This is a genomic window from Streptomyces sp. H27-D2, from assembly GCF_035828615.1.
In the GTDB taxonomy this organism is placed as follows: domain Bacteria; phylum Actinomycetota; class Actinomycetes; order Streptomycetales; family Streptomycetaceae; genus Streptomyces.
On sequence record NZ_JAYMZR010000024.1, the window covers coordinates 18,689 to 74,781 of the forward strand.

General features: G+C 70.1%; 49 protein-coding genes and 3 pseudogenes. 26 read left to right on the top strand and 26 right to left on the bottom strand.

Annotation, left to right across the window (positions count from 1 at the left end):
- From argH to QMK28_RS12270, 4 genes are all read left to right on the top strand, one after another.
- Positions 1 to 907 (top strand): argininosuccinate lyase (gene argH, locus QMK28_RS12255; protein ID WP_326437129.1); only part of this gene is annotated, 907 nt, incomplete at its 5' end.
- Between the two features lie 212 nt (positions 908 to 1,119).
- A complete protein-coding gene (locus tag QMK28_RS12260) occupies positions 1,120 to 2,094 on the top strand; it encodes an aldo/keto reductase (protein WP_326437130.1) in 975 nt (324 codons plus the stop codon).
- A gap of 117 nt (positions 2,095 to 2,211) precedes the next feature.
- Complete coding sequence (locus QMK28_RS12265) at positions 2,212 to 2,763, top strand: TetR/AcrR family transcriptional regulator (protein WP_326437131.1); 552 nt, start codon at positions 2,212 to 2,214, stop codon at positions 2,761 to 2,763.
- A complete protein-coding gene (locus QMK28_RS12270) occupies positions 2,760 to 4,313 on the top strand; it encodes an MFS transporter (RefSeq protein ID WP_326437132.1) in 1,554 nt (517 codons plus the stop codon). The genes QMK28_RS12265 and QMK28_RS12270 overlap by 4 nt, the downstream gene beginning before the upstream one ends.
- A gap of 32 nt (positions 4,314 to 4,345) precedes the next feature.
- Here QMK28_RS12270 and QMK28_RS12275 read toward each other — a convergent pair whose 3' ends face one another.
- Positions 4,346 to 5,014: a lysophospholipid acyltransferase family protein gene (locus tag QMK28_RS12275; RefSeq protein WP_326437133.1), complete on the bottom strand. Its 669-nt coding sequence runs from the start codon at positions 5,012 to 5,014 to the stop codon at positions 4,346 to 4,348.
- Between the two features lie 241 nt (positions 5,015 to 5,255).
- Here QMK28_RS12275 and QMK28_RS12280 point away from each other — a divergent pair, with 241 nt between their 5' ends.
- The 3 genes from QMK28_RS12280 to QMK28_RS12290 all read left to right on the top strand — a co-directional run bounded on the left by QMK28_RS12280 (position 5,256) and on the right by QMK28_RS12290 (position 7,689).
- A complete protein-coding gene (locus QMK28_RS12280; RefSeq protein WP_326437134.1) occupies positions 5,256 to 6,404 on the top strand; it encodes a glycerophosphodiester phosphodiesterase in 1,149 nt (382 codons plus the stop codon).
- Between the two features lie 161 nt (positions 6,405 to 6,565).
- Complete coding sequence (locus QMK28_RS12285) at positions 6,566 to 7,108, top strand: sigma-70 family RNA polymerase sigma factor (protein WP_326437135.1); 543 nt, start codon at positions 6,566 to 6,568, stop codon at positions 7,106 to 7,108.
- Between the two features lie 77 nt (positions 7,109 to 7,185).
- Complete coding sequence (locus QMK28_RS12290) at positions 7,186 to 7,689, top strand: GNAT family N-acetyltransferase (protein WP_326437136.1); 504 nt, start codon at positions 7,186 to 7,188, stop codon at positions 7,687 to 7,689.
- Between the two features lie 41 nt (positions 7,690 to 7,730).
- Here the strand turns inward: QMK28_RS12290 and QMK28_RS12295 are convergent, their stop codons facing one another.
- Both QMK28_RS12295 and QMK28_RS12300 read right to left on the bottom strand, forming a co-directional pair.
- Entirely contained in the window at positions 7,731 to 8,228 is a 498-nt protein-coding gene (locus QMK28_RS12295) for a hypothetical protein (RefSeq protein WP_326437137.1), read from the bottom strand.
- The gene (locus QMK28_RS12300) at positions 8,221 to 8,589 is read right to left on the bottom strand and encodes a hypothetical protein (RefSeq protein ID WP_326437138.1); all 369 of its coding nucleotides are present in this window, start codon (positions 8,587 to 8,589) and stop codon (positions 8,221 to 8,223) included. The genes QMK28_RS12295 and QMK28_RS12300 overlap by 8 nt, the downstream gene beginning before the upstream one ends.
- Before the next feature lie 130 nt (positions 8,590 to 8,719).
- Between QMK28_RS12300 and QMK28_RS12305 the strand changes: the two genes are divergently transcribed.
- From QMK28_RS12305 to QMK28_RS12355, 11 genes and pseudogenes are all read left to right on the top strand, one after another.
- Positions 8,720 to 9,367, top strand: a complete 648-nt coding sequence (locus QMK28_RS12305) for an HAD family hydrolase (protein ID WP_326437139.1) — start codon at positions 8,720 to 8,722, stop codon at positions 9,365 to 9,367.
- 371 nt (positions 9,368 to 9,738) lie between these two features.
- A complete protein-coding gene (locus QMK28_RS12310) occupies positions 9,739 to 10,830 on the top strand; it encodes a methionine ABC transporter ATP-binding protein (protein ID WP_326437140.1) in 1,092 nt (363 codons plus the stop codon).
- A complete protein-coding gene (locus QMK28_RS12315; protein ID WP_326437141.1) occupies positions 10,827 to 11,588 on the top strand; it encodes a methionine ABC transporter permease in 762 nt (253 codons plus the stop codon). Before QMK28_RS12310 ends, QMK28_RS12315 begins: the two co-directional genes overlap by 4 nt.
- Positions 11,589 to 11,638: 50 nt before the next feature.
- Positions 11,639 to 12,490, top strand: a complete 852-nt coding sequence (locus tag QMK28_RS12320) for a MetQ/NlpA family ABC transporter substrate-binding protein (protein WP_326437142.1) — start codon at positions 11,639 to 11,641, stop codon at positions 12,488 to 12,490.
- 217 nt (positions 12,491 to 12,707) lie between these two features.
- Complete coding sequence (locus tag QMK28_RS12325) at positions 12,708 to 13,343, top strand: GNAT family N-acetyltransferase (protein ID WP_326437143.1); 636 nt, start codon at positions 12,708 to 12,710, stop codon at positions 13,341 to 13,343.
- 101 nt (positions 13,344 to 13,444) lie between these two features.
- Positions 13,445 to 14,650 carry a precorrin-6y C5,15-methyltransferase (decarboxylating) subunit CbiE gene (gene cbiE / locus QMK28_RS12330; protein ID WP_326437144.1) on the top strand — a complete coding sequence of 402 codons (1,206 nt, stop codon included), beginning with the start codon at positions 13,445 to 13,447 and terminating at the stop codon, positions 14,648 to 14,650.
- Positions 14,651 to 14,902: 252 nt separating this feature from the next.
- Entirely contained in the window at positions 14,903 to 18,679 is a 3,777-nt protein-coding gene (cobT, locus tag QMK28_RS12335; RefSeq protein WP_326437145.1) for a nicotinate-nucleotide--dimethylbenzimidazole phosphoribosyltransferase, read from the top strand.
- A 380-nt stretch (positions 18,680 to 19,059) separates the two neighbouring features.
- Positions 19,060 to 20,280 carry a uroporphyrinogen-III C-methyltransferase gene (gene cobA / locus QMK28_RS12340; RefSeq protein ID WP_326437146.1) on the top strand — a complete coding sequence of 407 codons (1,221 nt, stop codon included), beginning with the start codon at positions 19,060 to 19,062 and terminating at the stop codon, positions 20,278 to 20,280.
- Between the two features lie 53 nt (positions 20,281 to 20,333).
- Positions 20,334 to 21,230, top strand: a complete 897-nt coding sequence (locus QMK28_RS12345) for a TrmH family RNA methyltransferase (protein ID WP_326437147.1) — start codon at positions 20,334 to 20,336, stop codon at positions 21,228 to 21,230.
- Between the two features lie 597 nt (positions 21,231 to 21,827).
- Positions 21,828 to 22,669 (top strand): annotated as a pseudogene (locus QMK28_RS12350) (IS5 family transposase).
- A 44-nt stretch (positions 22,670 to 22,713) separates the two neighbouring features.
- Positions 22,714 to 23,538: a glutamate racemase gene (locus tag QMK28_RS12355; RefSeq protein WP_326437148.1), complete on the top strand. Its 825-nt coding sequence runs from the start codon at positions 22,714 to 22,716 to the stop codon at positions 23,536 to 23,538.
- Positions 23,539 to 23,730: 192 nt separating this feature from the next.
- On the opposite strand, the gene QMK28_RS12360 is transcribed toward QMK28_RS12355, so the two are convergent.
- The 8 genes from QMK28_RS12360 to QMK28_RS12395 all read right to left on the bottom strand — a co-directional run bounded on the left by QMK28_RS12360 (position 23,731) and on the right by QMK28_RS12395 (position 35,138).
- On the bottom strand, positions 23,731 to 23,931 hold the full coding sequence (locus tag QMK28_RS12360; RefSeq protein WP_326437149.1) for an acyl-CoA carboxylase epsilon subunit: 201 nt from the start codon (positions 23,929 to 23,931) through the stop codon (positions 23,731 to 23,733).
- 40 nt (positions 23,932 to 23,971) lie between these two features.
- Positions 23,972 to 25,546 carry an acyl-CoA carboxylase subunit beta gene (locus QMK28_RS12365; protein ID WP_326437150.1) on the bottom strand — a complete coding sequence of 525 codons (1,575 nt, stop codon included), beginning with the start codon at positions 25,544 to 25,546 and terminating at the stop codon, positions 23,972 to 23,974.
- Positions 25,543 to 25,911: a hypothetical protein gene (locus QMK28_RS12370; protein WP_326437151.1), complete on the bottom strand. Its 369-nt coding sequence runs from the start codon at positions 25,909 to 25,911 to the stop codon at positions 25,543 to 25,545. Before QMK28_RS12370 ends, QMK28_RS12365 begins: the two co-directional genes overlap by 4 nt.
- A 216-nt stretch (positions 25,912 to 26,127) precedes the next feature.
- The gene (locus QMK28_RS12375) at positions 26,128 to 30,954 is read right to left on the bottom strand and encodes a beta-ketoacyl synthase N-terminal-like domain-containing protein (protein ID WP_326437152.1); all 4,827 of its coding nucleotides are present in this window, start codon (positions 30,952 to 30,954) and stop codon (positions 26,128 to 26,130) included.
- Positions 30,951 to 32,267 carry an acyltransferase domain-containing protein gene (locus QMK28_RS12380; RefSeq protein ID WP_326437153.1) on the bottom strand — a complete coding sequence of 439 codons (1,317 nt, stop codon included), beginning with the start codon at positions 32,265 to 32,267 and terminating at the stop codon, positions 30,951 to 30,953. Before QMK28_RS12380 ends, QMK28_RS12375 begins: the two co-directional genes overlap by 4 nt.
- On the bottom strand, positions 32,264 to 32,812 hold the full coding sequence (locus tag QMK28_RS12385; protein ID WP_326437154.1) for a carboxymuconolactone decarboxylase family protein: 549 nt from the start codon (positions 32,810 to 32,812) through the stop codon (positions 32,264 to 32,266). Before QMK28_RS12385 ends, QMK28_RS12380 begins: the two co-directional genes overlap by 4 nt.
- A gap of 77 nt (positions 32,813 to 32,889) precedes the next feature.
- Positions 32,890 to 33,102 (bottom strand): DUF5988 family protein, encoded by a 213-nt coding sequence (locus tag QMK28_RS12390; RefSeq protein ID WP_326437155.1) that lies wholly within the window; start codon positions 33,100 to 33,102, stop codon positions 32,890 to 32,892.
- 398 nt (positions 33,103 to 33,500) lie between these two features.
- Entirely contained in the window at positions 33,501 to 35,138 is a 1,638-nt protein-coding gene (locus tag QMK28_RS12395; RefSeq protein ID WP_326437156.1) for an IS630 family transposase, read from the bottom strand.
- Between the two features lie 86 nt (positions 35,139 to 35,224).
- Between QMK28_RS12395 and QMK28_RS12400 the strand changes: the two genes are divergently transcribed.
- Positions 35,225 to 35,551, top strand: coding sequence for a hypothetical protein (locus QMK28_RS12400; RefSeq protein WP_326437157.1), 327 nt, complete (start codon positions 35,225 to 35,227; stop codon positions 35,549 to 35,551).
- 612 nt (positions 35,552 to 36,163) lie between these two features.
- On the opposite strand, the gene QMK28_RS12405 is transcribed toward QMK28_RS12400, so the two are convergent.
- The 10 genes from QMK28_RS12405 to QMK28_RS12450 form a co-directional block, all read right to left on the bottom strand.
- On the bottom strand, positions 36,164 to 37,147 hold the full coding sequence (locus tag QMK28_RS12405) for an Rv1681 family radical SAM protein (RefSeq protein ID WP_326437158.1): 984 nt from the start codon (positions 37,145 to 37,147) through the stop codon (positions 36,164 to 36,166).
- Positions 37,141 to 37,950 carry an Rv1680 family SBP-like protein gene (locus QMK28_RS12410; RefSeq protein WP_326437159.1) on the bottom strand — a complete coding sequence of 270 codons (810 nt, stop codon included), beginning with the start codon at positions 37,948 to 37,950 and terminating at the stop codon, positions 37,141 to 37,143. Before QMK28_RS12410 ends, QMK28_RS12405 begins: the two co-directional genes overlap by 7 nt.
- A gap of 37 nt (positions 37,951 to 37,987) precedes the next feature.
- Positions 37,988 to 39,112, bottom strand: a complete 1,125-nt coding sequence (gene fadE16 / locus QMK28_RS12415) for an Rv1679 family acyl-CoA dehydrogenase (RefSeq protein ID WP_326437160.1) — start codon at positions 39,110 to 39,112, stop codon at positions 37,988 to 37,990.
- Entirely contained in the window at positions 39,109 to 39,516 is a 408-nt protein-coding gene (locus QMK28_RS12420; protein ID WP_326437161.1) for an Rv1678 family membrane protein, read from the bottom strand. The genes fadE16 and QMK28_RS12420 overlap by 4 nt, the downstream gene beginning before the upstream one ends.
- Positions 39,517 to 39,537: 21 nt before the next feature.
- Positions 39,538 to 40,032, bottom strand: a complete 495-nt coding sequence (locus QMK28_RS12425; protein WP_326437162.1) for a TQO small subunit DoxD — start codon at positions 40,030 to 40,032, stop codon at positions 39,538 to 39,540.
- Between the two features lie 240 nt (positions 40,033 to 40,272).
- Entirely contained in the window at positions 40,273 to 41,124 is an 852-nt protein-coding gene (locus QMK28_RS12430; protein WP_326437163.1) for a cytochrome c biogenesis CcdA family protein, read from the bottom strand.
- Positions 41,125 to 41,127: 3 nt separating this feature from the next.
- Positions 41,128 to 41,706: a redoxin domain-containing protein gene (locus QMK28_RS12435; protein ID WP_326437164.1), complete on the bottom strand. Its 579-nt coding sequence runs from the start codon at positions 41,704 to 41,706 to the stop codon at positions 41,128 to 41,130.
- Positions 41,707 to 41,793: 87 nt separating this feature from the next.
- Positions 41,794 to 42,396 (bottom strand): Crp/Fnr family transcriptional regulator, encoded by a 603-nt coding sequence (locus QMK28_RS12440; RefSeq protein WP_326437165.1) that lies wholly within the window; start codon positions 42,394 to 42,396, stop codon positions 41,794 to 41,796.
- Between the two features lie 76 nt (positions 42,397 to 42,472).
- Positions 42,473 to 42,844 carry a Chromate resistance protein ChrB gene (locus QMK28_RS12445; RefSeq protein WP_326437166.1) on the bottom strand — a complete coding sequence of 124 codons (372 nt, stop codon included), beginning with the start codon at positions 42,842 to 42,844 and terminating at the stop codon, positions 42,473 to 42,475.
- Positions 42,845 to 43,031: 187 nt separating this feature from the next.
- Positions 43,032 to 43,466, bottom strand: a complete 435-nt coding sequence (locus QMK28_RS12450) for a MerR family transcriptional regulator (RefSeq protein WP_326437167.1) — start codon at positions 43,464 to 43,466, stop codon at positions 43,032 to 43,034.
- A gap of 62 nt (positions 43,467 to 43,528) precedes the next feature.
- Here QMK28_RS12450 and merB point away from each other — a divergent pair, with 62 nt between their 5' ends.
- Positions 43,529 to 44,320, top strand: coding sequence for an organomercurial lyase (merB, locus tag QMK28_RS12455; protein ID WP_326437168.1), 792 nt, complete (start codon positions 43,529 to 43,531; stop codon positions 44,318 to 44,320).
- 389 nt (positions 44,321 to 44,709) lie between these two features.
- Here merB and QMK28_RS12460 read toward each other — a convergent pair whose 3' ends face one another.
- Together QMK28_RS12460 and QMK28_RS12465 are read right to left on the bottom strand one after the other, a co-directional pair.
- Positions 44,710 to 45,204 (bottom strand): helix-turn-helix domain-containing protein, encoded by a 495-nt coding sequence (locus tag QMK28_RS12460; protein WP_326437169.1) that lies wholly within the window; start codon positions 45,202 to 45,204, stop codon positions 44,710 to 44,712.
- 174 nt (positions 45,205 to 45,378) lie between these two features.
- Positions 45,379 to 45,669: a DUF5372 family protein gene (locus tag QMK28_RS12465; protein WP_326437170.1), complete on the bottom strand. Its 291-nt coding sequence runs from the start codon at positions 45,667 to 45,669 to the stop codon at positions 45,379 to 45,381.
- Between the two features lie 56 nt (positions 45,670 to 45,725).
- Between QMK28_RS12465 and QMK28_RS34250 the strand changes: the two are divergent.
- The 3 genes and pseudogenes from QMK28_RS34250 to QMK28_RS12475 form a co-directional block, all read left to right on the top strand.
- Positions 45,726 to 46,088 (top strand): annotated as a pseudogene (locus QMK28_RS34250) (integrase core domain-containing protein); the annotation flags it as partial.
- Positions 46,063 to 47,016: pseudogene (locus tag QMK28_RS12470) on the top strand (IS1380 family transposase); the annotation flags it as partial. The pseudogenes QMK28_RS34250 and QMK28_RS12470, both read left to right, overlap by 26 nt.
- A 133-nt stretch (positions 47,017 to 47,149) precedes the next feature.
- A complete protein-coding gene (locus QMK28_RS12475) occupies positions 47,150 to 47,761 on the top strand; it encodes a hypothetical protein (protein WP_326437171.1) in 612 nt (203 codons plus the stop codon).
- Positions 47,762 to 48,122: 361 nt separating this feature from the next.
- On the opposite strand, the gene QMK28_RS12480 is transcribed toward QMK28_RS12475, so the two are convergent.
- The 3 genes from QMK28_RS12480 to QMK28_RS12490 form a co-directional block, all read right to left on the bottom strand.
- Entirely contained in the window at positions 48,123 to 49,076 is a 954-nt protein-coding gene (locus QMK28_RS12480; protein WP_326437172.1) for a Gfo/Idh/MocA family protein, read from the bottom strand.
- A gap of 79 nt (positions 49,077 to 49,155) precedes the next feature.
- Positions 49,156 to 49,983 carry a VOC family protein gene (locus QMK28_RS12485; protein WP_326437173.1) on the bottom strand — a complete coding sequence of 276 codons (828 nt, stop codon included), beginning with the start codon at positions 49,981 to 49,983 and terminating at the stop codon, positions 49,156 to 49,158.
- Positions 49,984 to 50,119: 136 nt separating this feature from the next.
- On the bottom strand, positions 50,120 to 51,622 hold the full coding sequence (locus QMK28_RS12490; RefSeq protein ID WP_326437174.1) for an MFS transporter: 1,503 nt from the start codon (positions 51,620 to 51,622) through the stop codon (positions 50,120 to 50,122).
- 62 nt (positions 51,623 to 51,684) lie between these two features.
- Between QMK28_RS12490 and QMK28_RS12495 the strand changes: the two genes are divergently transcribed.
- The 3 genes from QMK28_RS12495 (at position 51,685) to QMK28_RS12505 (ending at position 56,076) form a co-directional block, all read left to right on the top strand.
- Complete coding sequence (locus QMK28_RS12495; protein WP_326437175.1) at positions 51,685 to 52,647, top strand: helix-turn-helix transcriptional regulator; 963 nt, start codon at positions 51,685 to 51,687, stop codon at positions 52,645 to 52,647.
- Between the two features lie 423 nt (positions 52,648 to 53,070).
- Positions 53,071 to 53,712 carry a site-specific integrase gene (locus tag QMK28_RS12500; RefSeq protein ID WP_326437176.1) on the top strand — a complete coding sequence of 214 codons (642 nt, stop codon included), beginning with the start codon at positions 53,071 to 53,073 and terminating at the stop codon, positions 53,710 to 53,712.
- Positions 53,713 to 53,844: 132 nt separating this feature from the next.
- The gene (locus QMK28_RS12505; protein ID WP_326437177.1) at positions 53,845 to 56,076 is read left to right on the top strand and encodes an IPT/TIG domain-containing protein; all 2,232 of its coding nucleotides are present in this window, start codon (positions 53,845 to 53,847) and stop codon (positions 56,074 to 56,076) included.
- Positions 56,077 to 56,093: the final 17 nt, after the last annotated feature.

Below are 56,093 nucleotides of genomic sequence, written 5' to 3' on the forward strand. Positions count from 1 at the left end.
CCACGTCCTCGCCCACGTCCAGGCACTGAGCCGGGACGCCGAGCGGCTGCGCCAGTGGGACGAGCGGACCGCCGTGTCGCCGTACGGGTCCGGCGCGCTCGCGGGCTCCTCGCTGCACCTGGACCCGGAGGCGGTCGCCGCCGAGCTCGGCTTCGAGCGCGGCTCCGCCGGCAACTCCATCGACGGCACGGCCTCCCGCGACTTCGTCGCCGAGTTCGCGTTCATCACCGCGATGATCGGCATCGACCTGTCGCGGATCGCCGAGGAGGTCATCATCTGGAACACGAAGGAGTTCTCCTTCGTGACCCTCCACGACGCCTTCTCCACCGGCTCCTCGATCATGCCGCAGAAGAAGAACCCGGACATCGCCGAGCTGGCCCGCGGCAAGTCCGGCCGGCTCATCGGCAACCTCACCGGCCTGCTCGCGACCCTCAAGGCCCTCCCGCTCGCGTACAACCGCGACCTCCAGGAGGACAAGGAGCCGGTCTTCGACTCCTGCGGCCAGCTCGAAGTGCTGCTCCCCGCGTTCACCGGGATGATGGCGACCCTCACCGTCAACCGCGACCGGATGGAGGCGCTGGCCTCCGGCGGTTTCTCGCTCGCCACCGACATCGCCGAATGGCTCGTCCGGCAGGGCGTGCCGTTCCGGGTCGCGCACGAGGTCGCGGGCGAGTGCGTGAAGGTCTGCGAGGCGTCGGGCATCGAGCTGGACGAGCTCACGGACGAGCAGTTCGCCAAGATCTCCGAGCACCTCACCCCCGAGGTCCGCACGGTCCTCAATGTGCACGGCTCGATCGCCTCCCGCGACGGCCGCGGCGGCACCGCCCCCTCGGCTGTGGCCGTCCAACTCACCGAAGTGAAGGCCGACTTGACCGTCCAGCGGCAGTGGGCGACCGCCAAGCGCTGACGCGAGCGGCGGCAGCGCGCCGGCTCCGGCGCGCACGCGCCGCGTGCGCACAGGACCCGGTCGTCGGATGAGGGCGGCCGGGTCCTGTGCGTCCGCGGCCTGTGCGCGCTGTGGGTACGGTGTGATCCGCTGACCCGGACCTCACCCGGACCTCACCCGGACCACTGATCGCACCGACCGCGCACCGACACCGTCGCCACAGGGGCCGCACTATGGCGTTCGCACGCCTCGCAGAAGCCGATTCGCCCACCGCCCGCATCGGGCTCGGCCTGGCGGCCGTCGGCCGCCCCGGATACATCAACCTCGGCAGGGACCGCGACCTCCCGGCCGACCGCACGGTCGACGCGCTGCGCGAGCGTACCCACGCGCTGCTGGACGCCGCGTACGCGCACGGCGTGCGCTACCTGGACGCGGCGCGCTCCTACGGCCGCTCCGAGGAATTCCTCGCCGGCTGGCTGCGCGAGCGCCCGGACGCCCGCGACGCGGTGATCGGCAGCAAGTGGGGCTACCGCTATGTGGCCGACTGGCGTACCGACGCCGAGGTGCACGAGGTCAAGGACCACAGCGCCGCGACCTACGACGCCCAGCGCGCCGAGACCCGGGCGCTGCTGGGGGAGCGGCTGGACCTCTATCAGATCCACTCGGTGACCCTCGACAGCCCTGCCCTCACCGACCGCGCGCTGCACGAGCGGCTGTCCCGGCTCGCCGCGGAAGGCGTGACGGTCGGCCTGTCGACGAGCGGCCCGGCCCAGGCCGACGCGATCCGCGCGGCCCTGGAGGTCAGCGTCGGCGGCCGGCCCCTCTTCGGCGCCGTGCAGGCCACGTACAACCTGTTGGAGCCCTCCGCCGGGGCCGCCCTGGCGCAGGCCCACGCGGCGGGGCTCGCGGTCATCGTCAAGGAGACGGTGGCCAACGGCCGCCTCGCCACCGCGGCGCACGCCCCCGAGGCGCTGCGCGAGATCGCCGAGGAGACCGGCGCGGACTGCGACACCGTCGCCCTCGCCGCGGTGCTCCAGCGGACGTGGGTGCGCGTCGCGCTGTCCGGCGCGGCCACCACGGGCCAGCTCGCCTCCCACCTCGCCGCCGCGACCCTGCGCCTCGACGAGCGGCAGCTCGCCCGCCTCGACGGCCTCGCCGAGCAGCCCGCCGCGTACTGGGAGCGGCGCTCCCGGCTGCCGTGGAGCTGAGCGGCGCGGCAGCGGCCTCGCATCCCTCAGCGACGGATGCCTCAGCGACGCATCCCCCAGCGAGACACCATCCTTCCGTATGAGACGAAAGGGTTTCATTCGGGTTATCGTCGTCTCATGAGTGTCGATCGCGAGCACGTCCTCAGGGAAGCCGCAGCCCTGCTCACCCGCAAGGCGACGGCCTCCATGGACGAGATCGCCAAAGCGGCCGGCATCAGCCGGGCCACCCTGCACCGGCATTTCGCAGGGCGCGAGACGCTCGTCCGCGCGCTGGAAGACCTCTGCATCGAGCAGCTGGAACACGCGCTGGACACCGCCCGCATCGAGGAGGGCGACGCGATCGACGCGGTCCGCCGACTGATCGTGGCGGCGGAACCGGTGGCCGGATTCCTCGGCTTTCTCTACACCGAGAACCAGCTCTTCGAGGGCGACGAGATCAACGCGGGCTGGGCGCGGGTGGACGCCCGGGTCGTCGCGCTCTTCCGGCGCGGCCAGGAGCAGGGGCAGTTCCGGATCGAACTCACGCCGGGCTGGCTGACCGAGGCGCTCTACGGGCTCATCGCGGCCGCCGCCTGGGCCGTGCACGACGGCCGGGTGGCCGGAAATGACGCGAGTTTCATGGTCGTCGAGCTGCTGCTCGGCGGCGCGACACGGAGTATGGAGACATGAGCAGCAAGATCGAGCCCCGACCGGCCGCCGCGGGCGGGTCCGAACAGCCGCGCCCCGGACGCTGGCTCGCGCTGGCAGTCCTGGTGCTGGCTGTCCTCCTGGTCGCCGTCGACGCGACCGTCCTGGGCCTCGCGACCCCCTTCGTGAGCGAGGACCTGCGCCCCTCCGGCACGCAGCTGCTGTGGATCGGCGACGTCTACTCCTTCGTCATCGCGGGGCTGCTGGTCTCCATGGGCAGCCTCGGCGACCGCATCGGCCGTAAGAAGCTGCTGCTCACCGGCTCCATCGCGTTCGGCGCGGTGTCCGTGCTCAACGCCTATGCGACGAGCCCGGAGATGCTGATCGTGGCGCGGGCGCTGCTGGGCGTCGCGGGCGCGACGCTGATGCCGTCCACCCTCGCGCTCATCCGCAACCTCTTCCACGACCCCAAGGAGCGCAGCCTCGCCGTCGGCATCTGGGGCGCGATGGCCTCGGCCGGCGCGGCGGTCGGGCCGGTCGTCGGCGGATTCCTGCTGGAGCACTTCTGGTGGGGATCGGTCTTCCTGATCAATCTCCCGGTGATGGCCGTGCTCGTCGTGGTCGGCATGAAGCTGCTGCCCGAGTCGCGCGACCCGGCGCCCGGCCCCTGGGACATCGTCAGCGTCGGCCTCTCGCTCGTCGGCATGGTCGGCATCGTCTACGCCATCAAGGAGGCGGCGGCGCACGGCGTGAGCCTGGGCAACGTCGCCGCGGCCGTGTTCGGCCTACTGGCGCTGGTCTGGTTCGTACGGCGTCAGCTCACCCTGACCTCACCGCTGCTGGACATGCGGCTGTTCCACCACCGGGGCTTCAGCGGCGCGGTCCTGGCCGACCTGCTGACCATCCTCGGGCTCGCGGGCCTCGTCTTCTTCCTGTCCCAGTTCCTGCAACTGGTCCAGATGCGCCAGCCGCTCGAAGCGGGGCTGGCCGAACTCCCCGCCGCGGTCGGCGCGGTGGCGGCCGGACTGACGGCCGGCATCGTGGCCCGGAGATTCTCGGTACGGATCGTGGTCTCGGGCGGCCTGGCCGCCATCGGCGTCTCGCTCGCGGTACTCGGATGGCTCCAGGCCGACACCGGATATCCGCTGATCGGCGCGGTGCTGCTGGTCGTCGGCGTCGGCGCGGGCTTCTCCTTCACCATCACCGCCGACGTGATCCTCTCCACCGTGCCCAAGGACCAGGCGGGCGCCGCCTCGGCGGTGTCCGAGACGGCGTACGAACTGGGCGCGGCGCTCGGCATCGCGCTGCTCGGCTCGGTGGTGACCGGCGTCTACCGCGACTTCGTGACGCCGCCGGGGGTGCCGGCCGGCGCCGCGGCGGAGGCCCATGAGTCGCTGGGCGGGGCGTACGAGTCCTCACGCGGACTGCCGCACGACCTCGGCTCCGCCCTGCTGTCCTCGGCGCAGGACTCCTTCGTCGACGGCCTGCGGATCGCGGCCCTGGCCGGCGCGGTGGTGCTGCTCGCGACGGCCGCGCTGACCTGGGTGCTGCTCCGCGGCCAGGAACTCGGGGAGAGCCCCGAGCACCCGTGACGCTGTTCGAACAAGGGGCCGGCGGCGTCCGGTCAGGCGGCCTTCGCCTTGGTGGCGTACATGTCCACGTACTCCTGGCCGGAGAGCCGCATGACGTCGCTCATGACCTCGTCGGTCACCGCGCGCAGCACATAACGGTCGCGGTCCATGCCCTCGTAGCGGGCGAAGTCCAGCGCCGCGCCGAAGCGTACGGTCACCGGGCTGATCCGGGGGAGCCCCTTGCCGTCCGGCTGCACCTTGTCGGTGCCGACCATTGCGAACGGGACCACCGGCGCGCCGGTCATCAGAGCCAGCCGCGCGATGCCGGTACGGCCCCGGTAGAGCCGGCCGTCGGGGGAGCGGGTGCCCTCCGGGTAGATCGCGAAGACGTTGCCCTCCTCCAGCAGCCGACGGCCCGTCATCAGCGCCGCGACGCCGCCGTGCCCGCCGTCCCGGTCGACCGGGACCATGCCGGTGGTGGTGAAGAACCACGCCATGAGGCGGCCCTTGACGCCCTTGCCCGTGACGTACTCGTCCTTGCCGATGAAGACGACCGGCCGCCGGACGACGAGTCCCAGGAACAGCGAGTCGATGAAGGTGACGTGATTACCCGCGAGGATCACCGCGCCGGTGCCCGGGATGTTCTCCACGCCCTCGATCCTCGGGCGGTACAGGACGCGCATGAGCAATCCGAGAAACGCCTTGAGCAAGATGCGGGACAACGGGCCCTCCGGTCGTGATGGTCGGCTGAGGCACATCGCGGGCTCAGTTCACCTTACGAGTGTGCAGGTGAGGACGATACTCGCGGGTCCGCCTCGATGGCACATCGGGTTCACACGTCCGATACGCAGTGTTGACGTGTGTTTCCACTACGTTCCGTCCGATGTCTCCCCTACGAAAGGCGTAGCATCCTACCATCGGGCGTCGATTGTCAGGTGCGGGACATCACAACGAGGAGTGCTCATGGAGCAGCATCACCCGGGCCGTCGTGCCCTCCTGGGGGTCGCCGCCCTCGGTGCGGGCGTGGCGGTAGTGGGCGGGGCGAGCGCCGCGGCGGCCGCCGGACCGGCCGGCCGACCCGGCTCGCACGGCGGGCTTCCGGTGCCGACCGTGGTCGCGCACCGCGGCACCAGCGGCTACCGGCCCGAGCACACCATCGGGTCCTACCAACTCGCCCTCGACATGGGCGCGGACGTCATCGAGCAGGACGTGGTGCCCACCAAGGACGGGCACCTCGTCTGCCGGCACGAGAACGACATCACCGCCACCACCGACGTCTCGGCGCACCCGGAATTCGCGGACCGCAAGACGACCAAGACGGTGGACGGGGTCAAACTCACCGGCTGGTTCACCGAGGACCTCACGCTCGCCGAGATCAAGACGCTGCGCGCCAAGGAGCGCATCCCCGGCACCCGGCAGCGCAACACGCTCTACGACGGCCGCTGGGAGGTGCCCACCTTCGAAGAGGTCCTGAAGTGGGCCGACCAGCAGGGCCGCAAGCGCGGCCGGCCGGTCTGGCTGCACGTCGAGACCAAGCACCCCACCTACTTCCGCAAGCTCGGCCTGGGCCTGGAGGACCGGCTCGTCAAGCTGCTGCGCAAGTACGGCCGGCACAAGAAGCACGCGCCGAACTTCCTGCAGTCCTTCGAGCCGAGCAGCATCCAGCGCCTGGGCAAGCTCGCCGACTGCCCCAAGGTCGTCCTGCTGTCGACCCCGGCCACCCGCCCCTGGGACTTCGTCGAGGCGGGCGACCCGCGCACCGTCGCGGACCTGGTCAAGCCCGAGGGCCTGGAGTGGATGGCGCACTTCGCCCAGGGCATCGGCCCCGACCTCACGCTGGTCATCCCGCGCGACGCGACCGGCAAGCTCGGCACGCCGACCACGCTGGTACGGGACGCGCACGCGGCCGGGCTGATCCTGCACCCGTACACGATGCGCAACGAGAACACCTTCCTGCCGCTCGACTTCCGCCGCGGCACCGACCCCACCGCCTACGGGGACGCCTTCGGCGCGTTCAAGATCTACTTCGAGCAGGGCATCGACGGCATCTTCTCCGACAACACCGACACCGCGCTGCTGGCGCGGGCGGACTTCCTGGCCTCAAAGCGCTAGGCCGTCAGGACGCTCACGACACGAGCTCACGACACGAGCTCACGACACGAGCTCACGACACGAGCTCACGACACGGGCCCATGACCCGGACACGTGACACGGACGAGTGAGACGTGGCCGCGTCGGCAACCGCACGCCGACGCGGCCACGTCCCGCCGGGCATGACGCCCCATGACCTACTCAGCACACTGCGCCCGCTGCTCGCCGCCGAAGCCGCGGCCGAGGCGCACGGCGCGGGCATCGAGGCCGCCGACCTCGAACAGGACGTATGGCTGCGGCTCCTGGAGCGCACCCGGGAGGCCGGGCCGCCGGCCGAGCCCGTCCGCTGGCTGCGCAGCGCCGTACGGACAGAGGTGCGCAGCGCCCGGCGGCGGGCCCGCCGCGAGGTGCCGTACGACCCCACGGCCGGGGACCCGGCGGGCGGGCCCGAGCGTGGCGGCCCGGATTCCTGCGTCGAGCACGCGGTGCTCGGCGCGGAGCGGGACCGGGCGCTGCGGGACGCGGTGCGCAGACTGCCCGGCCGCTGCCCCGGACTGCTGATGGCCCTGCTGTCCCGCCGGGACCCGACCTACCGCGAGATCGCCGGCGAGTTGGGTATCTCACAGGGCAGCCTGGGTCCGGTTCGTTCCCGATGTCTGGGATGCCTGCGCCGAATGCTCACAGCGGAGGTTGCCGCTCCTGAACCGAGGGGAAAGGAGCGGTAGACGATCGGCGCCACACAGACGTCGTGCACCCGCGGCGACTTCGGACCGGGCGGAATGAATAGGGGAGGCATGCGCGTATGGGCATGAGCGTGACGATCTCTGCGGCGACGGAACAGGACGCCGAGCAGATCCTCAAACTGCAGTTCCTCTGCTACCAGAACGAGGCCGAGCTGTACGGCGACTACGCCATCGAGCCGCTCACCCAGACCCTCGACGGGCTCCGTGCCGAGCTGGACCCCGGCTGCGTGCTGGTGGCCCGGCTCGGCGACGAGGTCGTCGGCTCCGTGCGCGCGAGCGTCGACGCGGAGGGCACGGCCAGGATCGTCAAGCTGATCGTCCATCCGCGGCTGCGGCGGCACGGGCTCGGCGGGCGGCTGCTCGGCGCGATCGAGGAGCGGCTCACGGCGGAGCGGTCCGCCAAGCGCTACCGGCTGTTCACAGGGCACCGCAGCGAGGGCAGTCTGCGGCTGTCCCGGAAGTACGGCTACGCGCAGGTCGGCGTCGAGGCGATCAGCCGCCGGCAGAACCTGATCACGCTGGAGAAGGACGCTGCCGGGCAGGCGTTCGTGGCCAGCGCCTGAGCCCGCCCGAGCCCTTCCGGTGGCGGTGGTCCGCCGGGCATTTACGCCCGGCGGGCCCGCCGCAGCCAGAGCATGCCGATGACCGGCAGGACGACCGGCAGGAAGAGATAGCCCCTGCCGTAGTCGGACCACACGGTCTCGTCGGGGAAGGCGGACGGCTCGACGAGTGTCCAGGTGCCGATGATCAGTACGCCCGCCAGTTCGGCCGCGCAGCAGACGAGGGCAGCTTTGCGGGCCCTCTCGCCGCCGCGCACCAACGAGAACGTGATGAAGCCGTAGACGAGCGCGGCGAACGCGGAGAGCAGATACGCGAGCGGCGCTTCGTCGAACTGCGCGCTCAGCTGGAAGACCGAGCGGGACGCGGCGGCGACGGTGAAGACGCCGTACAGCGTCACGAGCAGCCGTCCCGGCCCCTCGTGCAGCTTGCGCTTCGGGGTCGGGGCGGCCGCCGCGGGCGCGTCCGGCGTCGGGGCTCCTCCCGCCTTCGGCGTCGTCGCCGGTGTGCCGCCCGGCTCCTCCGGTGTCGCGGACTCAGCCATTGCCGCCTCCCCAGATGTCGTACAGCCGGACTTCGAGCACGGCCAGCACCAGCGCGCCCGCCGCGACGGTCACCGAACCCCAGCGGGTCCGCTCCGACAGCGACATGAATCCGGTCGCGGGCACCGCCGCGGCCGCGCCCAGCAGATAGCTGACGAAGATCGCCGCGCTGTCGTGCGGCTGTTCGCCCTGCGCCAACCGCACGACGCCGACGACCAGTTGCGCGAGCGCGAGCAGCGAGACGACGACCATGCCGATGACGTGCCAGTCCTTGGTCGGCTGGTCCCGGTAGGCGGCGAAGCCGCACCAGGCCGCCAGCACGAGGGCCGCCGCGCTGACCGCGACCGTCAGCGCGTCGATCACCGGAGCCGCCGCGCGGCGGGCAGGTGCGTGCGGCGGTACGCACGGGTGGTGGCAAGCATGCAGGCGACTCTAATGTGCCGGAAAGACCTCGTTGCGCGCGGCCCCGGGCGGGCACGTACGCTGCGGAACCATGAAGATCGACGCGGACGCTCTGCTTTTCGACATGGACGGAACCCTCATCTCCTCGATGGAGTCCGTGATCCGCTGCTGGACCCGCTGGGCGGGGGAGTACGGGGTCTCGGCCGAGGAGTTCGCCCGGGTCGAACTGCACGGACGTCCCGCCGTCGAGATCATCTCCGAGCTGCTGCCGGCCGCGCGGGTCCCCGAGGCCCTGGCGCGGATCGAGCGGCTGGAGGTCGAGGACGTGTCCGGCGGAGTGGTCGTGCTGCCCGGCACACTCGCGCTGCTCGACGCGCTGCCCGCCGACCGCTGGGCGGTGGTCACCTCCGCGACCCGCAGGCTCGCCGAGGCCCGGCTCGCCGAGGCCGGCATCCGGCCAGGACTGCTGATCGCCGCCGACGACATCACCCGCGGCAAGCCCGATCCGGAGCCGTTCCTGCTGGGCGCCGAGAAGCTCGGCTTCGCGCCCGCCCGCTGCGTGGTCTTCGAGGACGCCCCGGCGGGACTCCAGTCCGGTCGCGCGGGCGGGATGCGGACCGTGGCGTTGACCACAACGCACGCCCTCGCGGAACTGTCCGCGGACGTCGTCGTCAAGGATCTCTCGGAGGTTTCCGTGCAGGTCACCGGTGATGCGCTGGAGATCACCACCACCGCCTGACCCGCTGCCCGGCACCCCCTGCCGACCATCGGGGGTGTCCGGCAGGCGAGACCAGAACGTCCGCTATGCGGACATCATGAGCCGGTTCGCAAGCCTGTCTGGTTTACTCGTTTCCATGACCACGACGAGCAGCCGCACCCTTGCGACCGAGGCGACGATGACGCCCGGTGCTCGTTGTATGTGTCGAATGTGCGACCGCTGAGGGCCCTTGTCCGAGTCTCGCGCCCCGAAGCGAGACCTGTTCAGCCCCGCGTCCCGGAATCCGAAGCCGCGCTCTCGCGCCCGCCGGGTCCCACCATGCCGTGTTCCGAGACGAATGCCCCGTGTTCGGCGTCGAATCCGCCGCGCACTCGACAGTGACGGATTTCTCTGTGATCACCACAACGGGCCTCACCAAGGTCTACCGCTCGCGAGGCCGCGATATCGCCGCCCTGGACGGGGTCGACCTGCACGTCCGTGAGGGCGAGGTGTACGGCGTCGTCGGCCAGAGCGGCGCCGGCAAATCCACCCTGATCCGCTGCGTCAACCTGCTGGAGCGCCCCAGCTCCGGCACGGTCACCGTGGCAGGCCAGGACCTGACGGCGCTGGCCGGCAGCGGCCAGCGCGCCAACGCCGAGCTGCGGGCCGCCCGCAGCCACATCGGCATGGTCTTCCAGCACTTCAACCTGCTGTCCTCGCGGACCGTGCAGGACAACGTCGAGCTGCCCCTGGAGATCCTCGGCGTCTCCGGCGATGAGCGGTCCCGCAAGGCCCTCGAACTCCTCGACCTGGTCGGCCTCGCCGACAAGGCCAAGACATACCCGGCGCAGCTCTCCGGCGGCCAGAAGCAGCGGGTGGGCATCGCCCGCGCGCTCGCCGGCGACCCCAAGGTGCTGCTCTCGGACGAGGCGACCTCCGCGCTGGACCCCGAGACGACCCGCTCGATCCTGCGACTGCTGCGGGACCTCAACCGGCAGCTCGGGCTCACCGTGCTGCTGATCACGCACGAGATGGACGTCGTGAAGGCCGTCTGCGACTCGGCGGCCCTGATGAAGGGAGGCCGGATCGTGGAATCCGGCACCGTTTCCGAACTGCTGGCCACCCCCGGCTCCGAACTGGCCCGGGAACTGTTCCCGGTCGGCGGCGAACCGTCGGGCGAGGACCGCACGGTCGTCGACGTCACCTTCCACGGTGAGGCCGCCACCCAGCCGGTCATCTCCCAGCTGGCCCGCACCTACAACATCGACATATCGATCCTGGGCGCGGCGATGGACACCATCGGCGGCAAGCAGGTCGGCCGGATGCGCATCGAGCTCCCCGGCCGCTTCGACGACAACGTCGTGCCCATCGGCTTCCTGCGCGAGCAGGGACTCCAGGTGGAAGTCGCGGACGTCGAGTTCAACGCCCCGGAGTCATCGGCGCCCCCCGCCTTCCCCGCGGCCTCCGCCCAGGCCTCCGCTCTGATCGAGGAAGGCGCCAAGTGACCTGGTCCGAGATGCAGCCCGTGCTGAACAACGCCTGTCTGGACACCCTCTTCATGGTGTGGTGGGCCACCGTCTACGCGGTCCTCGGCGGCCTGCCGCTCGGCATCCTGCTGGTCCTCACCGACCGCGGCAACCTGCTCCAGAACGCGGCCGTCAACAAGGTCATGAGCGTGGTCGTGAACATCGGCCGCTCGCTGCCGTTCATCATCCTGATGATCACGCTCATCCCCTTCACCCGCTTGGTGGTCGGCACCTCCGTCGGCCCCACCGCGGCCGTCGTACCGCTGGCCATCGGCGCCGTCCCGTTCTTCGCCCGGCTGGTGGAGACCTCGATCCGCGAGGTCGACCACGGGCTGGTGGAAGCTGTGCAGGCGATGGGCGGCAACACCTGGACCATCGTGCGCAAGGTGCTGCTGCCGCAGTCGCTGCCCTCGATCGTCGCCGGACTCACCACGACCGTCATCGTGCTCATCGGCTACTCCGCGATGGCCGGTACGGTCGGCGGCGGCGGGCTCGGCAATGTCGCCGTCACCTACGGCCAGCAGCGGGCGGACACCCGCTTCATGCTGATCACCGTGCTGCTGCTGATAGTGATCGTCACCGTCGTCCAACTGCTCGGCGGCTTCGCGGCCCGCCGGATCGCCGGCCGCGGCTCCCGCGCCGAGGCTCCCCTGCGCGCACTCCGGCGACGCGCCCCGCGCGACGCTGACGCCGACGCGCCGGAGTCCGCCGAGATCGCGCTCTCCAAGACCGTTTGACCCGAGCCCGGACCCTTTGCCGGGCGGAACCCGCAAGAAAGGCACTCTTCGTGCGCTACACCGTCAAGATCACCGCTGCCGCCGCAGCCGCCGCCGCACTCACCCTCGGGCTGAGCGCGTGCAGCGCGCCCTCCGACTCCGACACCTCGGACGGAGACAAGAACGCCCCGCTCGTCGTCGGCGCCACCTCGGCCCCGCACGCCGAGATCCTCAACTTCGTCAAGGCCGAACTGGCGAAGAAGCACGGGCTGAAGCTGGACGTCAAGGAGTTCGACGACTACCAGCTCATCAACCCGGCCACCGAGAACGGCGACCTCGACGCCAACTTCTTCCAGCACAAGGCGTACCTCGACGACTTCAACAAGAAGCAGGGCACGCACATCGTCCCCGTCGTCAACGTCCACATCGAGCCGATCGGCCTCTACTCGAAGAAGCACCAGAAGCTCTCCGAGCTGAAGGCCGGCAGCCTCATCGGCATCCCCGACGACGTGAGCAACCAGGGCCGCGCGCTCAACCTGCTCGGCGACAAGGGCCTGATCAAGCTCAAGTCCGGGGTCGGCGCCAACGCCAAGCTGTCCGACGTCAAGGACAGCAAGGGCATCAAGTTCCGCGAGGTGAAGGCCGGCCAGATCGCGCCCCAGCTGCCCGACTACGACGCCGCGGTGATCAACGGCAACTACGCGATCGCAGCCAAGCTCAAGCCGTCGAAGGACGCGCTCGCGCTGGAGCCCACCAAGAACAACCCGTACGCCAACTTCCTGGCCGTGAAGAAGGGCAACGAGAGCGACCCGCGGGTCAAGAAGCTCGCCAAGCTCCTCAACACCGCCGAGGTCAAGAAGTTCATCCAGGACAAGTACACCGACGGCTCCGCGCTCCCGGCCTTCGGCCCCGTGCAGGGCTGACCCCTCCCGGACGCCCGCGCGACTGCCGCGTACGACCGCCCGCAGGACCGCCCGAGCCACCCGGCCGCCGGCACCAACGACGGCTCCGAGCAGCCCACCTGGGACGTTCGGGGCCGTCGGGCGTGGCACATCGTCAGGCCGATGCTGCATGCTGTCCGGGGTCCGGGGTTCTCCCCGGAGCTATGCCGTCACAAGGTCCCTGACCACGGAGCAGCGCATGACAGCCACCTTCCCGGACATCACCATCAGCACGGACCGGCTGGTGCTGCGCCCGTTCGAGGAGCCGGACGCGGCGGCGCTCACCGACATGATGAACGACGAACTCATCACCGCCTGGACCACGGCGCCCGTCCCCTACACCAACACCGACGCCCGGAAGTGGATCGTCCGGCAGGCGCCCGCCGAGCGCACCGCCGGCCGCGGCATCGTCTTCGCGGTCACCGAGTTCCTCACCCACCGGCTCGTCGGCTCCATCGAGCTGCGCAACACCGACTGGCGGCTGCTCGCCGCCGAGATCGGCTACACCACCGCGCCGTGGGCGCGCGGCGAGGGCTACGCGGCCGAAGCGGTGCTCGCCGTCGCCGAGTGGCTCTTCCGCGACCAGAAGTTCGAGCGCCTCGAGCTGCGCACCCCCGCCGACAACAGCGCCGCCCAGCAAGTGGCCCAGAAGACCGGCTGCATCAGCGAGGGCGTGCTGCGCAATGCCTGGATAGCCCGGACCCGGACCGAGGACGGCGGGTGGACCGACATCCGCACCGACCTCATCGTCTGGAGCCTGCTGCCCGAAGACCTGGAGGACGGCCCCGAGCCGACGCCCGACGAGAACGGCTTCGTCTACCCCGACTGGCGCTGAAACGACTCTCCCGCGCCCCCGCCTCCTGAACCGGGCCCCGGGCCCGGGAAGGTAGTCTCAACTCGTCCCCGACCTGTGACGAGCTCAGGAGATACCCACCGATGGCCGACCGCGTCACCGTGATCGGGTGGGACGGCTCGCCACTGACCGACGTGGCCCGATCCGCCCTCGCCGCCGCCACCCTCGTGGCCGGCGCGGCACACCACTTGGCCCTGGCCGCCGTCCCGCCCGGCGCGGAGCGCATCCGGCTCGGCAGCGTGGACCTCGCCGCCCGCCGGATCGCGAGCCACCGGGGCTCCGCGGTGGTCCTCGCGGACGGCGACCCCGGCTTCTTCGGCGTCGTACGGAACCTGCGGGCGCCCGAATACGGCCTGGAGGTCGAGGTGGTGCCGGCCGTCTCGTCGGTCGCCGCCGCCTTCGCGCGGGCCGGCATGCCGTGGGACGACGCCCAGGTGGTGGTCGCGCACAGCCGCGACCTGCGCCGGGCGGTCAACGTCTGCCGGGCGCACACCAAGGTCGCGGTGCTGACCTCGCCGGGGGCGGGCCCCGCCGAACTCGCGCTGCTGCTCTCCGGAGTGCACCGCACCTTCGTCATCTGCGAGGCGCTGGGCACCGACCGGGAAGAGGTCACGGTCCTCACCTCGGACAAGGTCGTCGACCACACCTGGCGCGACCCCAACGTCGTGATCGTCATCGGTGGCGGCGCGGCCTCCGGGCAGGGCGGCAACTGGCTCGCCGGCGGTGAACCGGGGCAGACCCCCGGCGTACGCGGCTGGGCGCTGCCGCCCTTCGAGGGCGGTGCGGTGCTGGGCGAAGGCGAATCGATCCAGCTGCGGGCCGCGCAACTGGCCAGGCTCGGCCCGCGCGTGGGTGACCTGGTCTGGGACATCGGCTCGGGCAGCGGCGCCGCCGCCGCCGAGTCCGCGCGCTTCGGCGCCGGGGTCATCGCGGTGGACCACGACCCGGCGGCCTGTGCGCGCACCGCCGCCGCGGCCCGGCGCTTCGGCGTCCAGGTCCAGGTCGTGCGGGGAGCGGCCCCGCAGATCCTCGAAGACCTGCCGGAACCGGACGTGGTGCGGGTCGGCGGCGGGGGCGCCGAGGTGCTCACCGCGTGCGCCGCGCGCCGCCCGGAGCGGATCGTCGCGCACGCCTCGACCCGCGACGAGGCCGAGGCGCTCGGCCGGGCCCTGACGGACGGTGGATACGCGGTCGAGTGCGCTTTGTTGCAGTCCGTGGAATTGGACACATCCAATTGGGCGGAGCGCGAGCGCTCGGTCGTCTTCCTGCTGTGCGGGCACCGGGTCTGATCCGACACCTGTGCCGCTTCGGCCATAGATGTCCGGAACGCTCGGCGTGTCGCACACATTTGGACGCGCGGCGTGGATAGTCGGTGGCTGCTTGTAAGGTGTTGTGGTCGTCGCGGGCAGGCCGCGGAGCCCCCACAAACCGTTCGGGGCGGGCCGCGGAGCGCGAGATCCTCAAGCCAGGGCTCAACACGCTCAGTGCACAGTGACGCTATGCAGGACTGGCATCGCCAGGCTTTGGAAGGAGCAGTACCGATGGGCGAGGGGCCGGGCGAGGGAATGCCGGAGAACGCAGGCGGACGACCGGAACAGCCACAGCCCGCAGACGCTCCCGTCGGTGCGGTGGACCAGCGGACGCCCGGAGCTTCCGGCGGATACGCCTTCGGCGAGTCCGTCGACAGCGCCGCCGAGGAGGACGACCTGCTGTTCATGCCGGGCGCGCAGGGCGCCTGGAGCGACCAGCAGCCGAGCCGGCCCGCGCCCCGGTACCAGCCGTCGGCCTACGAGGCGGCCGCCTACGCGGCGGTGGCTGAGATGTCAGGGACGTCCGGCGGACAGCTGCCCGAGGAGCAGAGCGCCCCCGCGCCGCTCGCCTTCGACACCCAGCAGGGCGGCTCACACGAGAGCGGCGGACGCGACACGGGCTCGGTCGAGTTCGACCAGGTGCGGACACAGCCGCCAGCCGCCGCGCCGCAGCCCGCCCCCGTCACTCCGCCGCGCCGTCCGCTGCACATGGGCCCGCCGTTGCCCGACCAGACCGGCGGTGTCGTGCGCTCGCTCGCCGACCGCGGACCGGCCGGCGCGACGCCGCCCATGGCCACCCCCATCCGGCACACGGGCCCGCAGACCACTGGCCCCGAGTACCTCGACGTGCCGCGCGAGGACACCCCGGCCGCGACCGGTTTCGACGAGCCGGGCAACTCGCTGCCCGGTCCGCAGCTCGGCGAGATCCCGCCGCAGCAGTCCGCGTGGACCGCGCAGCCGCAGCCTCCGGCCGACGCCGGACCGCTGCCCGAGCCGCAGCCTCCGGCCGTCGAGGAGACGGCCGAGCGACCGGAGGAAGCGGCGGCCGAGAGCCCGGCCGAGCCGGTTCCGGAGGCCGAGCCGGCCGATGCCGCCGTTCCCACGGACGCGCTGACGGCGGAGGCGTCCGTCACGGAGACTCCTGACGCTGAAGCAGTGGCGGAAGTGCTCCCGGAGGCTGCCGTGGAGGCACCCGCCGCAGAGCCACCCGCCGCAGAGGCAGCCGCTGCGGACGTAGCCGCGCCCGCATCTGAAGCACCCGCGGCTGAGGCGCCGGAAGCTGCTCCGGAGCCCGCCGCCGAACTGCCCGAGGAGCCCGCCGCCGAGGCGGTCCCGGAGACGACGCCCGACGTGGCCGACGTGGCCGAGGCATCCGACGCCTCCAGCGAGCCGATGCCCGCGACGGAACCGGCAGCCCCGGCCGAGACGGTGACCGAGCCGTCCGAAGCGGAAGCCCCGGCCGTCGACGAGGCCCCGGAGACTGTCGATGTCGCGACGGCACCGGAGACCCCGGAGCCCGCTGAGTCCGCTGAGCCCGAGGTGCGTGCCGCCGAGATCGCGCAGGCCGCCCAGGAGGAGCCGGTCATAGCGACCGCATCGGATGCCGCCGACGAGGCCGCGCCGGTGGAACCGAACACCGAGCCGACGCTAGTAGAGATCCCCGAGGCCGCTGAGACCCCGCAGCCCGAGGAAGCATCGCAGCCGGCGGCCGAGCTGACCGACGCGTCGCAGGCCCCGGAACAGCAGGAGCCCGACGAGGAGAGCGCGGCGGAGCCCACCGCTCCGGCCGCCGCCACCGTCGAGGCGGTACAGCCCGAGCCCGAGTCTGAACAGGCCGAACAGGCCGAACAGTCCGGTCGGACGGAGCAGCCCGAAGCCGTGAAGGCACCGGAAGCAGCGGCGGCAGCCGCACCGGCATCGGTGCCCGACGCGGAGCCGGAATCCGTACCGGCCCAGGAGACGGAAACCGCCCCGGAGAGCGAAGCCGCAGCTGACTCGGACACCACCCCGGAGACCGAGACTGAGGGCGCTCCCGAGGCCGAAGCCGCCCCCGCGACGGAGTCCATCCCCGACCCGGAGCCGGAAGCGGAGCCCGAGACCCCGCTGCCGCTCGCCGCCGCGGCGGACGACGACAACGCCCCCGCATCAGACCCCGAGCAGACCGACCCGGAGCCGACCGACCCGTCCGCGGACGCGCCCGTCGAGGAGCTCACCGTTCCCATCGACTCGGTCGAGCCGAACGGCGTCTCCCGCGACGAGCCCGCCCGTGCCGAGCGCGCCGCCGCCGGCTACGACGACGCCGAGCGCGCCGCCGTGCACCGCGTCATCCGCGAGCGCCGCGACATCCGTAACGGCTTCCGCCCCGACCCGATCCCGAACGACGTGCTGCTGCGCGTCCTGGAGGCCGCGCACACCGCCCCCAGCGTCGGCCACTCCCAGCCGTGGGACTTCGTCGTCATCCGCTCCGCGGAGACCCGGGCGAAGATGCACGAGCTGGCGACGCAGCAGCGCGAGGCGTACGCGAAGTCGCTGCCGAAGGCCCGCGCCAAGCAGTTCCGCGAGCTGAAGATCGAGGCGATCCTGGAGACGCCGATCAACATCGTCGTCACCGCCGACTCGACCCGCGGCGGCCGGCACACCCTCGGCCGGCACACCCAGCCGCAGATGGCGCCGTACTCCTCCGCGCTCGCGGTCGAGAACCTGTGGCTCGCGGCCAGGGCCGAAGGTCTCGGCGTCGGCTGGGTCAGTTTCTTCGACGAGCGCGAGATGGTCAGCGAGCTCGGACTGCCCGACCACCTCGAAGTCGTCGCCTACCTCTGTGTCGGATACGTCGACGAGTTCCCCGAGGAGCCCGAGCTGCTGCAAGCGGGCTGGTCCAAGCGCCGCCCGCTATCCTGGGTCGTCCACGAGGAGACGTACGGCCGCCGCGCGCTGCCCGGCGAGGACCCGCACGACCTGCTGGCCGAGACCCTGCAGGGCATCCGGCCGCTCGACGCCAAGGCGCTCGGCGAAGCCTGGGACCGGCAGAAGCGGATGACCAAGCCGGCCGGCGCGCTCGGCATCCTGGAGATCATCGCCGCGCAGCTGAGCGGGCTCTCCCGGCAGTGCCCGCCGCCGATCCCGGAGCCCGCGGCCGTCGCGATCTTCGCGGGGGACCACGGCGTGCACGCCCAGGGCGTCACCCCGTGGCCGCAGGAGGTCACCGCGCAGATGGTCGCCAACTTCCTGGGCGGCGGCGCGGTGTGCAACGCCTTCGCCAACCAGGTCGGCGCCGAGGTCTGCGTCATCGACGTCGGCGTCGCGGGCGAACTCCCCAGCACGCCAGGTCTGCTGCCCCGCAAGGTGCGGCACGGCACCGCCGACCTCAGCGTCGGCCCCGCGATGTCCCGCGAGGAAGTGCTGCGCGCGATCGAGGTCGGCATCGAGACGGCCCGCGATCTGGTGGCGGCGGGCAACAAGGCCCTCATCACCGGCGAGATGGGCATCGCGAACACCACCGTGTCCGCCGCGCTGATCTGCGTCTACACCGGTTCCGACCCGGCCGAGGTGACCGGTCGCGGCACCGGCATCAACGACGAGACGCACGCCCGCAAGATCGACGTGGTCCGGCGCGCCCTCGAACTCCACCAGCCGGACCCGGCCGACCCCGTCGGCGTCCTCTCGGCGATCGGCGGACTGGAGCACGCGGCCCTGGTCGGCCTGGTGCTCGGCGGCGCCTCGCTGCGTACGCCGGTCATCCTGGACGGCGTCTCGGCCGGCGCCGCCGCGCTGGTCGCCCGCGCCATCGCGCCGGAAGCGCTCGCCGCCTGCATCGCGGGCCACCGCAGCGCCGAGCCGGGCCATGTGGCCGCGCTCAACAAGCTGGGCCTGCGCCCCCTGATCGACCTGGACCTCCGCCTCGGCGAGGGCACCGGCGCGCTGCTGGCCCTGCCGGTGGTGCAGAGCGCCGCGCGGGCCATGCACGAGGTCGCGACCTTCGACTCGGCCGGCGTCACCGAGAAGGGCTGACGCCACACCGCGTCCACGCCCGACGTGCCTGATCGGCCCGACCCGCACGCCGGCACGGCGCTCCCGCGTCCGCCCGCCGCCTGCGGGCGGGCCGGGCCCTTGAAGCGGCGCGCGGCTGCGGGCCCCGCCGCACCGCCCCGTAGTACCGCCCCCCGCCGCACATCACGGGGCTCGCTTCAGCCCCACCCCTCCGGCCGCGTGCTCAACAGGCGGAAGCTCCCGTCCCACGGAGTGATCTACGGGACAGCGCCCCCGGCCGACGCCCCATAGGGTGTTCCGCAGGGCTCGCCCCGCGTCTCGTCAGCCGTCGCAGCGCAGCAACGGCTCGCACCACCACCACCACCACCGCCACCACCATCCGTACGAGGAGCCACACCGCCATGGCCGAGAACATCGCATACCCCGTCGGACTGCGCCTGTCCGGGCGGCGCGTGGTCGTGCTGGGCGCCGGCCAGGTCGCCCAGCGGCGGCTGCCGGGGCTGGTGGCCGCGCGGGCGGACATCGTGCTGGTGTCGCCGTCGGCCACCCCGTCCGTCGAGGCCATGGCCGACGCCGGTGAGTTCCGCTGGGAGCGCCGCGCCTACCGTGAGGGTGACCTCGAAGGCGCCTGGTACGCGCTGATCGCCACCGACGACCCGGCAGCCAACGAGGCGGCTTCGGCCGAGGGCGAGGCCCGCCGGATCTGGTGCGTACGCAGCGACGACGCCGAGGCGGCGACGGCGTGGACGCCGGCCACCGGGCGCAGCGAGGGGGTCACCGTCGCCGTGCTGACCGGCCGCGACCCGCGCCGTTCGGCCGCTGTGCGGGACGCCGTCGTCGAGGGGTTGCAGGACGGCACGCTGGTCGCCGCGCGGCACCGGACCCGTACGCCCGGCGTTTCGCTGGTCGGCGGGGGCCCCGGCGACCCGGATCTGATCACGGTCAGGGGCCGCAGGCTGCTCGCGGAGGCGGACGTCGTCATCGCCGACCGGCTCGGCCCGCGCGACCTGCTCGATGAGCTGCCCTCGGACGTCGAGGTGATCGACGCCGCGAAGATCCCGTACGGCCGGGCGATGGCCCAGGACGCGATCAACCAGGCGCTGATCGAGCACGCGAAGGCGGGCAAGGCCGTCGTACGGCTCAAGGGCGGCGACCCCTTCGTGTTCGGCCGGGGCATGGAGGAGATCGAGGCGCTCGCGCGGGCGGGTGTCCCGTGCACGGTGGTGCCCGGCATCTCCAGCTCCATCAGCGTTCCCGGCGCGGCCGGAATCCCCGTCACCCACCGGGGCGTGGCGCACGAGTTTACCGTGGTCAGCGGCCATGTCGCGCCGGAGGACCCGCGCTCGCTGGTCGACTGGTCAGCGCTCGCCAAGCTGCGCGGCACGCTCGTCCTGCTGATGGCCGTCGAGCGCATCGGACCCATCGCGGCCGCGCTCGTCGCGTACGGCCGGTCCGCCGACACCCCAGTCGCCGTCATCCAGGAGGGCACGATGGCCACGCAGCGCCGGGTGGACGCCACACTCGCCACCGTCGCGCAGACCGTGCTGGCGGAAGGCGTACGGCCGCCGGCTGTCATCGTCATCGGCGAGGTCGTCACCGTGGGGCCGGGTAACCAGCGGTAACAGATCAAGGCCCCGGCGTTGGCACCACAACCAGGACAAGGCAGTATCACCCTGTGGCTGAACTCATCACGGTCGACGACCCCGACGACCCCCGCCTGCGCGACTACACGGGTCTGACCGACGTGGACCTGCGGCGCAAAAGGGAGCCCGAGGAAGGGCTGTTCATCGCCGAGGGCGAGAAGGTGATCCGGCGGGCCAGGCAAGCCGGGTACGCGATGCGCTCGATGCTGCTGTCGGCCAAGTGGGTCGATGCGATGCGAGACGTCATCGACGAGGTCCCGGCGCCGGTGTACGCGGTCAGCCCGGACCTCGCCGAGCAGGTGACGGGTTATCACGTGCACCGCGGCGCGCTCGCCTCCATGCAGCGCAAGCCGCTGCCGACGTCCGACGACATCCTCGCGCGGGCGCGCCGGATCGTGGTCATGGAGTCGGTGAACGATCACACCAACATCGGCGCGATGTTGCCTTTGGGTCTACAAGAACGCACAGCTCGGCGCGTCGCCGTGTTCGAGGATATCGTCGATCATGCCAACCTGGGGGCTGCCTTCAGGAACGCCGCCGCCCTCGGCGTCGACGCGGTCTTCCTCACCCCGGGCTGTGCCGATCCTCTCTACCGGAGGTCTGTGAAGGTCTCGATGGGGGGCGTCTTCCAGGTGCCGTGGACTCGTTTCGAGTCCTGGCCGAAGGGCATCGAGGTCTTGCGCTCCGAGGGTTTCACGGTCGCCGCACTCTGCCTGAGTGACCGAGCGATCACCCTCGATGAACTCGCCGCGCGAAAAGTCGAGGCACTTGCCCTGGTCTTCGGCACGGAAGGCGTCGGCCTCACCCCCGGGGCCCTCGCCGCAGTTGACGAGCACGTCCGCATCCCGATGGACGCCGGTGTCGACTCCCTCAACGTAGCAGCCGCCTCGGCTGTGGCCTTCTACGCCACCCGGCCGCGAGCTGACTGAACCCGGCGTACAGGCCGGCTCGTCTGCCGCCACCTGGGGTTTTACCTTGGAAAGGGTCTCTGACCTGCGTCGGAGGCCCTTTCCGATCTTTCAGGCGCTTGCCGTGTTAGGCGGCAAAAAGTCCCTCGGACGGAGCCGAAAGTCCCTGAAAAGTCCCTGAGTGAGGCCTCTCAGAGGAGCCCGTCAGGGCAGGTGAGCCAGCGGGTGCTGATGCGACAGACAATTACCGGGTGGAGCTCTGGGGGCGGCTGGCATGGGACCCCGTGGATAGCGGCGGGCCTGAGGCAGTCTCCCGGTCACGGCCTACGCCAACCGAGTGAGGCTCGCGGTGAAGAAGGCTGTGCCCTTTGGCGACCGGCGGTGCACTGAGGTACTCGAGGACGTGGAGGGTGCGCTGTGGCAGGGCTGGATGCTGGAGGTCGAAGGGTTCCGGTCGAGGCCGGAGCATCTGCCGGACATGCAGCGCCTGGTGGTCGCGGTGGATCCTGCTACTAAGAGGTCGCGCAGATAGGCGCGGTGCTGGTACCCCGGCAGCGAGACAGGCACAGGTCCTGGCGATCATGGAGTTGCGACGCTCTGTGATCACCGGGGAGACCTGTGCCTGTGCTGCCACCATGGCTGACCGAACCACTCTGGGGCCAATTCGCGGCCCTGCTGCCCGAGCGGCCGGAGTACCACCCGGACCATCCACTGGGCTGCCACCGCCCACGCATCAGCGACCGGATCATCTTCGACAAGATGCTGCAGCTCCTGCGGTTCGGCTGCTCCTACCAGGCGATCGCCGACACGACCTGCTCGGCCACCACGATCCGCAACCGCCGGGACGAGTGGATCCGGCTCGGCGTCTTCGCCAGGTTCAAGCAGATCGCGTTGGAGTCCTACGACCGGATCGTCGGCCTCGTCCTCGATCAGATCGCCGTCGACGGTTCCATCACCAAAGCCCCGGCGGTGGTGAGGTCGCAGGAAGCTCACCGGTAGATCGCGGCAAACAGGGCTTGAAACGCTCAGGTATGACGGATAGTTATGGAATTCCACTGGGCCGTGTGCTGGCTGGAGCGAATCGTCATGACTCCCCGCTGCTTGCCCCGACCCTGGACCGCCTGGAGGACCTGGGACCGCTGCCCGAAGACGTCACCGTGCATCTGGACGCCGGCTATGACTCGGACAAGACCCGCACCCTGCTCGACGAACGCGGCCTGCACGGCCGCATCGCACACAAGGGCGAGAAGGCACCGATCCAGGCAAGCCAGAGGTGGCACGTCGAACGCACCCACGCCTGGCAGAATGCCTTCCATCGCCTCGCCCGCTGCTACGAGCGCCGGGCCACCGTCATCGACGCCTTCTTCGACCTCGCCGACACCATCATCACCGTGCGTAGCCTGATCCGCCGAGCGTGGACCACTCACCGCTGGGAGGGCCGCCCCCGCCGCCGCCCGTGACGGACCGCCATCTGCGCCAGTGGTCGGCTGGTAACTTGACTCCCATGATGGTGGCATTGATCGACTCAGGGCTTGGCCTCCTTTCCACCACAGGATGGCTTCGGCACCTCGCCCCGGAACTCGATCTGCTTCTGTTTCTGGACCCCGACGGCGCCCCCTGGGGATCGAGAACGGCCTCCTTCGTCACGGACCGTCTGTTCAGTGCCGCCCAATTGGCCGTCCAGCGGGGCGCGGAGGCCATCGTGGTCCCCTGTAACACCGCCACCGTCACCGCGATCGATGCTCTGCGCGAGAGTTTTGAACCCCGAGTGCCTGTGATCGGAACCGTGCCCGCCGTGAAGTCGGCCGCAGCGGCCGCCCAAGGTATCGCCGTGTGGGCAACCGTCCGGACCACGGCGAGTGACTACCAGGATCGCCTGATCGCGGACTTCGCGAACGGTCGGCCTGTCGCGCGTGTCGCATGCCCTGGTCTGGCCGAGGCGATCGACCACGGAGACATGGCCGCAGCAGCGGAAGCGATCGCCGACGCGGCAAAGCGGACCCCCCAGAATTGCGACTCCGTGGTGCTGGGATGCACGCACTACCCCCTGGTGGCGCCAGAGATTCTGCAGAGCCTGCCCACCGGAACCACCCTGTACGACAGCGCGGAGGCAGTCGCCCGCCAAACACTGCGGCGATTGGACAGAACCACGGAATCGCACAGCAGCACGGGCTCCATCGACGTGGTACTCAGCGGGCGCCGCGGAAATCTCCCAGCAGGCGCCCACGCCTACCCGGTGGGTCGCGCCCTTGCCGCCGCAGCGCGGGTGCCCCGCGAAATTCTCATCACTGCCGCAACTCGCGCCTCGATGGCTGCTCCAGCGATCTGAGCAAGTCCCGGAACCCCTTCATCTCGTCGGCCAGGCGTACAGCCACTCCGTTCGCGGCAGACCCCGGGAAATCACAGAGCGTGACAACTACGTGATCGCCCAGGACCTGTGCCTGCTTCGCCCAGGGCTCCCCACCGCGCCTAGGGTCTATCAGGATTTGATTCATGACACTCCCTCGTACGCGGGTGGTCCTCAGTCCTGCCAGGAGTGGGGAGCGCGGAAGCGCGGGATGCGCACGAGGCGGCGCCAGTCGGCCCTGAGGCGGCCTCGGCGGGCCCGGGTCCGGGGGGCGGCGGCGCGGGCGAGCAGGGCCGCGGTGAGGGCGGCCAGTTCCTCGGGCTCGGCGTGTCCCTTCTCGACTCGTAGGAGGGACTTCTTGGCGGGAGTACTCATGGAGGTCGTGTCTCCGTCTGCTCGGTAGGTCTTCACTGGGTTACTGCGGGGGGTTGCCGTGTTTGCGGGACGGTAGGTCGGCGTGTTTGGTGCGGAGCATCGCGAGGGAGCGGATGAGGACCTGGCGGGTGGCGGCGGGGTCGATGACGTCGTCGACCAGGCCGTGCTCGGCGGCGTAGTAGGGGTGCATCAGCTCGTCCTGGTACTCCTTGACCATCGCCGCGCGTTCGGCGTCGGGGTCGTCGGCGGCGGCGATCTGCTTGCGGAAGATGACGCCTGCGGCGCCTTCGGCGCCCATGACCGCGATCTCGTTGGTCGGCCAGGCGTAGGTAAGGTCGGCGCCGATGGACTGCGAATCCATGACGATGTACGCGCCGCCGTAGGCCTTGCGCAGGATCAGCGAGATCCGCGGAACCGTCGCGTTGCAGTAGGCGTACAGCAGCTTGGCGCCGTGCCGGATGATCCCGCCGTGCTCCTGGTCGACGCCCGGCAGGAAGCCGGGCACGTCCAGTAGGGTGACCAGCGGGATATTGAAGGCGTCGCACATCTGGACGAAGCGGGCGGTCTTCTCGGACGCCTCGATGTCCAGGACTCCGGCCAGGTTCTGCGGCTGGTTGGCGATGATGCCCACCACCTGGCCGTCGAGACGGGCCAGGGCGCAGATGACGTTCTTCGCCCAGTGCTCGTGGATCTCGAGGAGTTCGCCGTCGTCGACGAGCTCCTCGATGACCTTGCGCATGTCGTACGGGCGGGTGCCGTCGGCCGGCACCAGGTCCAGCAGGGCGTCGTTGCGGCGGTCGGCCGGGTCCTGGCCGGGGTGGTCGGGGGGGTTTTCCCGGTTGTTGGACGGGAGCATCGCCAGCAGGTAGCGGACCTCGGCCAGGCAGGTCTCCTCCTCGTCGTAGGCGAAGTGCGCCACTCCCGAGGTCCCAGCGTGCACGTCCGCGCCGCCCAGGCCGTCGTGGGTGATCTCCTCACCGGTGACCGCGCGGACCACGTCCGGTCCGGTGATGAACATCTGCGAGGTCCCGCGGACCATGAAGACGAAGTCGGTCAGCGCGGGGCTGTAGGCCGCGCCGCCCGCGCACGGGCCGAGCATCACCGAGATCTGCGGGATGACCCCCGAAGCGTGGGCGTTGCGCCGGAAGATGCCGCCGTAACCGGCGAGCGCGCAGACGCCCTCCTGGATGCGGGCGCCCGCGCCGTCGTTCAGCGACACCAGCGGGGCCCCGGTCGAGAGCGCCATGTCCATGACCTTGTGGATCTTCATGGCGTGGGCCTCTCCCAGCGCCCCGCCGAAGATCCGGAAATCGTGCGCGTACACAAAGACCGTGCGGCCCTCGACCGTGCCCCAGCCGGTGATCACACCGTCGGTGTACGGCTTGTTGGCCTCCAGACCGAAACCGGTCGCACTGTGCCGGCGCAACTGCTCGACCTCGGTGAACGAACCCGCGTCCAACAGCAGGTCGATCCGCTCCCGGACGGTCAGCTTGCCCTTGTCCTGCTGCACCTGGGTCGCACGGTCGCTGGGCCCGTGCCGGGCCCGCTCGTGCAGGGCCTGCAGTTCGACCGCACGCCTCCGGGCACCTTTAAAAAACCTCTTGGACGCGGTCATGGACCGGCCACCGGCACCAGTTCACCGGTGCCGGACGACCAGCGGTGGCCCGGCTCGACCGTCCGGCCCTCGGCCGGTTCCGCCCAGGGATCACTCCCGTACACCTCGCGCGCGACCTCGACGCGGCGTCTGGATGCCTCGTCCTCGCGCAGCCGGGACCCGGCCAGTTGCCTCTGTAGTGCCTTCCCCCCGGTGATGTCCGCTCCTGCTTCGATCATCGCGCGCATGGCGGCTACCGAGGCGCGCACCGTGGGGTAGCCGACCGGGGGACAGCCCGTCAGGGCGGCCCGCCCCTGGGCTCGGGCGGTAGCCGGCACGGTAGTCGGCCGGGTGTCCGGGGGCTGCTTCATCATCGTGGTTGTCACGTGCGGTCATCCCCTGTCTGAAGTCTGTCGGTGGCCCCGGCCATCCGCCGGGAGCCTGATGACGTGCTGTGCCGCTGCCGCTGCCGGGCCCGGTCTGTTCCCCGACCGCCTCGGCTCGGGCGCCCCGAGGGATGAGGGGGAGGGACACACCGGACGTCCCGTACCCGTCTTCTTCTCGTGTGCCTGGCAGGGCCAGGAGTCGTTCAGACCGGTGAGTCATGGTGATTCAACGGACACCGTCCCCAAGGAGGCCAGGTTGACTCCGTCGATCTCCAGGAGCACCCGGTGGGCGGGAGTGGATGCGCGGAAGACGTGATCGGCGTCCATGGACAGTACGAGGGTGTGCCCGTACTGGGCGGCGAGATCCCGGTCGTTGGCGCCGTCGGTATGCAGGTCCAAGCGAGCCAGTGAGCGAGGGACGAGCAGTGGCTGCCGTCCGTCGTCCCCCGATATCAGGGCGGCGGTACGCAGGGCAGCACAGATCATCAGGGCCGGCGTTGTCATCCTGCGCAAATGCTGCGCCCCGGCGAGGCGGGGTGTCCAGATTGCTTGCGCCTCCGAGGCCTGGACCTGTCCGTGCGAGCTGCTTCGGAAGATGCCACGCAACGACACCGGGGCATCAGGAGCACTGTACGGGTCGCCCGCTGCTGTCCCCTTCCCGTCCATCGCTCTGCTCCACCGGGGGGCGGGGGTTTCGCCGGCCCGGCCAAGCAGTACCTCGGTACGGAAGTTCCTGCGGGCCCCTTCGCGCGGCTGCCTGTCGGGGCCGAGTGTGTCGGAGCGAAGGGTGACCAGGACCCGTGCTGTTGCCTCGGGCGGGTCGGAGGGGGTGAGCAGTTCTGCCTCGATGCGCAAGGGTGAGGGAGTTCGGCGGTAGAGCGGGCGGATGAATGTTTCGAAGTCGGCGTCGCGGAATCCTCGGGTGAGGAGACCGGGCACGAGGGCTTCGGCGGCTTGCGCGGCGATCTCCAGCATGAGGACGCCGGGGAGGGTGGGTTTGCCGTCGACGAGGTGATCGAACAGGTAGTGGTCCCGGTCCGGATCGAAGAGGCAGAGCCAATGCGCCGTCGTATCGGAGGGTCCGGGGGTTTGCGTGCCAAGCCATGCGGGGCGCCGGTGCACCTGCGGGGGGTGGGTGGCCTCTTCGTGGATGAGACCCGGTCGTTGCGCGCGCAGAATCTTTAGTTCACGGTCCCCGAGGTAGGTTGATGCACCGTCGAGGATGCGTGCGGCGGACAGTTCCGCGAGGAATTGCGCTGTCCCTTCTTTGGTGGATACCGGGGTGAGGCGGCCGTCGTGGGCCATGCGTTCTTGGAACATCGGGTCCGTGCCCATCCCGGTCTCCCCCCACAGGGTGAAGGCGACGGTGAATTCGGTGGTGGGACTGCTGAGTTCAGCGGTGGCCTCCAGATAGCTGTTGCCGGACGCGTAGTCGGTGTCTCCCGGCAGTCCGGCCGTTCCGGAGTAGGAGCCGAGATTGCACCACAGCGGTGGCATACGTTCGGCGAAGGCTGCCTTGAGGTTCCGGTGGCCCAGCACTTTGACGTCACGGACGAGCCGGAAGGAGTCGAGGTCCTTGCGTTCCAGGAGCGCAGGCCGGAACAGCCCCGCGGCGTGGATGACGAGGTCGACACGCCCATCGGTGCGCAGGATCCGGTCGACGGTGCGGTGCACCGCGTCGGCGTCCTGAATATCGCAGGCGGTGTATCGCACCCGGTCCGGGCCGAAGCAGCGCTCCAGACGGCCCAGTGCGCGTTGCACTTCGCGGGCTCTCAGCAGGGCGTCGACGTGCCGGACGGCGGACCGCGGTGGCCGGTCGGGCTCGCGCTTGCGCAGTGCACGCAGCAACCGGGTACGCAGCTCGCGCAGGTGGTCATCGTCCACGGCGAGCACGTCGGGGGGCACGGGGCTGTTCTGGGTGCGTCCTAGCAGCCACACCGTGGGCCGGGTCTGCTCTGACAGGGCGGCGAGCAGAGCACCGGGGATGCCGCCCGCCCCGCCCGTGACCAAAACGACCGAGTCGTCGCCGATCGGCAACGGGGGTGCCGGTTTGGAGAGCGGACAAGGGTGCAGCGTCTCGGTCTTCCGTACGCCCTGGGTGTAGTGGACGACCGGTGGTGGAGCCGGCCGGGCGGCCCGTTCCGCCGTGACCCGTCCGAGCAGTTCCGGGGAGATGGGTGCGTCGGTCACCACCGCGAAGACGGGCGAGTCGGGGCGTTCCCACGCCAGGCTCTTGACGAAGCCCGTGAAAAGTGCGGCAAGCGGATGGGTCCTGTGGCCACGGTCCTGCCCGGTGAGCAAGACGGCCAATGAGCTTGTGGGCGTCCAACGGCCCCACAGCCGCTGGGCTGCGACGAAGAGCACGTCATGCAAGGCGAGAGACCGCTCAAGGGTGGCCGTGCTGAGATCGCTGATGACGGTGAGATGGGGAGTGGAGCCGTCGAGGGCTTCCCGAAGACGCTGGCGCCCGTCCGGGGCGTCGAGGTCGCTGATCGTCAGGACCCCGGGAAGGGTGCTGCGCGGGTCCGTGGTGATGACCACCGCATCGGACCGTCGCAGCTCCGGCCAGATCCGTTCGGCGCATGCGGCGGAGTCCAACAGGACCACGCTGCCCTGGGGTACGGACGGTCGTGATTCCCCGGCGGCGGCACTGGTTCCGAGGGGGGAGGCGGTCAGCGTCGTCGTGTAACGACTTGTCAGGGCCTGTAGCGCACCAGCGGTCCCGGTGGTGGTGAGGTCCGGACTGTCAGGTGGCAGGACGGTGACAGCAGTGGAGCCGTGCTCGGAGGAAAGCTCTGTGGGCCATTGGCTGGTCTCCACCGCGCGCAGGAGATCCACAGCGCGGTCCGCCGCGAGGTAGCTGCGTTCCCGAACGACGGGAACAGCGCGTGATCCGGTGGCCTGGCCGCAGTCCAGCCGTGCCAGTACCGGCCAGCCGCGCTCCCGGGCCGTATGCTCGCCCGTCACCGCGAGCAGAAACGCGCCCTCGGCCAGGCCCTCCTCGGGGAGTCCTGTGGCCGCGGCCGTCTCCGGTGTGCTGTTGCCGTTGACCGCGAGTACCAGTGCCAGGTCCAGTTCCCCGGTGCGCAGATAGCGCTCGGCCACCTTGAGCGCGGTCAGCGCGCCGTCCCGGCCCGCGTCGACGGCCATGGTCGGGCCGTGCAGGTCATGGCGTGCCGCGACCCGGGAGGCGATGACGTTCGGCAGTACACCGGCTTGGGTGTCCTCAGTGCATGGCGGGACGGTTTTCCGTACCTGCTCCAGCCATGGGCCGACCCAGGCGTTGGCGGGTGCGCCGGCCGGTCCGCCGAGGGTGTGTGCCAGGTCGTCCCCGTAGCATCGCAGAGCGGTACCGGCGAGGGTCCGGGGGATTCCCATATGCGCGGTGATCACGCCGGTGGAGTCGCGGAGCTCTGACCACAGTTCCCCGTGCGTTTCGACGAACCGGGAGGCGACCTCCAGCGCCATCAGCTGGCACGGATCCACCGCCGGGACGGTCCGGCTGGACATCCGGATGCCGGCGGGGTCCGGTGCCGGGTAGGGCACGGCGAAGGCGGGAGCCGGGCGGGGTCCGGCCTCGCGCAGCCAGTCGCGCACCTGTGGATGGGAGGGGGAGCCGGGCAGATGGGCACTCCAGGCGACCAGCACGGTCGAGTCGAGGTTGCCGGCCGGGTTGGAGCGCAGGCCTGTGGCAGAGGCTGGGTCGGAGACGAGCAGGTGGGCGTTGGTGCCGCCGAATCCGAAGGCGGACACCCCCACGGTGCGCGGGCGGCCGGACCGGAACGGGAAGGGAACGGCCTTGCGGGGGATGCGCAGGCCCGGGGGATCGACGGGCGGGGCGGAGCCGGAGAGGCCGTACTGGGACGGTATCTGCTCGTTGCGCAGTGCCAGGAGCGCGTGAATGAGCGAGACCACCCCGGAGCTCCAACCGGCGTGACCAAAGACCGACTTGTTGGAGCTGCACCAGTAGCCCTGCGGCGGTGCCAGAGCCGAGAGCACCTCTTGCTCGACCCCGTCACCCACCGGGGTACCGGTGCCGTGGGCGATGATCCACTGCGTATGCTCCGGCGGAAAGGCGTTGACCGCACGGGCCCGCTGGACGGCCCGCTCCTGGCCGGCAGGGTTGGGCGCGGAGATCGACTTGCCACGCCCGTCGGCCGCCGCCCCGAAGCCGGCGAGGACGCCGAGGACGGTGTCCCCGTCCGCGAGGGCTCGCGGCAGCAGTTTCAGTGTCACCATGCCCGCCCCATCGGTGAACAAGGTACCGTCCGCCGAGGCGTCGAAGCTGCGGACCCGTCCCGTGGGTGACAGCCCGCGCAGTTTGGCGAACATCACCGCCATGCTGGGATCCAGTACATTCACCCCTCCGCAGTGGGCTACCTCGCACTCGTCCGCGAGGAGCGCCTTCGTCCCCAGGTCCACGGCGTACAAAGACGAGGCGCAGGCGGTGTCCACCACCAGGGATTCGACACACCTCTCCACGACGCCGTCCATGGCCGCCCGGACGATGGCGTCCGGCAGCGTCGCGCCATGCGGGGAAGGGGCCGCATGGCGGTAGTGCTCCAGCAGCGTCTTTCGTAGGCGGTCGGCTTCCGGTAGGTCCCCGGCGACCCGGTAGGCAGCTTCCACGACCAACGACTCGATCAGACTCTGGCTGCCGCCCGGCCACGCGCCCACATAGACCCCGCACCGGTCGTCGGCGGCGATATGGACGCCGTCGCGTGCCTGGAGCAGGGTGTGCCGCAGCCAGCGCACTGCCTGGTCCCGGCCCGGCCCGCCGCTGGACCGCTCAGCCGCCGCGAGCAAGGGATGGGGCCGGAAGTCATGCAGGTAGCCGGATACCCGGGAGTAGGTGCGATCCACGGCGTCGGGGTCCGCCGACCAGAAGCGGTCGAGGTCGAAACGGCTGCCGGGTTCGCTGAAGACCGCCCGGCTCCCGTTGAGTGCCGTCCACAACTCTGCCGGGCTGGAGGCGTGCGGAAGCGCGATGCCCATGCCGACCACGGCAACCAACGGGGCGGTGGCCGGTTCCGAGAGATTCACGGGCTCAGCTCCTGCAATACCTCGGAGACCTGTGCCAGCGTCGTTGCCACGACCCGCCGATCTGGTGCGGGCTCCGAGAGCTCGTAGTGCCGGAGAGCGTGCTCGAAGACCGCGAGCTGCTTGAGGGAGTCCACTCCTAGCTCGGCTTCGAGGTCGATGTCCGCGGTGAGCAGTTCCGCCGGGAAGCCCAGTTGCTCCGCATAGATTTCGGCCAGCTCAGCCATCAACTGAGGGTGATCCGGCAGGGCGTTCTCCCGGGGGCGGACGTGGTCTGCCGCTGTCGCGATGGGCGGCACGGGTATCGGTGCGCTTTGTGGTTCTTCCGGTGCGGGCAGCCCGTTCACGTGGATGTCGGCGGAGCGGAGGGCCTCGACGAGTTTCTCGGCGCTGCCTCGGCTGGGCAACAGGGAAGTAACCCTGGCCGAAGAGGGCAGGGATTCCCGGACGAGTCCGGCCAGCGCTTGGCGTGCTCCGGCCTCGACGAAGACCCGTACCCCGTCCTGGAACAGCGTGAGCAGCCCGGCGTAGAAATGGACAGGCTGCACCATGTGGCGCTCGACCAGTTCCCGTACGTCCGCCGATGTCCGCAGGTAGCGGCTGAGCGTCGCCGAGAAGACCGGTACCCGGGGGGCGTGAAGCGGCAGTTGCGCGGTAGCTTGGGAGAAGACATCCGTAACGCCGTAGAGCAGAGGGTTGTGGAAGGCATGGCCGGCTCGCAGCCGAGTAGCCCGCACACCGACTGCGGAAGCGAGACGCGCCACCTCCTGCAGTGATTCCGCCGGTCCGGACACCACGCTCTGCGCAGGGCCGTTGTCAACAGCCAGGCAGAGTTGGGAGTCGTCGAGCAGGCCGACCAGGTGCTGCGCTCGCCGGGCGCCGAGACCGAGGGCGACCATCCCGCTTTCCGGTAGCTCAGCCTGGCGGAACGCCGCGCTGCGTTCGCAGACTATACGCGTCGCATCGCTCACCGAGACAGCCTTGGCCGAGGTCAGCGCGGCGAGTTCGCCGAAACTGTGGCCGACGAGCACATCGGCCCGCACCCCGAGGCCAACGAGGATTTCATAGGCCGCGGCATCGATAGCGTAGATCGCCAGATCCAGGGCCTCCGGGCGTTGCTCGAGCAACTCGTCCACCGACGCCGCATCCGGCTCCAGGAGCAGCGGAGAGATCGCCTCGTGACCATACTCGGCGGCCGTCTCGTCCACGGTGTCGAGGAGTGTTCGAGCGGAGGGGAACTGGTCGATCCGCTTACTCAGCACACCGGGTATATAGGCGCCCTGGCCGGGGAAGAGGAATGCAGTGCGAGTGGTCATCGCTCGTGCCTTTCGGTGGGGTGAGCCGGGGAGGCCTCGGGAATAGGGGGGAGCGGCAGCAGGCCGCTTTCGGCGTAGAACCGTTTTGCGACCTTGATCGCGTTGAGCGCTCGGGGGAATCCGGCGTAGGCGCTGATGTGAACGAACGCCTCGACGACCTTTGCCGGGGGGATCCCGATCCGCTGTGCGATGCCCAGATGCATGGCAATCTCGTCTTCGGCTCCGCCGAGTGTGGCTAGGACTGCAAGGGCCAGGAGCTCACGCTCTGGGGCATCGAGCCCCGGCCTTCCGTGGAGGTCACCGAAGACGGTGTCGATGACGAGGTGCCCCATGGCCGGGCTGACATCGGCCAGCCCGGCGAGGAACGCCTGAACAGCCTCCTCGCCCGCGAGCCCGCAGGCATTGTCGAAGGCCCGCCGGTAGGGGGTCTCCGGATCCGGCCTACGGCCGCCCCCGGATTCTCCCTGCGCCGAGGCTCCCACCACGGCCACGGGGACCGCGGGCACCCGGCGCGAGCGCCAGGCCTCTCCATCGGTGCCGGTCATGGACCGGGGCTGTCCCACTTGCTCTGCGAGCGGGGACGGGGTGGCTTGCATGGGGTGTTCCTCCGAGGTAAGTCGTACTACTCCGCGACCTTTGTTTGGCCGTTCCACTGGAAGACCACGCACGGCTGTCCTTCGACCTCGCAGGTCCTGCGCGTGGGGGTGAAGTGTTCACATCCGCCGTACCGGGGTACGACGATGTCCTCGTCGACCTGCTCAACGTGGAGCAGGCGGTCATCGGTCAGTAGTTCGGGCGGCCCGCCCTCAAGGAAGACGTGCATCGCATCGGCCATCGGTTCACCTCTATGCCAGGTACGGATCACGGGCCCCGTCCCTCGCCGCCTGCCGGGCCCGACCTTGATCCAGGCGGAGTTGGCGGGCTGCAGCCAAGCGTTGCGGGTAGGCGGGGGCGGACAGGTCTCCGACGCGCCTCCGTGGGAGGCCAGTGCTGCGGGGTGTACTTCCAGCAAGCACCCGTCGGGGGAAAGAGGGAACCGGCTCCCGGGGGCAATGTGTTGAACGCGTTGAACGCTTGTGCCCTTGTGAAGGGTTCCTGGGGTGCGCCTGCCCCCGTTCTCCCGGGCAATCAGGACTACGGCCGAAAATCTTGAAGCCGCCCGTGCGCCGGCCCGATGACCTACCACCCGCCCGCCAGGACGGAATGATCCACGACTCAGGGATCTGATGGTGGTCAGCGGTTGTGAAGCGCGGAACCGACGGCCGGGCGTGTGCAGTTGATTCGGCCGGTGGTGTGGTCAGTGCAACCTCCTCCCCATGATCGACACTTCATACCGGGGACAACTGCGGGCTCATCGGGACGGGTTGCGGCTATCGCTGTTCCTCCAGGGCGAAGCTGGGCGGGCCCGGGAGGGAGCGAGGCAGCGCGCACGGTGTAGCGATTTTCGAGTCGTGGCCTCCCCGGCGCCGACGGAAGACTTGCGCCAGGCGGCGGAGGGGAGGCCAGCGCGCCTCCCGCGTACAGGCGGCTGCCAGTGTCCCTTCTCAAACGATCTTGCCGGTTCGTGCCGTCGACCACGACCGCCTCCGGGGTGGTCAGCGGGACGGCGGCCGCGTGCCGCAGCCATTCGTCTACCGACAAAAGTCGCTGGTAGGGCAGCACCGAGTGCTTAGTGGTCGACGCGCGAAGTCCTTCGGGGGTTGATCCAGCAGTCGGTGCGATGGAGGATTCTTCCTGTCGGTCGAGAGAGTGTCGGTCGAGTCTGGCCAGCAGATCGTCCAGGTCGGAGGTGGTGAACCTCCACTGGAACGGCTGTGCCGTGGCGTTGTAGCGGTCTTCGAAGTCTCGGAGCCGATCGCGGACCTGGGTGAGGTCGGTGAAGTCGTTGGGTGCCACGACTTTGCGCTGGACGATGGAGAAGAAGATCTCCACCTGGTTCGTCCAGGAGGCGTGCACGGGGGTGTGGACCATGACCGCGTTCGGAAAAGCGCTGGTCAGGCGGTCGATGGCCCGTTGTCCGCGATGGGAGGAACCGTTGTCGACGATCCAGAAGACGCGTTCGGCGCCGGCGTAGGGCGCGGTGGTCATGACCTGGGTGACCAGGTTCATGAAGGGCACGATGCCGGTTCTGTCCTCGCAGCGGCCGAACACCTTCGCCCGGTGGACGTCATAGGCGGCCAGGTAGGCCAGCGCGCCGCCGCGGCCGTACTCGTGGTTGACGCGCATCGCCCGGGCCTGTCCCGGGGCCAGAGTGGGGTGGCAGCGGCAGCGGGCCTGGACGGAGGTCTTCTCGTCCGCGCTGACGACGTACTCGTTCTCCCCCAACGGGACGCCCTGCCAGGCGCCGGCGTACAGATCCATGATCCGCGCGGCCTTGCGCTGGAAATCCGGGTCCCGGATGAAGATCCAGGACCGGTACTGCCAGGGCTTGATCGCGTCCTGTTTGAGCCAGCGGCGCACGGTGGAGGCGGAGACGGACCCGGCGATGGCCCGGGCGACCACCTCACGCGCCAGTTCCGGGCACGACCACCGCGCCAGCGGAGTCCCGGACTCCGCGGGTAACTGGCAGGCCAGCGCCTTGACCTCGGCGACCTGCACCGGGGTGAACGAGGTCGGCCGGCCGCGGCGTTTGTGGTCCGCCAGGCCCGGCAGGCCCTGCACGGCGAACCGGGACCGCCAGGTCCGCACGGTGTCCAGGTGCACCCCGCTCTCGCGGGCGATACGTGCGTTGGCCTGTCCCCGGGCCGCCAGCAGCACGATGTGCGCGCGCACCCGGGTCCGGTGCGGGGTCTTGTGACCGTAGGCCGCCTTCTTCAGCCGCGCGCGCTCGGCGGCGGTCAGGGATATCGGACGAGCGGTCGCAACAGGCATGGCGGGCAGCCGATCGGCAGGAGCGGATCACGACGGGCCATAGCCTGCCGCACCCGGCAGCAGGGCGATCGGGCAGGATGGCCGCCATGCCCACACCGCCGGACTCCACCAGGACCTCCCTCGCCCAGCGGCTGACCGGCCACGCCCGCACCACCTGGCCGCAACTGACGGACCTGCACATCCGCCACCGCGGCGCGTTCGCCTACGTCGACGGCGAGCTGGCCGACGGTGAGACGGTCAAACTCATGCGCCTGCGCTACGCGGGCTCCGCCGCCAGCTGGGGCTTCGCCCTCTACTACGGCAGCACCGAGCGCTACGAGGACTCCATCCTCCCCACCGGCAGCTTCGCAGGCACCCCCGAGGACGCCCTCGACTGCGCCTGCCAACTCCACCTCATCGCCTTTGACAGCTAACAACCCACCACGCACCACCACAGCTCCGGAGTCAACCCCCGAAGGACTTCGCGCGTCGACCACTAAGGATCTCGTCTCGGAGGTAACCGGGTCGAGCGGGTTTCTCCTGCGATGGGTGCTCGGCGGTCTGCTCCAGCAGGGTACGTGCGGAATCCGCGTATCGGGCGAGGACGAATACGGACAGCGTGTCGGTCTCGGACCGCTCCAGCTCTTCCGCCGACGCGCGCCCCTGGCGCTCGCGCAGGTCCCGTACGACAGCCAGCCCCGCCAACCCGAGCCCCGCGCCTTCAGCCCGACTGCGGATCGGTCGGACAGGGTGAGAACGCTTCAGGAACTCTGACGTCACTTCACAGGGTCGCGGAGCACGCGAACGAGGAACAATCGCCTGGCCACGGGCACGGGGGCTCAGAGGGGCTCAGGAGAACTCACGGGATGTCGCACAGTAGGAGGTGTTCGTCGAGTTCAGCAAGTCCGTCCGCCCCATCTGCAAGGCCCCGGTTGATGCGTAGGTCAACATCCGCGAGAGCAAGGTCTTCATGCGTGAACGGGGCCGGGAGTACGGCGGGTGGCTGTCGCTTGGCAGGTAGAACGGATTGCTCGCCCAGGATCAGCTTATGCGCAGGGGAAGGTGCGGGCAGCGGCGTCCGCTGTGGCCTGGTGGGCGCGGTACTGCTCCCGGACGAGGTCGATGGCGGCGTCTAGGGGGAAGATGTCGCGGGTGACGAGCTGTTCGTCGTTGTCGGCTCCGACGGGGTGCCAGTACACGCCGTCGGCGGTGATGGTGACCTCTGGAATCAGGGTTTCCACCGTGAGTTCCAGGCCGTCGTCGGCGGCGCCCTGGTGGGCGAGGGGCCGGACCACTTGGTGCTGGTGCGGGATGCCGAGCGAGTCGAGGAAGGATCGAAGCTCGCGCTCCTCCTTGAGGTCGTCGGTGGTGAGGGTGGCTGCCACCCGTACGGTGAAACCCTCGCCGAGTGCGGTGCGGATGCCGGCGACGGCTTTGGCCCAACTGCCTTTGCCCCGGTGGGTGTCGTGCAGGTCCGGGGTGGCGGAGTCGAGGCTGATCTGCAGGGTGAGGCGGTCGCGGGGCATGGCCTGGAGTATCTGGAGCCGGTGTCCGCGGAAGAGCATGCCGTTGGTGAGGAGGGTGGTGGGCAGCGCGGCGGTGCAGTTGGCGACGATCTGGTCGAGGTCGGGAAGTATGAACGGTTCGCCGCCGGTGAGCAAGATCTCGGTGACGCCGGCGGCGGGTGCGGCCTCGGCGATCTCCCGTACCCGGTCCACGCCCAGTGCGCGTCGCGCCGCCTGCGGTGAGGATCGTGCGCAGCAGTAGTCGCAGGCGAGGTTGCAGTCAAAGTTGGTGTAGAGCCACAGGCGTGCACCGGGGCGGCGGTCCGCGGGAAGTGCTGCCACTGGATCCGCCGGGCGTCCGCGCCGGACCGTGACGCTGCTGTCGTCGGCGGCCACCAGGGTGTTGCCGGTGCGGGCGCACCACGCGGCGGCCAGGTTCCGTTCGTCCGCCGAGTCAAGCGGCAGCGTGATGGTGTCTCCCTCCGCCGTGGAGAGGACTTGCTCTACCAGTTCGAGGATCACCATCGTGGTGCGATGTCCTGTTCTTCGACGGCTTGGAAGAGGTCCGTGTAGCCGTCGAGTTCGGGGCGTACCCAGCGCGTGAGTCCTTCGAGTTCCAGGATGCGGCGGTGCTCTGGGTCATTCCAGTCCATGGCTAGCAGGTGTGCTGTCCAGGCTTGGGCACGTGATGCATCGAGGGTGTCGAGGGTGGTGAAGTTGCAGTGGCAGTAGGCGGGGCTGGTCCAGAAGGATTCCAGGGCGCCGGGCATGAGTTCGTCGCGTCCGATGGCCTCCCAGGTGGTGGTGCCGATCGCGGCGGCGTCCGCGTCGCCGTCGAGTACGGCCCGGATGGCGTCCAGTTCGCTGCGGCCGGTGTCGCCGTGCTTGCCCAGGTCGCTGTCGATGCGCAGGAGTTCGACTTCACCGTCGGTGATCCCCTCGCGGCGCAGATAGTGCAGCGGCAGGATCGCAGCCTGCGCGGAGTCCCGGCTGCCCAGCGCCAGCCGTCGCCCCTTGAGGTCCCCCGGGCCGCGAAGTCCCGCACCAGCCCGGCAGACCAAATGGCTGCGGAATGCCAGATCGGTGTCGCGCATGGCGAGCGCCGTGGCGTGGCCGCTGGCCTGGAGGACGGTGCGGACCCAGGCCAGGTTGGTGTTCCAGGCAATGTCGATAATGCCGGCCAGCAGAGCGTCGACCTGGCGGCCGTAGTTGGAGAACAGGACGAAGTCCATGTCGACGGGGGCTGTGCGGTAGTAGTCGCGGATGCCCTCCCAGATGGGCACGACGTTGGGGGTGTACGCCACCGCGCCTACCACCAGCGGTTCCATATCGGTCTCCTCTTCGGGGGAATGTCAGGCGTGGGCGTCAGCCGAACACTGGCTGGCCGGTGATGGCCTTGCCGTAGAAGTCGTAGAGAACATCGGCGGTGGGGGCCATGACATGGCCCGCGCGGGCGTCCCGGAAAGACCGCTCGATGCCCAGGTGCTGGGAGAATGCCGCGCCGCCGCACACCCGCATGGCGTCGTCCGTGACGGTCAGGGCGGTGTCGTTGGCCAGCGCCTTGACCCCGAGGACGTACAGCGGGGTGTCCTCGTCGGGTGCGGCGATGCTCGCCGCCGCCTGCTGGAGATAGGCGGTTGCGGCTTCGAGTTGCAGCGAGGTGCGGGCCAGCCGGGCGCGAATGGTGGGCAATTCGGCCAGTGTCTGGCCGGTGTGCTCAAGTCTGGCGCTGCTGGTGTGCCGCACGGCGGCCTTCAGGGCGGATCGGGCCAGGCCCAGGGAGACGGCCGCGTTGCCCAGGTTGAACCAGGGCATCACGGTCTCGGTCATCAGTGCGAACCCCGCGCCGGCCGGGCCGAGCCGCGTGGTGTCCGGTGCCGTCACGTCGAAGCACATCGGCGAGGAGGCGTTGCCTCGCAGCCCAAGGCCGCGGAACGAGCCGGTGACGCTCACGCCCGGCCGGCCCGCCTGGACGGCGTAGAGGTCGACGGTGCCCGGCTCGTCGGCCGAGAGTACGGAGGTGACGTACAGCCCCGCATGGCCGGCGGAGGTGACCCAGCTCTTGTCCGCGGTGAACCGCACATCGTCGCCACCATTGTGCTTGGCCTGGGTGATCGGTGCCCAGAAGTGCGAGCGGGATCCGGGCTCACTGAACGCCAGGGTCGCCAGGGTCCGGCCGGTGGCCATTTCGGACGGGAGGGACGGGAGTCCGGGCGGTGGCGAGGCCAGCACCGTCATGGCACCGCAGATGTGCATCAGATAGATCATGGCGGTCGAACCGCAGACTTCCGCCAGTTCGGCCGTGACGTGGGCGAACTCCGGCGGGCCTGCGCCGAGCCCGCCCACCTGCTCAGGGAGGGGCAGGCCCATCAGGCCGGACGTGCCCAGAGCGGAAACCGCTTCGCTGGGGAACCGGCCGTCCGCGTCCACTGCGGGGGCGTGCTCCGCAGCAGTGGCCAGGACCGGCTTCAGCGTGCTGTCCATGTTCATGGGGAGTCGGGCCTTCCTGAGGAGGACGGGGACGGATCCGGGGCATTGCTGTGAGCCGCCGGGGCAAGGCCGAGGGCCAGCAAACCGACTGCGAACGCAAGGAGCAGGGCCACGGTCGAGCCGTCACCGCCGAGCAGGTTCGCATCCGTCCACCCGATCTGGACCAGCTGCAGGGCGGTAGCGGCGAGAAACCCGGTCCCGGCCAGGACGATCAGGGCCTGCACCCCGGAGAGCCCCGCGGCGACCGTCAGGCACGCCAGGATGAGCAGGACCAGCATTCCCGTACCGCCGAGCGTGACGATCCGCCACGGGGGTGCGTCCGCGATCCCCACTACGACGCTTGCCGCGGCTCCCAGCCCCAGGCCGGTAGCGGCATGGGCGATCGCAGTCCGTGGTGCCTTCACCGGATGCCTCCTTCGCAACTCTTACGACGCCACAAGCAGTAGCCGTGACAGCAGGCCGTGGCGCTGCCGCCAGGCGGGGCGCAGCGCACCGTCCACTCCATAGGCACGGCCCGCAGCGGTGGCCAGGAGCGCCAGATGCGCGACGTACATGAGGAAGTACGACCAGAACCACTCGTGTGGGGTGTTCAAGACCGAGAAAGTGATCGCGGTCGTCTGCACCAGCCCCACGAGTGCCCAGAACCGGGTTGCCAGGCCCACCAGCAGGAACGCGCCCAGGCAAGCCTCTACGGCGAAGGCGCCCCAGGCGAACACCGCGAAATTCGGAATGATCACATGCTCGACCAACCACGCCCACGGAGCGAAAACCTCGTGCTCGACCCCGTTCAGCGTCCAGCGGTAGAGGTCCCGCGGTGGGCCTGAGTCCTTGCCGAAGGCCGGAGGATGCTTCCACGAGAGATTCTGAATCCACAGCAGGCCGACCGCGACGCGGCAGACTGCCAGCAGCAGACGGGACAACCGAGAAGAGCCCAGAGGCTCCTCTGCGCGACGTGTCGGGGACCCGTTGGGCACGTCCATGTTTGGCGACCTTTGACCTTGGACCGCGGACGGGGATTCGTCCGAAGCCGCACGTCCATCGACTCACGCCGACGCGTACCCCGCAAGCCGGACAGCCCTTACGAAAAAGGGGCGCCTTGGCCCAGGCGCCCCACAGCCGCCACTACAGGGTCCCGCTCTTGGGGAGTGGACGGTGGCGCTTCAGGGGTGGGTGCGTCCTCGGCCGCGGCGTCGGCGTATCAGCCCGCCGGCGATCAGTAGGGCGAGGGCCGCGGCCACGACCGGGACGCCGATCCAGCTCAACGTTTCCGCCAGCCATCGCTGCACCGCGCCCGCCGCGTCGATCACCGGGTCGGTGTCCGGGCCGCCCCGCAGGAGGCGGATCTCGTACCAGCCGTAGTACGCCACATAGGCCCCGGCCAGGAGCAGCAGGGCGCCTCCCAGCCGTGAGGCGAAGGCTCCCAGCCGCCGGATGCCTGACACGCGGGCGGTACGGGTCAGGGCCACGGAGAGCGCGGCCGCGCCGACGATGACGCCCATCCCGGCCGCGTACGCCGTGAACAGCACGATGCTCTCGGCCGTCGAACCGCCGCGGAAGGCGGAGACGACGATGGCGAGGAACGGTGCGATGGTGCAGCCCAGGGAGGCGATGGCGTAGGCGCCGCCGAACAGGGCCATGGAGGCCAGGGACCGGGTGACCCGGGGCGCACGGCGGAGTTTCGGCAGGAGCGGGGGCAGAGTGCGTCCGGCCAGCAGCCAGCCTCCGACGAGGACCAGCAGCAGTCCGAACACGATGGTGAACCAGGGCAGATGCTGCTGGATCTGGCCGGCGACCGGGGCGATGGCGAGGCCGAAGAGGGCGAAGACGCCAGCGAATCCGGCGGTCATGGCGGCGCTCGCCGTCAGCGCGCGGCCGACGGCGGAGGCCCTGCTGGGTGAGTCGTCGCCGATGATGAGCAGGGACAGGTACGCGGGGAGCAGTGCGAAACCGCAGGGGTTGACGGCCGCGAGCATGCCCGCGGTCAGCGCCAGGGCGATCGGGAGGTCGGACACCGGTCAGCCGACGAGTCCGTCGAGCTTGTCGGAGAGCCCCTTGCCGCCCGGCAGCACACCGGTGAAGACGGTCTTCCCGTCCTTGTCGAGCACGACGTACGTGCTCTGCTCGGTGATCTCGAACTTCTTCCAGATGGTGCCCGGCTCGTCGGACAGATTCGGGAAGCCGTCGATCTTGGTGGAGGATACGAACTTCTTCATGGCTTCCTGCTGGTCAAGACCGGCCACTCCGATGACGTTGGCCTTCCCCTTGAACTCGGCCGCGACTTTCGCCGTCTCCGGCCCCTGGGCCTTGCACTTGGGGCACCACGGAGCCCAGAACCACAACACCGCGGGCTTACCGGCGAGCGTCGCGCCGTCGAACGGTTCTCCCTCAATGGTCGTCCCGGTGAAGCGCAGCGCCTCGGGAACTGTCCCGGAAGAACCGCTGTCTGCCGAGGCGGGAGCGGAGGCGGAGGCCGCGTTCGTGGCTGAGTCGTCCGCGCCATCACCGGGCGAGGTGGCCCCGCCGCCGGAGCCGCAGCCGGTCAGGGTGAGGATTCCTGCGGCCAGGACGGCGGGGAGGAACGAGCGGGCACGCATGTCTGCTCCTGATGTTCGGTGTCGGCCCTGAATGTAGATCGGTCGGCCCCGTGGATGGGCCGGTGGTGTTCTTACGATTCGGTGACGTCAGCCCGCCTGGTCCTTCAGCCGATCGGTGTCGAGGACGGTGATGCGGCCTCTGGCGAGTCGGATCAGACCTTGGCCGGCGTACTCGCGCAGGACCTTGGTGGTGGTTTCACGGGAGGTTCCGGCCAGGGCGGCGATCTGCTGATGGGTGAGGGCGATCTGCGGGCTGCGGGCGCCGAATACTCGAGGTCGGGTTTCGGCGGCGAGGGTCAGCAGTGTGGTGGCGATGCGCTGCGGCACGGACTTGAAGACGCTGTCGGACAGACGCTGTTCGAGATCGGTGAGGCGGAGGCCGAGGATTTCGGTGATACGGGCGGAGATCCGCGCGTCGGAGAGCAGGAAGCGGCGGACATCGGCGCGGCTCATGACGCAGACGGTGACTTCGTCGAGGGCTTCGGCGAAGTTGTCGTACATGCGCTGCCCGAGCAGCGTCATCTCCCCGAAGATGGTGCCCGGTGCGATGATCGCGCAGGTCAGGGCGCGGCCGTCGGCGGAGACGCGGAAGACGCGGACCCGGCCGTGTTTGAGGATGTGTCCCCGTTCGGCGACTACGCCGACTCCTTCGCCGACGCCGCGTTCTGGACCTTGCTCACGCTGCGGCACGAACCCAGCCGTGCGGTACGGGCGGCGGCGATCGCCGCATGGGCGCTGCCAGTCGTCATGGTCACCGCCGTCGGCATCAGCCGGGGCATGATGCCCGAGCGGCCCCGACCCGCCATGCTCCGCCCGGCTGCCGCGATGCAAGGCGTCGTCGCACTGCGCCACTTCCTGCGCCGCTGACATGGGGCCGGCAGTCGCCGCGGACCTCGGCGCCGATTGGGGCGGCGAAGTAGTCCCGGGCAGCGATCTTGGGCACCCAGGTGTCGAAGCGGGCAAGGTCGGCCTCGGACTCCTCGACCTCGGCGTAGGTCGTGCGGCCCTTGGCAGCCTCGGTGTCGATCTCGCTGAAGAACGCCGGAAGGCGCTCCAGCACCTCGCCGTACTCCACGGTCACGGCCTCGCGGAACTCGCCGACCAGCTCGCCGCACTCCACCGGGTCAACCAGGGTCAAGGTGCATCCAGCGCGCGGTGCCGCTCTCGGTACGCATGTTGGCGACCAGACGGCGCACCATGCCGGCCACAGCAGGCCGGTCGGACATCAGGCACACCTACTGCTGGACATACACCCACCAAGCCTCCGCGAAACCGCTGCCCAGCGTGAACCCTCATGACAAGGGTCTGCGCCGACGTACGCGCGTCTACCCCGGCCGAGGACTCTGCGCTGTGAACGGGCCTGCGGTCGTGTGGGGCGGGAGGGCGGCCAAGAGCGGGCAGTCGCGGTCGACCCGGGGCCGCTCGCAGGTGTCGGCCAGACGTATCAGTGCGGTGCGCATGGCCGTGAGCTTCGCGATCTTCTCGTCCATGTCGTCAATCTTGGAGTGGGTGAGGTGTCGAACGGCGTCGCAGTTGTCCGGTCCGCCGTCGGACAGGCGCAACAGGCCTGTGACGTCGTCGAGGGTGAATCCGAGGCTCTGGGCCTGTTTGATGAACCCGACGACCTGTATCGCCTCGGGGGGGTATTCGCGGTAGCCGGAGACGAGCCGGCGTGGTGCGGCGAGAACGCCTCGGCGTTCGTAGAAACGCAGGGTCTCCACAGTGACACCGGCGGCTTCGGCGACCTCACCTATGCGCATGCTTCCAGTGTGCACGTCGGGCACTTGACCCTGAAGCGGGGTACGGGGTGCATCATCGCCAGATGATCGTGGAACTGCGCTCCGTACCCGACTGCCCTCATTTGCCGGCCACTCGTGCGCTGCTGCGCTCCTGCCTGGCTGAGCTGGGGCTGCCGCTGTCGTTCACCGAAGTCGTCGGGGAGTACCCTTCCCCGACCGTCCTTGTCGAAGGCGTGGATGTGATGGGCGGCGCGGGGGAGGAGCAAGCGGCGTGCCGGCTCGATCTTCCCACCCGTCAAGACATCCGTGCCGCATTGTGTGCCGCAATGGCCGACCGCGCGCCATCACGCCGCAGGGACTTCGGGGTCTCGGCCGTGCCCGCCGAGTCGCAGTGCGGCACGGGGCCTGGTGACGCGATCCGGGCTGATCGGCCGGAGCGCGCAGCTCAGCTGTCTGAAGGGCTGCGTCAGGTGCACCGCGGCGTGCTCCGGTATTTCGCCGCGACCGGGGGTGCTCCGGCGGCCGCAGATCTGGCGGCGGTGTCCCAGTCTGCCGGTTTGGATCCCGCTACGGCGCTGCAGGAGCTTGCCGCGGTTGATCTGGTGGCGGTCGATGGCGACGGACAGCTTGTCGCCGCATACCCCTTCTCCCCGTCCCCGACACAGCATGAGGTGCGGTGGGCCGAGGCCGGGGGCTACGCGATGTGCGCCATCGACGACGCCCTCGGCATGCCGTACATGCTGGGCGTGGACGCCACGATCAGTTCCATGGATCCGCAGACCGTGCAGCCGGTCACCGGCGGCGTCGCCGAGTTCATCCCCGCAACCACATTGTTGACAACCTGTTTCAGCGAACTCTGCCGGACATACAGATAGGCCCCCCGACGAAGATGATCAGCTGTCACCTTCCCCGCCCCGCTCGGCTCTGCGGACATGACGTACTCCTCCCTCGTGCGGACGCTCCCGGTGACGGTGACGATCAGGGTGGCCGGAGCTGTCCGAGGACAAGACAGGCCAGCACATGGACGAGCTCCTCGGCTGCCGGACCCGAGTCTCCGGACGTCGGGCTGGCAGCCGGGCGGGTTCCGGCGTCCGCATGACCGCGCGGTGCGGGTGCGAGTACCGACACGGCGCGGGTCCAGGCGGCCATGCCGGAGCGGGCCAGGACAGCCCAGCCATGCCGCCAGCCGGCCTCGCGGCCCTCGAAGACCGCGGCCCGCAGATCCTCATAACGCCTGGTGACCGTTTGCGCGTCGGCCGCCTTCTCACTTGCGGCGCTGTAAGTTCTCCTCCTGACTGTGGGCCTCGCGCCTGCGGGCCAGCGCCCGCTCGATCGAGCGTGGATGCACCACCAGAGCGAACTCCTCGGCCACCATGGCCGCCAACGCCCGCGCTTTGAGCGTGGGATCGGCCGCGAGCAGGACCTCGATGTGCAGCATGACCGGTTCGGTGAGCTTGCGCGGCCCCTTCGGGCCGGGCTTGCCCGGCACCAGAGCCGCCGGACCGCCCACGTCCAGCGCGGCAGCGATCGCATAGAAACTCTGCCGGCAGAACCCGAACGCAGCCGCCGCCCGAGACACCGGCACCTTGTCCACCCGCACTCGGCGCACCATCTCGTACTTCACCTGCACCAGATCGTGCGGATCCAGGAACGAAGACACAGCGAACGCGGCATCGGCCACCGCCCCGGGGCGCGGATTGAGCGTTCGCGACGCACTCAAAGCCCGCGCTTTCATCGTCCTGCCCGTCGCTGCTGCCACGTCCGTCGCCTCCTCGAAGCCCTGTCACCAGGATTCCGACGCGATCGGATGCTGCCAAGAGGACGACGAGGGCCTGAAGAAGCAGACACAGCAGCTCAGTACGCAGATCACGTGCCCGCGTGCGCCTCCTCCGCACACTGAGCGCCCCTGGCAGCGGCGTGGTCGTCCCGACACTCACGGCGTCGACCTCCCGACACCCGTACCCCGCCCGCCCAGACCGTGTTCGCGTAGCCGGTCAACGAGCTCGGCGAGCTCGACCAGGTCCTCGGTGCGAAACGGGCAACCTCCCTCGGCCGCGACCACGAACGGATCCACCGGCGCCTCATCCGTCCACTCCGTGGGAATCTTCGACCGGCCGCCCGCCTCGTCGAAGTAGTACACCCGGTCCCCACGCCAGCACTGACGACGCTCGATGAACTCCAACTCCCGCCCGAACAGCGGATGGAAGGGATGCGTTACCCGCACCCGGCCTCCGCCCCCAGAATCGGAAACACCAGCAGTCGACGGATCACGCCAACGCCTACAGCGAGTCGAACTTCAAGACCCTGAAGTACTGCCCGGCATTCCCCGGGTCCTTCGGCTCCCTCACCGAGGCCCGCGCGTTCTGCACGGACTTCTTCACCACCTACAACGGCCACCACCGGCACAGCGGCATAGGACTGTTCCCCCCCCGGTCCACACCGGCCAGACGGAACAGACCCACGCCCACCGCACCGTCGTTCTCCACGCCGCACACTCAGCACACCCCGAGCGATTCCGACGAGGCATCCCCCAGCCACCCGGCCCTCCGAAACCCTCCTGGATCAACAAGCCCGCAGAGCAGGCCGAGGAAACAGAACCCGCAACAAGCTAATAACCCCAACCTACCGGCTCAAACAGGTTGACAGGTTCCGTCTGCCCGGTCTGGTGGTGGACCTCGACGCCACCTTGGTCACCTGCCACTCGGAGAAGGAACAGTCCGCGTCGACCTACAAAGGCGGCTTCGGGTTCCACCCGCTGCTGGGCTTCCCCGCCAACACCGGAGAAGCCCTGGCCGGGCGGCTGCGTCCCGGCAACGCCGGAGCGAACACCGCCGGCGATCACATCGCCGTGCTCGACGACGCGCTCGCCCAGCTTCCCGACGCCCACCGCTATGGCACCGACCTCCTCATCCGCGCCGACAGCGCCGGGTCCGCGAAACCCTTCCTCGCCCATATCCGGAGCCTGCGCGAGCAGGGAATCCGCACGTTCTTCTCCGTCGGCACCGCCGTCACCGAACCGGTCCGCCGCGCGATCCGCACGGTCCCCGCCCAGCTGTGGCATCCCGCCCTGAACCAGGACGGTTCCCTGCGGCCCGGGGCCGAGGTCGCGGAGCTGACCGGGATGGCCGGCCTGACCGGCTGCCCGGACGGCACTCGGATGATCGTCCGGCGCGAACGTCCGCATCCCGGCGCCCAACTGTCGTTGTTCGACGTCGACGAGGGCCTGCGGCACCAGGTCTTCCTCACCGACACCCCCTATGCTGGAGGCGGCTCCGCCCAGTTCCTGGAGGTCCGCCACCGCGGCCATGCCACCGTCGAGGACCGCATCCGCTGCAGCAAGGACACCGGCTTCGGACGATTCCCCTCCCGGCACTTCGGCATCAACTCCGCCTGGCTGGAACTATCGCTGACCGCAATCGACCTGCTCGCCTGGACCCGTCTCCTGCTGCTGGACGGCGACCTCGCCGCCGCCGAGCCCAAGAAGCTCCGCTACCGGCTCCTGCACGTCGCCGCCCGCCTCACCCACGGAGGCCGCCAACTGCACCTGCGGATCTCCGCGGCCTGGCCCTAGAGACACGAACTCACTGCGGCTTTCCACCGCCTCGCCGCCCTGCCCCGACCAGCCCTCTGAGCACCCGGTCCCGTCCCCCACCACCCGAAAGACCTCAGCCACCGTATCCCCTCACTCCGGAGCAGGACACGCTGTGACCGACCAAGCAGCCGCCGCACGCGGCCCGATGCCCGTCCACTACCACCAGTTCCAGATCAGTGACCTGGAAGGGCCGCTCGGCCCTGACCTGCCCTCAGACACCAATGGTCTGGTGGGAGTGGAGGACGGCGTGGCCCACGTCCTCACCGGCATCCACACCGGCACCGTGGACGTGGAGGTCACCCTCCATCCTCACGAACCCGTTCCTGTGGAGGGCCCGTGGGAGGACGTCGTGGAGTTTTCCGCTCACTCCGTCTCCGGGGAGTTGGCCGTGCACGCGCTGATGGCTGACCTGGAGGAGGAGTTCCCAGAACTGTCCTTCGCCGGCCCTGGGGACTATCGGATGCGCATCCATGCCCGCGGCCGTGACACGGTGATCGACCTGGCTCCGGACGATGTCACCGAGTGGTACCTGCTCCAGGTCTGGCCGGCGGCTCCCCAGCCGGCGAGAGCACTCCGGAGCACCAGCGGCTACGGGGCCGCCCAGCGAGCGTCAGCCACCGACGCGCCCCGCGCGAGCGGGGGCGGAGTCGGGGGCGAGCCGGAGGACGACCCCGGGGGGATCCGGGCACGTGCCGCTCGCCTGCGCCGCAGCGGCGAGGCCTGAACGTCCGGCATCCCTGGGCGGAGCCCACCGCACCCCGGCGGGCTCCGCCCAGAACCCGGCGTGCAACAGCTCGTCGTCGGAGATGTGTTGGGCGCTTGCGTGCTGCCCGGCGAGTAGGACATCGGGACGTAGGAGGGCCTGGCGGACCTGATCAAGGACGAAGGCGTCCAGGACGTCGCCGACCTCGCGGTGGTTGCCGTAGGCCGTGGCGGTATCGATGTGCTGGTAGCCGAGGCCGAGTGCGGTGGACACTGCCGTGTAGGCGGCCTCGCCTTTCAGGCGCCAGGTCCCGAAGCCACCATCGGCATGGTCCCGCCGGGGCGCAGGCCCACCGCGGGGACGGCGGGCACCCGGCTGCCACTCATGCCGTCTTTCCGGTGAGCCGGTGGTGGACGTCCAGGGTCAGACGCAGGGCATCAAGGGCGCTCGTGGGGGCGATGCGGTTCTCGCTCCGGCCGGCCAGGACGTCCAGGACGTGGCCGATCATCGCCGCGTACGGGCTGGTGTCCGCCAAGTCAACGGGCTTCTCGCCGTCCAGGGTGTAGGCGGTCAGGGAGCCGGCGCCAGGGCCGTTGAAGTCGGTGCTCATGGTGTGTTCCAGGACCGCGCCGGTGAAGGTGGCGCGGTAGCCGCCGCGCATCCCGTACGGCTTCGGCATCAGCGAGGAGGACGTGCACCGGGCGCCGGCGTCGCGGTAGCCGAGGACGACGTCGGCCGCCGAGCCGCGGCCGCCGGGGCCCTCGGTGCCGGCGACATGGACGGCGTCGGGGGCGCCCAGCAGGCTGGTGACCAGGTCGAAGTCGGCGTGCATCATATCCAGCGCGAGCGAGTCCAGGCCGAGCTGGTAGCCCTCCCACATAAGGGCGGTGCGCCCTTCGACTTCGAGGTGCTTGAGCCGGCCGTACCGCTGGTCGGCCACGGCCTGGTGCAGGTGCTCATTGGCGGGGCTGAAGCGGGAGAACATGTCGACGAACGCGTGCCGGCCGGTAGCGGTGGCGGTGTCGATAACGCGCTGGGCGTCGTCGAGGGTGGTGGCCAGCGGCAGCTCGACCAGGACGTCCTTGCCCGCTTCCATGACCCGCACCGCCACGTCGGCGTGCAAGGGGGTGGGCAGGCAGACGTCCACCAGGTCCACCGACGGATCGGTGATCAGGGCGTCCAGGTCGGTGGTGGTGGCGAAGCCGAACTTGTCTGCGATGTTCTTCAGCTTCTCGGGGGTGCGGCCGAAGACGACGACTTCGTTGATGTCGGGCCGGGCGGCGTAGACGGCGGCGTGGGCCTGGCCGAAGCCGGTACCGAGCAGGGCGATCTTCATACGGGGTCAGCTCCTCGGAGGATGTCCGGGCAAGGCGGGGGAGTCATACAGGCGCTCCCGTCCCCGCGGGTGGGGAGGATCAGGCGCCCTGCGGGTGGGCGGGCCGGGAGAAGAGGCCGAAGCGGTTGCCGTGCGGGTCGGTGAGGCGGGCGAAGACCAGGCCGTCCGGGTTGGACTCGGGGCCCCGCTTGATGCCCGCGCCGCTGTCCACGGCCGCGGTGGTGGTGGCGGGGACGTCGGTCACGAGGATGCAGGGCATCGCGTAGTCGGCCCCGCCCGCCTGGCCGCTGTGGTCGTAGAGGCCGCCGGCGGGCCAGTCGCCGCCGGTGAAGACGCTGTAGTACGGCTTGCCGTCCGCGGTGGGGTCCTTCTCGAATCGCCAGCCAAACGCCGCCTCGTAGAAGCCGGTGGTGGCCTCGAAGTCGGTGGTGCCGATCTCGAACCAGGCCATCGAGCCGGGCTGCGGTGTGAAGGACGCCTGCTGCATGTGCTCCTCGGTCGCCTCGGCCCGCTCGGTGAAGTCGGCGGAGGTGGTGCGCGAGAACAGGGAGAAGGTGTTCCCTTGCGGGTCGGCGAGGCGGGCGAAGACGGTCACCTCACCGACCTGGGTGACAGGGACGAGGACCTGGGCGCCCAGCTTGGCCAGGCGGTCCACGTCATCGTGAACGTCGGCGGAGAGCACGCTGAGGTTGATGACCTCGCCGCCGGTGTCGCCCTGCTGGATCGCGCCCATCGGCCAGGGGGCGCCGGGGGCCATGATGCGGGTGTAGGTGCGGCCGTCGACCGAGGAGTCCGTATCGACCTCGAAGGTCCAGCCCAGCAGCGGCCCGTAGAAGTCCTGCACCGGCTTGGGGTCGGCGGTACCGATCTCGAACCAGACGACGGAACCGGGAGCCATGAAGCTCATCAGAGGATGTCCTTTCCTCGGCCGGTGGTGACCACCGGGCCTGAACGGGTGGGGTGCGGTGGTGTGACGAGCCTGTCGCAGCCCATCGGGCCGTGCCCTCTTCGGCTGGACCGGCCGGGTGAGTGCGGCGGCGCGGTCAGGAGGCGTGCACGGGCTCGCGTTCCTCCGGCGCCACACCGGTGGCGGGCGGCTTGGCCGGGGTGCGGCGCGGCAGGGTGAACAGGAGGGCGAACGCGGTGAGGAAGGCGGCGGCGACGTACCAGAGAGAGCCGTTGAACGCCTGGGGCATCGCATGGGCCTGCGAGCCCGGGTCGCCGGAGCCGAGGTGGCCGAAGAAGATGACGGACGAGAGCGCGACGCCGACGGCCTGGCCGAGCTGCGTGGTGGTGTTCGTCAGACCGGACGCGGACCCGGCGTGTTCGTGGGGCACCTCGGAGAGAATCAGGTCGGTCAGCGGAGCGATGATCAACCCCATGCCCAGACCCATCGGCACCAGCGGCAGCATCGTCTGCCACAGCGCGATGTCCGCCCCGTAGCGGTGGGCCAGCAGGCCGAAGCCCGCCATCCCGGCCGCGGCCAGCAGAGCACCGCCCTGCAGGACCACCCGCCCGAACCGGGGTACCAGCACCTGCATGGACAGTCCGGCCCCGGCCATCATCGCCGCCGACAAGGGCATCCCCGACAGCCCGGCCTTCAGCGGCGACCAGCCCAGCCCGATCTGCAGATACAGCGTCCACGCCAGGAAGAACACGCCCGAGGCCAGCCCGAACAGCAGCTGCACCCCCTGCCCGCCGGCGAAGCTGCGCCGCTCGAACAGCGACAGCACCACCAGCGGCGAACCACCCCGGGCCAGCAGACGCCGCTCCCAGGCCACGAACAGCACGAGCACGGGCACCGAACCGATCATCGACAGCCACGTCCAGGCCGGCCAGCCCAGCTCACGGCCCTGGGTCAGCGGCAGGACCAGCATCAACAGGCCCACCGTCGCCAGCACCACACCGGTCACATCCAGCTTCGCTGCCTTCTCCGCCTTCGACTCGCGGATCAACACCGCTCCCGCGATCAGTCCGGCGACGCCGAGGGGCAGGTTGACCAGGAAGATCGGCCGCCACTCCAGGCCGAAGAGGTTCCACTCCACCAGCAGGGCGCCGACCAGGGGTCCGGCCAGAGTGCCGAGCGCCATCACCGAGCCGTAGATCCCGAAGACCTTGCCGCGCTCGCGTTCGGGGAAGGTGACGTGGATGATCGACAGGACCTGCGGCACCATCAGCGCGGCCATCGCGCCCTGCGCGACCCGCCCCGCCAGCAGCACCTCGGGGCCACTCGCGATCCCGCACACCAGCGACGTCACGGTGAATCCGGCCACACCGGCCATGAAGACCCGCTTGCGGCCGAAGAGGTCCCCGAGCCGCCCACCGGTGATCAGGCCGAGTGCGAACGCCAGCGCGTACCCGCCGGTGATCCACTGCACCTGCGCCGTCGAGGCCCCGGTCTCGGCTTGGATGTCAGGAATCGCGATGTGCACCACGGTCACATCCACCGCGTCCATGAACGCCGCGACCAGCACCACGGCCAGGGCCGCCCACCGGCGCGGATCCACCTGCTTCACAGAGAAATGGGAGGTTTTGTTCTCACTCATGCCTCCACGCTAAGGGCCTTTTAGGACACCTGACGTCCTTGAAGTCAGGCACAGTAAACAACATGACGACCGACATGCCTGCCCGAATGCTGCGCCTGCTGTCCCTGCTGCAGACCCGCCGCGAATGGTCGGGCACCGAACTCGCCGACCGGCTCGGCGTCACCGGCCGCACCGTCCGCCGCGACATCGACCGCCTGCGCGAACTCGGCTACCCCGTCGAAGGCACCACCGGCCACGCCGGCGGCTACCGCCTCGCCTCCGGCACCGACATGCCGCCCCTCCTCCTCGACGACGACGAAGCCGTCGCCATCGCGGTCGCACTGCGCACCGCCGCGGGCGGTCTCACCGGTATGGAGGAAACCTCCCTGCGCGCCCTCGCGAAACTGGAACAGGTCCTGCCCCAGCGCCTGCGCGGCCAGGTCACGGCCCTGCAGGACGCCACTGTCACCATCACCTGGGAATCCCGAGGCCCGCGGGTCGAACCCGCCGTGCTCACCGCGCTCGCCGCCGCCTGCCGCGACCACGAGATCATCACCTTCGACTACACCACCCGCACCCGCGACCACGCCCCGCGCCGCGTCGAACCAGCCCACCTCGTCGCCTCCGGCGGCCTGTGGTACCTCCTCGCTCACGACACCGGCAAGGACGACTGGCGCATCTACCGCCTCGACCGGATCACGCATCCCGCCCCCACCGGGCGCCGCGTCCCCGCGCGCACCGTGCCCGGCGGCGACCCCGCCGCCTACGTCACCTCCAAGATCGCCACCGCACCGGTCCGCCACCGCGCCCTCGCCACTGTCCGGGCCTCCGCGGACACAATCCGCAAACGGACGTGGGCCCTCGCCGACCGCATCCAGCCCCTCGACGCGCACACCTGCACCGTCGACGCCTCCGACAACCACCTCTCCCGCATCACCCAGACCCTCGCAGTCCTCGACGTCGACTACACCCTCGACGCCGACCCCGCGGTCCACGACCACCTCCGCACCACCGCACTACGCACCCTGCACGCCACCGCGCCCTGACCCCGGCCCCGGCCCTGGCCCCGCGGAGAGCAAAGCACCCACCAACGACTCAGGTCCGGCACGGCCGGCAGCCGCCGCCCTCGTCGTCCTCGATGGCGTCGGGGTCGCGAAAGGGAGTGTCATGATTCATGACACTCCCCGCGCCTCTACCGTCCAGCCCGACAGGCGATCACGGGAGCATGCAGAAGGGACTGTTCAGTGGGGCGGGATCTGGGCTTGGACGGGGTGGTGGAGCACTTCACCCTGTCCGACGACGAGGCGGTCTGGTTACGGAACAAGACCGCGAGCACGAGGCTGGGCTTCGTTATCTGGAGTCGTTGAACGCCTGTCCATGACGTGTAGCACGTACGGGTAAAGGGCACTTCCTCCCGTCCTGGGATGGGATTACCTGCTGTCATCCACCACGGATGAGCGGGAGGTTCCATGCGTGTGCAGCGTGTAGTGATGCCGGACTCGGAAGCCGAGTCCTGGACGGTGCTCGGGGACGACCAGGTGCCGGTCGGGCCGATCGAGCGCTACCTGGCCTACCTGGCGGCGATCGAGCGGTCGCCGAACACGGTGAAGGCGTACGCCCACGATCTGAAGGACTGGTTCGGCTACCTGGTCGGCAGGGGGTTGGACTGGCAGGTGGTGACCCTGGAGGACGTCGCGGGGTTCATCTCCTGGTTGCGGCTGCCACCGCAGGCCCGGAACGGGAAGGTCGCGCTGCTGCCGTCGGTGGGGCACTACTGCACGGAGTCCAGCGTGAACCGCAAGTTGGCTGCGCTGGCCTCATTCTGCGAGTTCCATGCCCGGCACGGCGTCGCGCTCGGGTGGCGGATGCTCGCCGAACGCGCCCCAGACAGCGCCACCGCCGACTACCTGCACGAAGTCTTCGAGCCGACCGCCCGCGCCATCGACGGCCTGGAAAAGGCCCTCGAGGCCCTCGGCCTCCTCGACGAGGCCCTCGAACTCGACCTCCGCCGGCCCCAGGACTACTTCGGACGCGTCTGGAGCACCGCATTCCGAGCCCAGGAACTCGCCCTCCACGACAGTGCCGACCGGCTGGATCGTCGCGTTGGGTGAGATGCGGTGCGATCAAAGTTACGGATTTCGCTTACAGGGTCGAATGTTTGTGGATAGTTTGTGGTCGCCTCGCGTGGGGAGCGTGGGCGACTGCGGCATGCGTGAGTGACGGAACCCGGGGGGCACGTGCTTATGCACGACGAACGTTTCGCTTTGCGCTGGTCGGTGCGGTGGCACGCCTGGACGGTCGGGGTGCTGACCCTGGTGCTGACGGTCGGCACGGTGTCGGCCGAGGCAGCACCCCCGCCGTCCCCCCGAGCCGCTGTGGCGCTTCCCGCACCCGTGCCCAAGGCGGTGACTGCGCAGCCAGCTCCCGTACGGCACAAGGGCGAGGCTCTCGCCGGGGGTGAAAAGGGGGCGGCGACGTCGAACGCGGCGGTGTATGCCTACGATGCGGCCGGCCGGCTGGTCGGCGTCACCGACCCGGAGGGTGAGACCGCGCGCTACCGCTACGACGCGGCGGGTAACCGGTTGAGTGTCGAGCGGTTCGCCTCTCGCCAGTTGTCGATCCTCTCGACGGTGCCCGCTCGTGCGTCGGCCGGTGCGAAGGTGACGCTGTCGGGCACCGGCTTCGCGTCGACGGCCGGGGGCAACGTGGTCTCCTTCGGCGCGAAGACGGCTGCGGTGGTGTCGGCGTCGGCGACGCGCGTGGTGGTCACGGTCCCGCCGGGAGCGGCCAGCGGGAAGATCTCTTTGACGGCCGGCGGGACGACGGCACAGTCGGCGGAGTCGTTCGAGCTCGCCCCGAGTGCCCCGAGGATCACCGGCGTCGCCCCGGCGGCCGGGGCGGCCGGCACCCAAGTGGTGTTGTCCGGCACGGACTTCGCCCCGGTGTTCACGGACAACGTGGTGCGCTTCAACGGGGTGGTGGCCGAGGTCGCCGGCCGGTCCGCGTCCGCGCTGACGGTGAAGGTCCCGCAGGGGGCGACGAGCGGGCGGCTGGAGGTGGAGACACCGCAGGGCCGCTCGGCCGCGGCGGATGATTTCACCGTGCCGTCGAGCGATGGCGGGTCGGATTTCGAGACCAGTGTGCGGACGTCGGTGACCGACGCGAGCCCGCCCTCGGTCGCGGTGACGCGCGCGGGCAAGCGGGCCCAGGTCCTCTTCGACGCGGAACGCGGGGAGGACATCAGCTTCGGGTTCACCGGTTCGACGTTCACCTCCCGGGTGGGTCTGCGGTTGATCGACCCGCAGGGCCGTCAGGTGGGCGACGGGGCCGGCCTGATCTACCCCAAGGACAGCTGGGACGTGCGGAATCTGCCCGAGTCCGGTACGTACTCGTTGATCCTGGCGCCCAGCGCGGGTGACGTGGGGGTGGTGACAGCCACGCTGTCGAACCCGGTCGGCGGGCGCCTGGATGTCACCGCGGCGCCGCTGGAGACGGCCGTGGCACGGGCCGGGCAGGACGGGCGGTGGACGGTCAGCGCCGAGAAGGGGCAGTCGCTGAGCCTGGGAGTGGACTCCGCGAAGATGGACACCTACGTACGGGGCCACCTCTACCTGCCCGACGGTACGCGCGGCGAGGCGATCAGCATCGCGTACAAGGGCACGGGCTCGCTGGACATCGACGCGCTGCCGCAGACGGGTGAGTACGAACTGGTCCTGAACACTGACGGGGCCGGCACCGGCACGCTGCGGGTCGCGGCGTCGCATTACGCGGAGGGGGGTCGGCTCGATCCGGCCGGGCCGGCCGCGGATCTCGCGATCAGCCGGCTGGGGCAGGACGGGGTGGCCACCTTCGCCGGGGAGCAGGGTAAACGGGTCTCGATCGGGGTGAGTTCGGGCGTCTCGGATGCCTCCGCGTCGGTGCGGGTGCGTGCTCCGGACGGGAGCGAGCTGGGCTCCTTCGGGTCCTCGCCCGGCCTGAGCACCGAGTGGGACAGTGAGGAGCTGCCGGCTACCGGTACCTACACGCTGGCCGTGGAGCCCTCGCGCGAGGGCGCGGCGCGGCTCAAACTGACCTTGTCACGGCCGGTGGCGCTGGCCGAGCTGTCCCGGACCGGCGCTGGCGCCAAGGCGCAGATCAGCCGGGTCGGCCAGAACGCCGAATCCTCCTTCCCGGCGGTGGCCGGCGAGGATCTGACGCTGGGTGTCTCAGCGAACAGCGTGGCGTCCAGCAGCTCGGTGAGCGTGATCGCGCCCTCCGGCAAGCGGGTGCTGGACAACGACTCGGTCTCGGCGGGGCGCTCCGGGTCGTTCGTGCTGGCGGACCTGCCGGAAGCGGGCGTTTACCGGGTCGTCGTGGACCCCTCCGGGGGGTGCCCCTATGTCTTTCGTCAACCCCGAGCTGCCTGTCTTGTGATGATTCGTCCATGTCGGGTTCATGCGGCGAGTTCGACGTTCTTGGCGGTGCGGGGTTCGTAGAAGGTGCCGTTGCGGAG

What these genes read in the sequence shown, in the direction of transcription:
- QMK28_RS12500 (WP_326437176.1), top strand. Translation starts at nt 53,071, where the DNA reads ATGCGTGTGCAGCGTGTAGTGATGCCGGACTCGGAAGCCGAGTCCTGG.
- QMK28_RS12435 (WP_326437164.1), bottom strand. Translation starts at nt 41,706, where the DNA reads ATGCGTGCCCGCTCGTTCCTCCCCGCCGTCCTGGCCGCAGGAATCCTC.
- QMK28_RS12380 (WP_326437153.1), bottom strand. Translation starts at nt 32,267, where the DNA reads ATGACCACTCGCACTGCATTCCTCTTCCCCGGCCAGGGCGCCTATATA.
- QMK28_RS12495 (WP_326437175.1), top strand. Translation starts at nt 51,685, where the DNA reads ATGACGACCGACATGCCTGCCCGAATGCTGCGCCTGCTGTCCCTGCTG.
- QMK28_RS12270 (WP_326437132.1), top strand. Translation starts at nt 2,760, where the DNA reads ATGAGCAGCAAGATCGAGCCCCGACCGGCCGCCGCGGGCGGGTCCGAA.
- fadE16 (WP_326437160.1), bottom strand. Translation starts at nt 39,112, where the DNA reads ATGAACATGGACAGCACGCTGAAGCCGGTCCTGGCCACTGCTGCGGAG.
- cbiE (WP_326437144.1), top strand. Translation starts at nt 13,445, where the DNA reads ATGGCCGACCGCGTCACCGTGATCGGGTGGGACGGCTCGCCACTGACC.
- QMK28_RS12280 (WP_326437134.1), top strand. Translation starts at nt 5,256, where the DNA reads ATGGAGCAGCATCACCCGGGCCGTCGTGCCCTCCTGGGGGTCGCCGCC.
- QMK28_RS12390 (WP_326437155.1), bottom strand. Translation starts at nt 33,102, where the DNA reads ATGGCCGATGCGATGCACGTCTTCCTTGAGGGCGGGCCGCCCGAACTA.
- QMK28_RS12265 (WP_326437131.1), top strand. Translation starts at nt 2,212, where the DNA reads ATGAGTGTCGATCGCGAGCACGTCCTCAGGGAAGCCGCAGCCCTGCTC.
- QMK28_RS12260 (WP_326437130.1), top strand. Translation starts at nt 1,120, where the DNA reads ATGGCGTTCGCACGCCTCGCAGAAGCCGATTCGCCCACCGCCCGCATC.
- QMK28_RS12385 (WP_326437154.1), bottom strand. Translation starts at nt 32,812, where the DNA reads ATGACCGGCACCGATGGAGAGGCCTGGCGCTCGCGCCGGGTGCCCGCG.
- QMK28_RS12395 (WP_326437156.1), bottom strand. Translation starts at nt 35,138, where the DNA reads ATGCCTGTTGCGACCGCTCGTCCGATATCCCTGACCGCCGCCGAGCGC.
- cobT (WP_326437145.1), top strand. Translation starts at nt 14,903, where the DNA reads ATGGGCGAGGGGCCGGGCGAGGGAATGCCGGAGAACGCAGGCGGACGA.
- merB (WP_326437168.1), top strand. Translation starts at nt 43,529, where the DNA reads ATGATCGTGGAACTGCGCTCCGTACCCGACTGCCCTCATTTGCCGGCC.
- QMK28_RS12355 (WP_326437148.1), top strand. Translation starts at nt 22,714, where the DNA reads ATGATGGTGGCATTGATCGACTCAGGGCTTGGCCTCCTTTCCACCACA.
- QMK28_RS12295 (WP_326437137.1), bottom strand. Translation starts at nt 8,228, where the DNA reads ATGGCTGAGTCCGCGACACCGGAGGAGCCGGGCGGCACACCGGCGACG.
- QMK28_RS12400 (WP_326437157.1), top strand. Translation starts at nt 35,225, where the DNA reads ATGCCCACACCGCCGGACTCCACCAGGACCTCCCTCGCCCAGCGGCTG.
- cobA (WP_326437146.1), top strand. Translation starts at nt 19,060, where the DNA reads ATGGCCGAGAACATCGCATACCCCGTCGGACTGCGCCTGTCCGGGCGG.
- QMK28_RS12485 (WP_326437173.1), bottom strand. Translation starts at nt 49,983, where the DNA reads ATGAGCTTCATGGCTCCCGGTTCCGTCGTCTGGTTCGAGATCGGTACC.
- QMK28_RS12405 (WP_326437158.1), bottom strand. Translation starts at nt 37,147, where the DNA reads ATGGTGATCCTCGAACTGGTAGAGCAAGTCCTCTCCACGGCGGAGGGA.
- QMK28_RS12490 (WP_326437174.1), bottom strand. Translation starts at nt 51,622, where the DNA reads ATGAGTGAGAACAAAACCTCCCATTTCTCTGTGAAGCAGGTGGATCCG.
- QMK28_RS12325 (WP_326437143.1), top strand. Translation starts at nt 12,708, where the DNA reads ATGACAGCCACCTTCCCGGACATCACCATCAGCACGGACCGGCTGGTG.
- QMK28_RS12365 (WP_326437150.1), bottom strand. Translation starts at nt 25,546, where the DNA reads ATGACCGCGTCCAAGAGGTTTTTTAAAGGTGCCCGGAGGCGTGCGGTC.
- QMK28_RS12480 (WP_326437172.1), bottom strand. Translation starts at nt 49,076, where the DNA reads ATGAAGATCGCCCTGCTCGGTACCGGCTTCGGCCAGGCCCACGCCGCC.
- QMK28_RS12290 (WP_326437136.1), top strand. Translation starts at nt 7,186, where the DNA reads ATGGGCATGAGCGTGACGATCTCTGCGGCGACGGAACAGGACGCCGAG.
- QMK28_RS12505 (WP_326437177.1), top strand. Translation starts at nt 53,845, where the DNA reads ATGCACGACGAACGTTTCGCTTTGCGCTGGTCGGTGCGGTGGCACGCC.
- QMK28_RS12410 (WP_326437159.1), bottom strand. Translation starts at nt 37,950, where the DNA reads ATGGAACCGCTGGTGGTAGGCGCGGTGGCGTACACCCCCAACGTCGTG.
- QMK28_RS12305 (WP_326437139.1), top strand. Translation starts at nt 8,720, where the DNA reads ATGAAGATCGACGCGGACGCTCTGCTTTTCGACATGGACGGAACCCTC.
- QMK28_RS12285 (WP_326437135.1), top strand. Translation starts at nt 6,566, where the DNA reads ATGACGCCCCATGACCTACTCAGCACACTGCGCCCGCTGCTCGCCGCC.
- QMK28_RS12360 (WP_326437149.1), bottom strand. Translation starts at nt 23,931, where the DNA reads ATGAGTACTCCCGCCAAGAAGTCCCTCCTACGAGTCGAGAAGGGACAC.
- QMK28_RS12450 (WP_326437167.1), bottom strand. Translation starts at nt 43,466, where the DNA reads ATGCGCATAGGTGAGGTCGCCGAAGCCGCCGGTGTCACTGTGGAGACC.